The following is a 56,797-nucleotide window of genomic DNA, read 5'->3' on the forward strand; positions in this document are numbered from 1 at the left end:
TAGACCGCGTGGAGATCAACGAGAGCCGCATAGATGACCGCCCCACCACCTTTTCGGGTGGTATGCAGCAGCGTTTGCAGATTGCACGCAATCTGGTGACAGGGCCGCGACTGGTGTTCATGGATGAACCCACCGGCGGGCTTGATGTCAGCGTGCAAGCGCGCCTGTTGGATATGATCCGCAGTCTTGTGCGCGACATGGGTTTGTCGGCGATCATCGTCACCCATGACCTCGCGGTGGTTCGGCTTTTGGCGGATCGTTTGATGGTGATGAAATCCGGCCATGTGGTCGAGGCCGGACTGACCGATCAGGTGCTGGATGACCCGCAACACGCCTATACCCAGCTGCTCGTCAGCTCGATCTTGCAAGTGTGAGGACGCCTAATGTTTGATCTTAAGAACGTCTCGAAAACCTTTACCCTGCACAATCAGGGCGGCACCGTGATCGAAGTTATGCGCGGCGCGTCCCTGTCTGTGAGCGATGGCGAATGTATCGCGCTCACGGGCGCGTCTGGCGCAGGTAAGTCTACGTTGATGCGGATGTTGTATGGTAATTACAGCGCGCAGGGCGGCACAGTTCAGGTCGCTGGTGTCGATCTTGTCAAAGCAGAGCCGCGTGAGATCATTCGGCTGCGTCGCGAAACACTGGGCTATGTCAGCCAGTTTTTGCGCGTCGTGCCGCGGGTTCCCACGCTTGATGTTGTGGCAGAGCCGCTACTGGCGCTTGGCGTAGACCCCCAAATCGCGCGCGACCGCGCCGCAGTTATTCTTGCAAAACTAAACATCCCACGCCCGCTTTGGGCGCTCTCACCAACGACTTTTTCGGGTGGTGAGCAACAGCGCGTCAATATCGCGCGCGGCTTTGTTCATGAATTTCCCGCACTCTTGCTTGATGAGCCAACCGCCAGTCTAGATGCCAAGAACCGTGATGTTGTTCTTGGACTTATTGAGGCTGCCAAAGCCCGTGGCGCTGCTATCATCGGGATATTCCACGACGAAGAGGCCCGCGATCGGGTTTGTGATCGGGAAATCGACGTGACCGGATTTTCACCGCAGGCTGCCGCATGACACATGGGCGGTTGATCGCAGTTGTCGGCCCATCCGGCGTTGGCAAAGATAGCATCATGTCCGGAATTGTTGCGGCATGCCCTGCGATCAAACTGGTACGCCGCACCATCACCCGCGCACCAAATTTGGGGGGTGAAGAGTATGACGCCGTTACGCCAGAGGCTTTTGAACAGGCTGTGCAGAGTAGCCAGTTTTGTGCGCATTGGGGGGCGCATGACTTGCACTATGGCATCCCGTACAGCGTGCTGGAGGATGTGATGAACGGCACAACCTGCCTTGCGAATTTTTCGCGTGGTGCCCTCACGCAAGCCGCCACTGTCTTTCCTGCGATGACGGTTCTGAACATCACCGCGCGACCCGAAATTCTAGCGGAACGTCTTGCAGAGCGCGGGCGCGAAACGGGCGCTGAAATCACCAAACGGTTGTCGCAAGCTGCCAAGCCACTGCCGAGTGGTTTGAACGTTGTGACTGTTCACAACGAAGGCACGCTAGACGATGCAGTTCAGGCCGCGCTTGCAGCACTTCAGCCGGTGAGGGCGTAACGGTGGATCATCTCAAAACAGCCGTCGTTGCGTTCGCCAACCAAAGCAACGGAGGTGACATCAAACACGGCGGGCAACGGGGGCAGGGCATCCGCTGCCGCACGTTCCCAATGCTCGATCGTGTCAGGGGCCAACTTACCCGTCAGTGTCAGATGGAACTGGAAGTCTTCAAACACATAGGGATAGCCCCACGCCAGCAGGCTCGCATCCTGCCGCGCCGTCAAGCCAGCACCACGGCGTTTGGCAATTTCAGCCGCACCAGCAGGCGCGCGGAAGTCATCCAAATCTTGCACCAACCGCGCGGCAATGGCGGCAAGACCGCTCATATCGCCGCGCGGCGTCAACGCCAGAAACCGCCCCAATCGGGACAGTCGCAAACCGCCACAGCTTGCCGGTGCAATGGTTTTAACAATGCCAGCCACGGCACGCTCCAGATCTTGTTGGCTCCGCCCCGCCGCCAAACGAAATGGCGGTTTCAAGGTGCCGTGGAACCCGTATTTGCGCGGTGTCATCGTAACGTCATCAAGTTCAGGAATAGAGAACGTATCGGCCTGAGTGCCCTTGATCACGTCCCAACCCAACCAGGCAGCGCCGAACGCTGCCAAGTCGCCATCCGGCGGCACAAAATAGACCCCAAAGCGAGTATATGACATGAATTCCCCTTTTGTTGCCAACGATGTAACGCGCGCTGATGACAGTCTTGTGTCAAGCACGCTATGTCTTGCCAATGCGCAACTTGTTCTGCCCGATCAAGTGCTGCATGGGCGAGTTACGGTTGTGGATGGGGTTATCGCGGACATTGCAGAAGGCGATGCCGTGCCGTGTGGCGCAGAGGACTGTAGGGGCAATTTTGTCATACCTGGCATGGTGGAACTACACACTGATAACCTTGAACGACACATGGAGCCGCGTCCGGAAGTTGACTGGCCGCATTTGCCTGCGCTGGTTGCCCATGACGCTGAACTGGCCTCAACTGGTATCACCACGGTGTTTGATGCTTTGCGGGTCGGATCTATCCATTCAGGCAAAGCCGGATATCTGCCCTATGCTCGTAACCTTGCCAATGAATTGTTAGCAGCGCGAGAGCAAGACCTGTTCAAAATCAGCCACTTCCTGCACCTTCGGGCAGAGATTTGTTCTGAGACCCTACTAGAGGAAATGGCAGATTTTGGACCAGATGACCGCGTTGGCATTGTTAGCCTGATGGACCATACCCCCGGGCAGCGCCAGTTTCGGGAAATCAAGGCTCTCAAGGCATATGTCGCTAAAAAGCGCGGCATGAACGACGAAGAGTTCGACGCGCACGTGCAAAACCTGCTTGGTTTACAGGCCCGCAACGGGGCAAGGCACGAGGCGGGTGCAGTAACAGAAGCCAACCGCTATGGTGCGGCCATCGCCAGCCATGACGACACAACAGAAGACCATGTCAAAAAGTCGAAAACCAATGGCGTAAAATTTGCCGAGTTCCCGACCACGCTTGAGGCGGCACAGGCCTGCCGGGATAACGGGATCGGTGTTATGATGGGAGCCCCCAACATCGTGCGCGGCGGCTCACATTCCGGCAATGTTTCAGCACGCGAACTGGCTCATGCCAACCTTTTGGACATGATTTCGTCTGATTACATCCCCGCCGCACTCGTCTTGTCAGCATTCCAGCTCGCAGATATCTGGAATGACATCCCCAAAGCCATTGCCTGCGTGTCAGCAAACCCCGCTGCGGCAGCGGGCCTAACAGATCGCGGTGCGCTAAAGGTCGGATTGCGCGCGGATTTGGTGCGCATACAACGGCACAATCCGGTCCCGTTGATCCGTGGTGTTTGGTGTAAGGGTGACCGAGTCGCCTGAGGCATGAGGTGGTTCGTATCGGTAGCCCCAAGTTTCGCGTGCCCGATTCCTAGAGTTGAATTGCCGTTCTTGTGCCCGGGGATAACTGTTATTTGAGCACGCCGATTAACGCGCTGCGCGATGGTTCTGAATGATGCAGTTCTTGACCAAGAAATTCCTGCGACAGTGTCAGGGGTATTTTGAGGCACCTCTGCCATAGCAGAAGCCCGTGATGCCGACGTTTCCTGTTGAGTCGTCATGGGCCATCATAAGCTCGACGGTGGCGAAAGAGGCGTTCATCAGCTTGGCGCTGTCGACAGGTTTTTGCAGCTCGCAGCCCTAGGTATTGTTGCCCGGACAGGCGGGTCTCATTGAGAGGCTCGGTTTTGTGTTTGAGCAAAGCCTATCATCAAACGGAAAAAAGCGGCGCTGGTTTTCACGAGCGCCGCTTTGGTTTGTTTAGGTCTAAGCCTACTCAGCCGGTGTCTCGACGCCGTGTTTTTCACGCAAGCCGTCGCGGTAGAGGGCTTTGATCAGGGCGATGCACATCAGCCCCATGACCATTGTGAAGGGCAGGGCACCGATGATCATGGCGCTCTTGAGGGCGTCCATCGGGTTGTTTTCACCCGCTGCCACGATCAGGGTGCCGATCACCGCTGTCAGGATCAGGCCCCAGATAATGCGGTGCTTGACGCTGGTTTCTTCTGCGCCGCCAGACATGATGGTGTTCATCACCAAGATACCTGAATCCGCGGATGTCACCAAGAATGTCATCACCAACACAACACACATGACCGTCAGCGCCGAGAGAAAGCCGCCTTCGATCATTTGCCCGAGTGTCGCAAAGAGCTGGTTGGTTTGTGATGCGCCGGTGATCGCACCTGCGGCACCGCCTGTCAGCTCAAGGTCAATCGCTGTTGCGCCGAGGATTGTCATCCAGGCAAAGCAAACCAGTGCCGGAGCGACAACGCAGCCGAGGATAAACTCGCGCACGGTGCGGCCCTTTGAGATGCGCGCCAAGAACAAGCCGACAAAAGGCGAGAAGGCGATCCACCAAGCCCAGTAGAAGGTTGTCCAGCTTGACTGCCAGCCAAACTGACGACCATCGTTACCGGCTGCGTAGACAGCTTTAAGCGTGTCTTCGTCAAGCTCGGCGGCCGCGCCCTCAAGGCCGGATTTGAAGACCGTGTAGCCGTCTGATCCGCCCCACGCGTTGTAGGCGTTGGTTGCACCACCGAAGAGCTCATCGGCCAGCGGTTTGGCGGCCTCCGGTATTGCGGCTGCAAAGTCGGCGGCCGATTGCGGGCCATAGGCGCCAAAGCTGAGTGAGAAGAAGTTGATGACATAGTCGATGAAGGCCGAGCCATATGTTGACATTGCAAAGCCGAACGAGCCGAAGGCGACGAAGGTGAACAGAAGGATCAGTGACAACACGAGGTTGAGGTTTGACAGATACTTCACGCCGCGCCCAACGCCGGACACTGCCGAGATGATCGACAGCGCCATGATGCAGACCAGCCCAGCGATCAGGCCGACTTTGCTTGGGGTTGGGGGGCCTTCAGCGCCTATGTCCATAAGCCAGCCCATGCCGGTGATGTTGTACACACCGTCGATAAACTGTGACACGCCAAAGCCGATGGTGACTGACACGCCGAGGATCGTGGCGACAACGCCGAGCACATCGACAACGTGACCCAAGAAACCGTTCATGGTCGAGCCAAAGAGCGGTGTCAGCGCCGAGCGGATTGTTAGCGGCATATCGCGTGTGTAGGCGTAATAGGCCAGTGATAGCCCCGTGACCACATAGATCGCCCACGCGTGAAAGCCGTAGTGTGCGAAGGTGTAGCGGTAGGCTGACTGGATGGAGTCTTCGGTGTTGCCGGGCACTTCACCGGAGACAACCAGCGGGTTTGAGCCCCATAGGCTAAGCGGCTCGGCTGTGGCGAAGACCATGAGTCCGACACCGAGGCCGGCGCCAAACATCATCGAGAACCACGAGAAGTTAGAGAACTCGGGTGCTTCGCCCGGTGTGCCCATGACGCGGGCTCCGGTTTTGGGCAAGAGTGCGATCACCAGCAAGAAGAAGGCGAAAAAGCCAACGATATAGATGTAAAACTGGTTGAAGATTTTCAGCAGATTGCCGTTCAAGCTGCCGAGGGTGCTGTTTGCATTGGCCGGATAAATCAGTGCCCAGAGCACCAGAGCGACCATGATACCTTTGCTGATCGTCGCGATCGGCAGAGAGTTGTCTTTGTAAAAGCCAGAGTCCTGTTTGTTGATCTCAAGCTCCGTGAATGGAGGTTTGATTTGCATTGTCCCTGTGTTCCCTTTGTAGTTTCCAGACGTAGTGGCGCGTTGAGCCGCACTCTTATTTGTCAGTCTCGCAACAGACGTGATGATGAATACCCGATAAACACGACCCATCATAGGGTGGGCTGCGACATTCTGTCCTGAATCAGCGGTTGTAGCCTATGCTTGACGGGGTTTGCCCGTGCGGTTTACCAAGTGTTGTCGTGTTTGTGCGGCTGCCGTTGGCGCTCTTGCGGGTGCTGATGGCTCGGCTGGAAGACCTGCCAAAGGATAGGGGCGGGCTTTAGGCGCCGTCTCGCAGAGCAACGAGATGAAAGAGGCTTCCATGCTAGACATTGACTGGGTTCGTGCCCAATTTCCTGCGTTTGACACCGCTGCATTGCAGGGGCAGGCGTTTTTTGAAAATGCGGGCGGGTCATACACCTGCCGTCCGGTGATCGAGCGGCTTATGCGCTTTTATACAGAGCGCAAGGTTCAGCCCTATGCGCCTTATGAAGCGTCAACTCTCGGCGGTGAAGAGATGGACGAAGCCCGCGCGCGCCTAGCTGCGATGATGGGTGTTGCGAGCGATGAGGTGAGCTTTGGGCCGTCGACGACGCAGAACACCTATGTTCTGGCAAACACCTTCCGGCAGTTCATGAAGCCCGGCGAGGCGATCATTGTCACCAATCAAGACCATGAGGCCAACACCGGCCCTTGGCGGCGTTTGGCAGACGAGGGCATCGAGGTGCGCGAGTGGACGGTTGATGCGGACACCGGACACCTAGAGATCAGCGACCTCGAAGAGCTGTTGGACGAGAATGTGCGGCTGGTGTGTTTTCCGCATTGTTCCAACGTCGTTGGCGAGATTAACCCTGTGAGCGAGATCACCGCCGCGGCCCATGCTGCTGGTGCGTTTGTCTGCGTTGATGGCGTGTCTTACGCGCCGCATGGCATCCCGAATGTTGATGAGTTGGGACCTGATATCTACCTGTTTTCGGCTTACAAAACCTATGGCCCACATCAGGGTATCATGGTGATACGCCGCACACTTGGCATGACGCTGCCCAACCAGGGCCACTACTTTAACGCCGACAGCCTTTACAAGCGGTTTACGCCCGCTGGCCCTGACCACGCACAGGTTGCGGCTTCGGCTGGTATGGCGGATTACATGGAACTCATGGCCGCGCACCACGCAATTGCTGGCGATACGGCGGTTAAGGCGGCGGGTGTGCACGACCTGATGCGCGCCCATGAGGTGAAGCTTTTGCAACCGCTGCTTGACCACCTGAGTGCCAAGAACTCGGTGCGCCTGATCGGCCCGAGCAAGGCCGGGAACCGTGCGCCGACTGTGGCTGTGGAGCTTGCCGGAAGCGGCGAGGCGGCGGCTGCCGAACTGGCCAAGCATGGTATCATGGCCGGAGGCGGCGACTTTTACGCTGTGCGTGCGCTCAAGGCTATGGGCGTTGACCCCGAGAAAGGCGTGTTGCGCCTGTCGTTCACGCATTACACCAGTGAGGCCGAAGTCGGTAAGCTGATGCAGGCCTTGGATGATGTGCTTTAGAGCAGCTTAACACCAGCTTCCGCCCCTTGCCGAGGGGCGGGCGCGTTAAGTGCTGTGGTTCAGTTATGTCTGTTCAAGGCGTGCTGTCATATCTCGCGATATTTGGCTTCGTTTATGTGATCGTCGCTTTTATTGGCGCTGGCCATGTTTGCGCTTTAAGGCTCTGCGCTCTTTTCAAGTGAAGCCGGATTGGTTAACTCTTGTTACAACAAAATACTTGAGACAGGTCAGAGCCCATGCCCACAGCCGCCAAAGTGATTTCTGCGTTGATATTTATTGCCTTAGCATGGGTTGTGAGTGACATGGTCATGCAGGCAATGCTTGAAGAAGACCCGCATTACAACTTTGGCAAGTTCAAGCTGATCAACCTTGTGGTTGCGGCGCTTGTTGGCTGGCGGGTGCTGGGCCGGCGTGTTGGTAACAGCTACTCGGTGGCGATCGGCCTTGGCCTGACCGCGCTTGGGGCGGCGGTGTTTTGGTGTTTGTTCATGCATGCCACGATCGAAGCGCTGGCGCTGTCGATGGACCGGAGATTTGATGGGCCGATGGAGGCGATCATCGGTGCGGTGGAACTCGGCGTTGAGTATGCACTTGAGCTGGCGCATGTGAACATTATCGGCGTGCTATTGGCCGGCAGCATCGTTGGCGGCTTGATGGCGGAGTTTGTCAGCCGCCGCTGGAGCTAGAACAATGGATCATGTTTTTTTGTACGGCACGCTGCGCCATGCGGGGCTGCTTGAGCTGGTGCTCGGGCATATGCCGCCAGAGGCGCGGATGCAGGCGGCCAAGCTTGAAGGCCACGCCGTCTCGCGTGCCAGGGGGCATGGTTTTCCGCTTATTCACAAGCGAGAGGGCGCTGCCGCCGAGGGCATTTTGTTGCGCGATGTTGATGCGGCCGAGCGTGCAAGGCTTGACCATTACGAGCTCGGATTTGGCTATCATTTACAAGAGCTTGAGATTGCCGGCGAACCGGTGCTGGTCTACTTTCCCGAAGCAGGGCTTTGGGAGGCTGCGGAGCCTTGGAGCCTTGAACAATGGAGCGCGCAGGACTGGCCGCATGTGCAGTATTCTGCCGCCGAGATCATGGGCTATATTGACCATGTTGCCGCGCACGATCTGGCCTGGCGTTTTCCGATGATCGCGGCGCGGGCGCACTCCAAGTATTTGGCCTCATTGGAAACCCCGCCTGACACCCTCAGGGCTGCACGTGGAGCGACCGATGTTGATGTGCTTGAGCGCGAGGTGATGCACCTCGGCTTCTTTCGCACCGATGCATACAAACTGCAGCATCGTCGGCATGACGGCAGCATGAGTGGCACGCTGCAACGTGAGGTGTTTGTCGCGGCGGATGCGGCGCTGGTTTTGCCCTATGACCCTGCGAGCGGGCGGGTGATGCTGGTTGAACAGTTTCGCATGGGGCCTTTGGCGCGCGGAGACAAGAACCCTTGGGTGCTTGAGCCGATCGCGGGGCGTATTGATGCGGGTGAAACCCCAGAAGCGGCCGCACGGCGCGAGTGTCTTGAAGAGACTGGCCTGGATATCCGCTCGCTTGTGCCCGCCGGCGGGTGTTATCCTTCACCCGGGGAAGTGAGCACGTATTTTCACTTGTTTGTCGGGCTGGCAGATTTGCCGGACAATGCTGCCGGACTGGGCGGGCTTGAAACCGAGCAGGAAGACATAAAGAGCCATGTTGTAAGCCTCACACGGGCGCAGGAGCTTGTTGAGAGTGGCGAGATCAATATCGGGCCGTTGGTGCAGTTGCTTCAGTGGTTGCTGCTGCACAAGAGCGCGTTGGATGCGCGGGCTTAGGCCTTGTTCCTTAAGCATTTACGTCAAAGAAAAACTCTACAGGTTTTGAACCTTTTTGAGGCCGGGTGTTCGTTTTTGCGGCGCCCTCGCAAACGGGCGGTTTTGCCTTGTTGAGGCGGCTTGTAGAGACGGGCGCTACGGCATAGGTTGCTCTTGAACAGAACAGACGATTTGAGCTGAGGGGCGGGCATATGAAAGTTGCAGACACTTTGGAGCAGGCAGTTGGCAATACGCCAATGATCAAGCTGCGGGCGGTGAGCGAGCTGACCGGTTGCGAGATTTACGGCAAGGCCGAGTTTTTGAACCCCGGGCAGTCGGTTAAAGACCGCGCGGCGCTGTATATCATCAAGGATGCAGTTGCGCGGGGCGAACTCAAACCCGGCGGCACGATCGTTGAGGGCACGGCGGGCAACACCGGTATCGGGCTTGCGCTTGTGGGTGCGTCTATGGGTTTCAAGACTGTGATTGTCATTCCGGAGACTCAGTCGGAAGAAAAGAAAGAGATGCTCAGGTTGGCAGGCGCCGAGTTGGTGCAGGTTCCGGCCAAGCCATACCGCAACCCCAACAACTTTGTGCATTATTCACGGCGTTTGGCCGAGAAGCTTGCCAAGACCGAGCCGAACGGCGCCATTTGGGCCAATCAGTTTGACAATATTGCCAACCGTCAGGCGCATATCGAAACCACTGCACCGGAGATCTGGGAGCAGACCGGCGGTCAGGTTGACGGGTTTGTTTGCGCGGCTGGTACCGGTGGCACATTGGCGGGTATCGGCATGGCGCTTCAGCCCAAGGGTGTGAAGATCGCTATTGCCGACCCGATGGGCGCGGGGTTGTTCAGCTATTACACGACCGGCGAGATTGCCATGGAGGGCGGCTCGATAGCAGAGGGCATCGGGCAGGTGCGTATCACCAAAAACCTTGAAGGGTTTACGCCGGATATGGCCTATCAGATCCCTGATGAAGAGGCGTTGCCTTATGTGTTCGACTTGCTTGAGCACGAGGGCCTCTGCCTTGGTGGATCTTCTGCTGTGAACATTGCCGGGGCCGTGCGTATGGCGCAAGAGATGGGGCCGGGGCATAAGATCGTAACGCTGTTGTGCGACTACGGAACGCGCTATCAGGGCAAGCTGTTTAACCCTGCTTTCCTGCGCGAGAAGGGCTTACCTGTGCCGCATTGGCTTGAAGGTGAAGCGCAAGATTTGCCTGTGGTGTTCGAGGACGTGGAATGACTGCAATGGTGTCAGTTTCAAGAGCCTGTTGGGCGGCCTGTCTTGCCGTGCTTCTTACATTCGGCACTTTTGGTGCTGCTCAGGCGCAAAGCACAACCGCGGTTGACTACACATCCTGGGTTCAGCTTGCCGAGCGTATTGAAACTGCTGTTGAAGCGGGGCGTGCATCTGACACGGTTTTGCAAGGGCTGCGTGATGATCTGAGCGGGTGGCGCGAGCAGTTTGTGACCGCTAGCGAGGCGAATGCGCGCACGCTGACGGCCGTGCGGGCGCAGCTTACGGCACTAGGAACGGTGCCCGAGGGCGGCGAGGAACCTGCAGATATCTCGGCGCAAAGGGCCGAGCTCTCCTCACGGCTTGCCGAACTTGCTGCACCGGGCAAGCGGGCCGAGATTGCCAAGAGCCGAGCGGATGTTCTGATCGGCGAGATCGACAGTATACTGCGTGACCGGCAAACCAGTGCCTTGCTTGAACGAGATGCAACTCCGCTTAACCCTACACTTTGGACGCGCGGCTGGACGACGCTTGTTAGCTCGCTGAATGGCACAAAGAACGAGTTGCTTGCCGGCTGGAACAACCCTGTGCAGCGCGCCGCCTTTGTGGCAAAACTACCGGCGCTCATCGCATCGACTATTGTCGGTTTGGTGCTGTTGTTGATGGGCGGTCGCTGGATATTGGCGCTTGGCGACAGGTTTCTGGAGCAGCGAAGCACGGCGCAGCGCTGGCTTATGGCGTTTGTTTTGTCACTTGGGCAATTGTTTGTGCCTTTGGCGGGGGCGTATATCCTGCGCACTGCCATTTATGAGACAGAGTTTGTCGGGCTGCGGCTTGATCCGGTGCTGGACGCGATTTTTGGCGGTATCTTTTTGCTGCTTGTGTCGCTTTGGATCGGGCGATTTGTTTTCTCTGACAAATACGAAACGCTGAGGCGGTTTTCGCTGAGTTCCGAGCAACGGCGAACGGCGCGGCGGCTTGTTGGTTGGCTGAGTGTTGTGGTTGGTGTGAAACAGGTGCTTGAGGCATTTGCCAGCTTCGACCAGTGGATTGCGAGCGTTTCGGCTGTCATTTACTTTCCGCTGATTGTGATCAGCGGGATGTTGCTGTGGCGCCTCGGACGCTTGCTACGCAAACACGCCAGACAAGCGCTTGCCCAAAGTGAAGAAGAACAGCAGCCGCGTTACGGTGACACAATGTATGGGCTGCTCGGGCGCGGGCTGATCATTGTCGGCTATGTGGGGCCTGCTCTGGCGGCTTTGGGGTATCTTCAAGCCAGCACGACCTTGGTGTTCAAAACCATCGAAACGCTTTTGCTTCTGGTTCTGGTGATCATTGCGCAAAGAGTGCTGGCCGAGGTCTGGGTTGTGATCCGGCGCGGGCAAGACGGCGCGCGCGAGGGCCTGGTGCCGACGCTGGTTGGCTTTGGCGTGATGCTGATGGCGGTGCCGAGTTTCTTCCGCATATGGGGCACGTCTAATGCGCGGATTGAGCAGTTCTGGACGCAGTTGAGCGAAGGTGTTGCTGTCGGTGACACCCGCATTACCGCGAGTGCCTTGATCACATTGGCAGTGGTTTTTGCGGTGGGTTACATGCTTACACGCTTGGTGCAGGGCGCGCTTAAGAACACGGTTCTGCCCAAGACAGGTATGGACAAGGGCGGGCAAAGTGCCTTGGTCTCCGGGATCGGCTATGTCGGCATTTTCCTTGCTGCCTTGGTGGCGATCACCAGCGCGGGGATAGACCTTTCGAGCCTCGCGATTGTTGCTGGTGCGCTCTCGGTCGGGATCGGTTTTGGCCTTCAGAACATCGTTTCGAACTTTGTTTCGGGGATCATCCTGCTGATCGAGAGGCCGATCACCGAGGGAGACTGGATCGAGGTTGGCGGCACGCACGGCACGGTGCGCGACATTTCGGTGCGCTCGACGCGTATCGAGACGTTTGATCGATCGGATGTGATTTTGCCCAACGCTGATTTGATCAGCGGCAAGGTGACGAATTACACCCGCGGCAACCCTGTCGGACGTGTGATCGTGCCGGTGGGAGTGGCCTATGGCAACGACACGCGCAAGATCGAGGCGATCCTGCTGGAAATCGCCGAGGCACATCCGATGGTGCTGGCCAAGCCTGCGCCTTACGTCGTGTTTCAGGGCTTTGGTGCGGACAGCCTTGATTTCGAGATCAGGGCAATTTTGCGGGATGTGAACTTTGTGATGTCGGTGCGCTCGGATATGAACCACGAGATCGCACGGCGCTTTACCGAAGCGAAGATCGAAATTCCTTTCGCTCAGCGCGATATATGGCTTAGAAACCCCGAGGCACTGGCGGCAACCGGGACGCCTGAACCAACAAAGAAACCGGCGAAAAAACGCAAACCTCAGGTTAAGAAACCTGATTTCTCGCAGCTCGACGAGGGCGATTTTGACGGCACTGAGGGAGGCGAACGATGACAATAGCACTCTATGGCGAGGACGCCTATTTGCGAGAGGCCGCAGCCGAGGTTGTTGCCCATACGCCGGAGGGCGGGTTGGTGCTTGATCGCACAGTGTTTTACCCGACTGGCGGCGGGCAGCCCGGCGACAGCGGCGTTGTTATCTGGGACGGCCGCGAGCTAGAGATCGCGACCACAGTCAAGGGCGAGGGCGATCAGATCGTGCTGGTGCCTGCGGCGCCTATGGCATTGCCCGAGGTCGGCGTGAAGCTTGTTCAGCACCTTGGTTGGGAGCGGCGGCACCGGCACATGCGCGTGCACACGGCGCTACATTTGCTTTCGGTTGTGCTGCCTTTGCCGGTGACAGGCGGGCAGGTCGGCGCCGAGAAGGGGCGGCTTGATTTCCTGATGCCTGAACCACCCGAGAACAAGGATGCTGTTGAGGATGCCCTCAACGAGCTGATTGACCGCGACTTGCTGATCACCGAAAGCTGGATCACTGAAGCCGAGCTTGATGCGCAGCCCGAGCTTGTCAAAACCATGTCAGTGCGGCCGCCACGTGGCAAAGGGAGCATTCGTTTGGTGCGTATTGGCGAGGGCCCCGAGCAAGTTGATTTGCAGCCCTGCGGCGGCACCCATGTTGCGCGCACTTCCGAGATCGGAGCTGTGCGGCTCGGCAAGGTCGAGAACAAAGGTAAGCAAAACCGTCGCGTGCATATGCATCTCGGTTGAGGGCTGTTTTCTGCTCTTGCAAACGCGCCCTTGCTCGGGCTATTGAGCACCAACGGATCGGTGGCCGAGTGGTCGAAGGCGCACGCCTGGAAAGTGTGTAGGCGGGTGACCGTCTCCAGGGTTCGAATCCCTGTCGATCCGCCATAAACTTTACTTAAGGCATTGATTTATCTTAGTTAATTCAAAGTAAAAATTTGACTACCCCACATCAAAGCCCACATCGATTGTTGTCGCTTATGTTTCTTTCTGGGCTCGTGGCCCATTCCGAAATGGTAAAAGGACAAGTCAAATGATCAACCAAAGAACACCCAACCCAACCCAGTTCAACGCTTGATCCTCGATGCCAGCTCTGATGCTTTGATTGCTACAGCCGCTCAGGCGGAGGAGGGTACCTGCTCAGCCATCTTCTATTTCGCACCTGCAGCGAATGTCCGCATTCCGCCCCTTAACGACATTCGTTTTTTTCGGCCCATTGCGGACCTTGGCCAAGTGGTCGGTCGCTGCGTCACAGCTTCCCCGAAGCGGACATTGGAGCAGGTGCGCAGCATTTTGACTTACCCGTGGTCTGCACTGCGGACGAAGTGCCGTTTCGGTGCAGCTGCTCCAATGGCGGCTTTCGAGAAAACAGGCTTCAGATCGACCGCAATATTGTGTCTTCCAAAAACGATCGTTTTTGGCATTTGCAATACGCTTTCAAAAGCCTGAGAATGCAGAGGTGGTCCGTTTTTTTCGACCAGTTTCTCGCCGGGTTAAGCTATAGCGTCGGTTTCATTTCAGGCGGCAAATCTTATGTCGCCTATGTGGCTCAATTCCAACGCTTTGCTTTCGCAACTCAAGCGGTAGGATTTGCTCGCTTGGCCAGTTGCCGCTGACCAGTGCGCCGTCATACCCCCCAGTCAACCCAGCGTTTCCCATCGCGGCGGCGGCCCCTTGATAATCGTAGTCGAGGATTTCGACGCTAAAACCACTTTCTGATAGCCTGCCATATCGGGTCTGTTGGTGGCCATCATGCGGTGGCATCCCGATAACACCAGCATTTAACCAGGTTACTCCCGCGACTTGCTTTTCGAAAGCAATCCCGCAGTGACCGCCGATCACGACATCAACTGGTGTGCCAATGGCGGCAACCTCCGCCTCAAAAACTTCCGCAGGGCTGGTCGGCCAAATAAAGGCCGCCAAATCTGTCGCGCCACCGTGAAGCACGGCGTGTTGTTGTCCCCGGTTTTCAAAGATAATTCCGTCAGGCAGGGCAGCCATCCACGCGCGGTCCGAACTATTAATCCGGGCCTTGGCAAACGCGTACCAATCGCGCGAAACTAGGTCACAGACACTGCCATCCTCGAACCCGCAACCGCAATCATCTGCGCCGACTTGCAATTGACGTTCGCAATTGCCTGCAACGACGGTCCAGCCACGCGTGCGGATCAAGGCAACACAAGCCGCTGGATCAGCGCAATAGGCAACAATATCGCCGGTACAAATGACATTTTTCGCTGGATATTCCGCCGCAATTTGATCAAGCGCCTGCAATGCGTGCAGGTTGGAATAGGGCCCCCCAAAGATCAAAAGGTCACCCTCAAGCCGCCCCAAATCTCGAAATTTCATTTTGCATCCCCGCACCACTTCGCAAAGACTGCGTCAGCTCTGTGGCACAGGCAAGCCAATTACCGACATGTTGCGGGCCGCGTCACGGAAAATTGTAGTGCGCGTGTGAGGCCGCCCTGATAGCCGACGGCAAAGGCAGATATAAGTCGACGCCAAGAAGAGGAGAGCCGACCATGCAACCTGCCGTTATTTTGGGCGTTTTCGCCGCCATTATCGCCGCTACCTTGGTAATGACACCCCGGCGAACGACAACCGAAGCCTTTTTTGCCGGGCTCAATCAAGACGGCACGCCGCCCAGATTGTGGACGCTGGTACTCAGCCAGGCGACCACTTGGATTTTTGCGCGTTCTTTGATGAATTCCGCAATCCTAGGTTACTACTATGGCATTGCCGGCGTGCTGGCCTATGCTGCATATTACGGATCGTTTTTGACGGGCGGATTGATTGTCGCGCGGTTGCGTGCTTCGGGCGCTGGATCAGTTCAGGATTGGCTGGGCGCGCATTTTGGCGCGGTAGGCCAAAGCTGTTACAATCTCGTTGTCTCTCTGCGTTTGTTGTCCGAGGTTTTCGCCAACCTGATCGTTGTTGGGTTGATTTTCGTGGCGGTAATGCCGGAGTTTTCAGAACACAAAAACCTCGTCATTCTACTCGTTACGGTTCTCGTATTGTCCTATTCCAGTTGGGGTGGGCTCAGTGCCGCCCTACGAACAGACGTGATCCAAATGGCGGTTTTCATCGTGGTGTTCGGCGCGGCGTTTGTTGCGCTTATTGCGTCACCCAGCTTTGATTTGGGCGCAGTGTTAACTGCCGACGGTGTTTCGGGAGGGTACAACGGTTGGGTTTTGCTGTTGGTCGCCTTTCTGCAAGTATTTTCTTATCCAGCACATGACCCGATTATGATGGACCGCGGGTTTCTTAGCGATGAAGTGATAACCCGCCAAAGCTTCTTGCACGCTTTTTGGATATCGACGCTTTGCATCTTGGGCTTTGGTTTCTTTGGGATTCAAGCCGCTTTAGCCGGGGCGACATATGAGGCCCAATTGATCGGCACTTGGTCGACTATGCTGCCCAATTGGGTGTTTGCAGCACTAATGGTTTCATTACTCGTTTCAGCCCTCTCAACGCTCGATTCAGCGCTTGCGTCATCGGCTCGGCTGGCCACCGAAGAATTAGGGATGGCGACACGCAGCTTGTTGGGCGGGCGTTTGGCGATGGTGGCCATTGCTGTTCTCGGGGCATTGTTGACGTTGTGGGGCAATCAAACGCTGTTTGACGCGGTCGCGGTGTCGGGAACCGCATCGATGTTTTTAACGCCAATTTTATTGGCTGGTTTGTTCCTTGATCGTCGTGTCAGCCTTTGGGCCTTTCTAGTCAGCTTTTCGGCGGCAATGGTTGGTGCAATGCTCTACTTTGCTCGGGACGCTGCCTGGGCAAAAACTGTTCTTTATGAAGGGCACAAGTATGAACAGCTTTTGCAAATCTGCATTGTTGTGTTAGCCATTGGTTTCGTAGCCGTAGTGATTGGATCAAGTCGTCGGCCAAGCAACGCAGAACACTCGGTCACATAAAGCAAATTTATCAAGCGCAATGAGTACTTGGAAACATAGGCGTCGCGGCTACACAACGACGTCATGCTAAACAACTGCTAGGCCCATCCAATCAAGTTGCAAAGCCCGCTTCCTGCGCATAGCTGCCCTTGGTGAATGGTGCGGTAAGATTTACTGCGCAGGAAGGAGTGTGAATGTCAGTTTTTCACAATCCGAAACAATGACCGCGCACTTGCAGCGAAGGTCCGCAATCCGCCCTTCGTACCGATTGCAACTACCACGGCCCATAGCTGCTGTACTTCTGCACCTTGCGATGCTGCGGTGCGGTCCATTGAAGGCGACATTCCTGCATCTCGCAGCATTAGAACAGCCAAAACGCCAATCAGCCGACAAAGCTTCCATTTGTTAACAAGGCCAAAGTGCTTGACTGTCCTTTGAGTGGCAACGACTAGCTCTTCACACGGCACAAATGCACCAGTGTTTACGTGTCGCGAGCGAAACGATTGGCGCTGATATTTGGTATGCCGTGTTTGCGGGAGCTGAAACGTAACACGGTTGAGCAATTGCGATTGATGAATAGGCTAGATGCGATAGGCTCTGCGAAATCTTAATTATTGGAGTTGTGAAGTTTGCAAGACTTTGATGAAGGCGACCGCAGAAACCGCTTAAGGATCGCGCAGAGAGAACGCATTAATGAAATTGGACGAACCGATATTGAAACTGCAATGGCAGAATTCGATCAATTGGGCGAGAAAGAGTTCCTGAAACGATATGGATTCGGGAAATCCTTGAGATGGATCATCGTCAATGAGGGGCGCGAGTATCCGACAAAGCCTATTGTGGCCCGGGCTATAGGGAAATTCTTTGATGGAGTTGTTCCTAACAAGGATGACTTTTTTAAGAAGAAGGGAGAAGATGAATCGCGCGACATTTTGCAACAATTGGCTTTCGATGTAAGAGATGTCAAAGAAATGCCTGCGGATCAGTCTCCCTCAGTTCTCAATCGAGCCCAAATTGAAGCTGCGATGGATGCTTATGACAGCTATCGTACTAATGGCGCGCATGGGGGCGTCTTTAGCGCCTTTGGCGAACCACGCGACTACTGGGTCCGGTCATCGCGTGAGCGCGAAAATCGCGTCTACCCGACAAAACCGCTGATCGGTTTCATAGTCAACAAGACTGAACTGAACGGTGGGTGGGGGCAAAAAACGGATGCTGCCGCGCGTCTTCACAATGCAGGATTCATCATCGTGGATCAGAATGATCAGCCTGTTGAACGCCCTGATCGCTACGAGCATCTGATTCAAGGCGCAGACCGGATCATTCTCTGCGTGCTGAACTATTTCATCGAACCTGCCCGTGAGAATGCAATGTCGAAGGTGTCCATCCGGTCCGGTGATCTTATCACAAAGCTAGGTATAAAAGAGCGAACCCCAACAATTCACCGAACACTAAAGAGCCAAGACCTACAACGTGTTGCCAATCTCCCCGAGCCAGCGATTTCCGATCAGGCTGATAGTCGGGACACAGTTTTCACTTTTTCGCTTGGTTACCAAGAAAGCCGTAATGCAATGATATCAGAACCTAACACTAAAAAAACCTTGGCCACGAACTTAATCCTTTATGGCCCTCCGGGCACGGGCAAGACCTATCGAACCGCGTGGGAAGCCGTTCAGCTTTGTTTGGGTGAGAAGGCTGCATCCGAACTCAAAGGCAATGCTCAACGAGGGGCTTTGATGACCGCATATCGCAAGCTTATACGAGAGGGGCGTATCGAATTTGTGACCTTTCACCAATCGACGTCCTATGAGGAGTTCGTTGAAGGACTGCGACCGGAAACAGAAAGGGATGAAACCTTCGACACTACGACAGATCCAAGCGCGACGGGTGGCTTCCGTCTGCGGGTTGAAGACGGAGTTTTCAAGAGGATCGCCCGCCGCGCTGATGCTAGCCGTGGGCAGAGTTCGACGGGAGAGCGGCTTTCGCTTGACGGGCGCAATGTTTTCAAAATGTCGATCGGCGCTGTGGCGGTTCCAGAGGAAGCCGGAGTTTTCGATGAGGCAATCACTGAAAGCTGCGCTATCTTCGGGTTTTCCCGCTCTGATTTTTCGGGCGACGAGTTTACCGAACGTTCCGCAATCAAAGCTCGGGTCGAACAAGACTATTCCGATGAAGGCTCGGAGTTTTCTCTTACCTCAGCTGTGCAAATGACAGACATCTTCCGCAATGACTTGAAGCAGGGTGACATCGTCCTGGTCAGCAAGGGAAACCTACTGATCCGCGCGATCGGGATCGTCGAAGGCGACTACGAATTCCACCCGAGGGAAGGCACCGAAACTTACCCGCACCGCCGAGCTATGCGCTGGCTTTGGGTGGACGAAGCCGGAATGCCTGCCAACGAATTCTACAACATGGCTATTTCTCAACGCACGATTTATCCTCTGCGCAAGCAAGAGCTGAACATTGCGCTTGTGGAACGATACATGAATTCTCAATCCATTGATGAACCCGTATCGCCTGAACCGCACGTCCTCATAGTCGACGAAATCAACCGGGCGAATATCTCCAAAGTCTTTGGCGAACTGATCACACTTCTTGAGCCTGACAAGCGGCTTGGGCTTGAAAACGAAATCCGCCTGACGCTTCCTTATTCGAAGAAATCTTTCGGTGTGCCTCAAAATCTGCACGTCATCGGCACAATGAACACGGCTGATCGTTCTATTGCGCTCTTAGATACCGCGCTACGTCGTCGATTTTCTTTCAAGGAGTTGTTACCCGACCCATCCGTTCTCTCGAGCAACGTCGAGGGTGTCGATCTGCAAAAGCTGCTTTCTACGATCAACGAACGCATCGAGTATCTGTTCGACCGAGAGCATCAAATCGGGCACGCTTACTTCACAGGCTGCCAGTCGCGGTCAGATATCGAGAGCGTCATGCGAGACAAGGTAATCCCGTTGCTTGCAGAGTATTTCTACGAGGACTGGTCGAAGGTTGCGTCCGTTCTAGGCGACTCTAGGCAAGACCGGTCTCGTTTCCTTAACGCAAAACAAATTGCTGTCCCCGCGGGAATGACCGAAGATGACTTCTCTGGCGAAAAGCTGAGATGGACTGTGAAAGACAAATTCGACTTCTCGGAGTTTGCAGCCTAATGCCTGCGTTTTCCCTACGCGAATGGGAAACGCTGCCCTATGGTGAGGGGGATGGCTGTATTCCCGAGCACTTTGCCGGACGTCTTGCGGCAATGGCGAAGACATCAGCTTTTGCAGGCAAGGGTGGTGGTGTTCTCGAGGAGCGCCGTCATGAACTGCGGGCACGGGGGGTCGTCGGTGTTCTTGCAGCCGAGGGCTGCAGTCTTGAAATCCTTCCCAAGATCGACGTCCAGCAACAGGGCGGCGAGGTGGTGCAGAACGCGGCCATTCGCAAACGTCTTATTCACATGCTAGCGGTCGCCTTGGATCTCAAGATCGAAACGGGGCAGTTCACAGAACTCGACTGGCAGCGTGAAACCCTTCTGGAAATTCTTATCCGGATCTTCTGTAACAAGCTGACCGATGCCGTGCGTCGCGGTATGCCTCGCCAGTACATCACCCATGAGGATGACCTCGCGGCTTTGCGCGGCACACTCGATCTGCCTCGTCAGTTTACGCGTCATGCGGCGAACCCTTCGAGACTGGCGTGCAAATTTGATGAGTTATCGGATGACATCGCGCTGAACCGCATTATGAAAGCGACCATCGCGCATCTGTTCAGAACGTCACGAAACGCCAGCAATCAACAAAGCTTGCGAGAGCTGGCCTTCGTTTATGCCGATATTGCCGAAGTTTCTGTTCCCGCGTTAAAGTGGGAGGAGGTCATCATCGACCGGACCAATCGCGCATGGCAGGAGCTGTTCGGGATGGCACAACTGTTTCTTCGAAATCGTTACCAAACGACGAGTGCCGGTTCCGTCCGAGGGACGGCACTTCTGTTCGAAATGAATACACTTTTTGAAGAGTATATCGGTCGGTTGATCACGCGCGCATTGGCAGGAACGGAGTATCGGGTTGCTCTTCAAGGCGGAAGGCTGTCTTGTCTGACATCGGTCGACGATGAACGCGCGGTGTTCCAGACGAAGCCAGATATCCTGATCTGGTATGCGGGACAGGTTGTGCATGTGATCGATACCAAGTGGAAGCGGATTTCCTCGCGTATTGATGATCGCAAGCAAGGGGTTTCCCAAGCCGACGTCTACCAGATGATGGCCTACGCTCACCTCTACAAAGCCCCTCGTCTGACGCTGCTTTATCCTCATCACGAGGATCTTTCAGATGTGGAGGGCCTTCAGGCTCGATTTCGAATTTCGGGTCAGGAAAAGATCATGGAGACTGCGAGCGTGGATATCGCTAGAGGCGACAACATGGTCGCCCGTTTGAGGAGCATTGTCCTCTTGGCGACCGAAGAGGTGCTGGTTTAGGCATCTTGAGCTTGGTGCCAAATGCCTTCCGAAAGGATTGTAGGCTTGTCGTTCAATTCATGGCATTCAGAAATCTGCGGCGGATTTAACGAGTGACGGAACGTCCGCTTCGTCAACATTGATCTGGTAGCTGCGTACCCGCAGCGAACTTCCGCTTTCCGCCCATCTCATGGGAATTTTCAGTAAGTGACCGATGAAGGGGTAGGGGGCTGCTCGGCCCTTCCCCCGGGGGGTAAAATTTGGCGCTTTGAGCTGGTAGTCGTCTCACACAATCGCGGCTTCCAAAATTTTTAAACTTGAAATCTTGTGATTGTTCAAATGTTCTGGGCACATTGTCGCACACAGGGGAAATAAAGATGAAGAAAACAGTGTACGCAGCACCTCTACTGGCTGGGAGTGAAAGCGCCTACACTGCAGAAGGGTGTCAGATCTTCGCCAGCGAGATGATGCAATCTCATACGGAGGCCTGTGTGGCTGGCTATCATGCTGAGAAAGCGCGTTTAGAGGGCAGGACAGTCACCACCTGCAGGACTGTTGGGGCCACCACAACCTGCGTTGAGGGGTGATAAGCTGGTTTAGGCTCCGCAAACGGCCCAAAAACGACCATGAACGAGCGAAATGGTTGATGCAGGTAGGCTGCTTTAAGTGGGGTTCTTTAAGTAAACGGAGATTTTTTAGCTGAAAAGGTCGAGTTGTGCGCGGGTGGGCGCTAGGGGGGTAAATCCCATGGAGGGTATCGCGCGCCACCAAGACGGGCACTGGTGGCGCTCTCTGAGCCTGTGGCAGGTATCCATGGAGGCAATCTCCAGGAGGTTCTTAGCTTCTTCGATCTGTAAGCGAGCTAATTGAGGCTCAAGCATATTGCTATGAAATTGTGCGGCGTGTCCGATTAGTATCTCGACCTTTGAAGCTGACGCTGTTTCGTCTGAAACGGTCGAACTGATACGTTGCAATAACCGGTCGATTTTTTTCATTTTGGTTTTCTATTCAGTTTTGGCCATCGTTCGTTTCTTTTTGTGTAGCTTGGTAGGTTAAGGATGTTCCAGAAATCCGCACGACATGATCCTAGAATGGTGTCCAGCCGTTCCAAAAATCCGCACAGGGCGTCCCAGAAATCCGCACGGTAGATAATCAACCGTTCCAGAAATCGGCACAGGTTCGTTCCAGAAATCCGCACGGGGTTTCATTTTGTGTTGCGCGGTGGTGTTCCACCTTTTGGGTTTCTTTTTTGTGGTTGGATAACTTCGAAATCAGCTCCTGGTTTCCATTGCTTATAGAGGCACCGGCCTTGGTTGATATTTGAAGAGGGTAAAGGAATCTCAGTTATTTCGTATTGGTGGCCGTTGGCCTTGCCTGCAACGCCGAGCTCCGCGCAATGAGTGACTACAATGAACCCTTTTCGTTGAAGGTCTCGCTGCGCGTTACCTGCGGTTTCAGAATTGATCCCCGCCCATTCCCCCAACTGTCGAACGTAGGCGCTAATTTTACCATTATTGTTGGCGTTAGGGCCTTTCCACTCAAGTTTTAGCCAAGGATATATAGCCTGAGCGTTCCCGCTCAAAGCTCTCCATGCTTCAGTTTCCATGGTTGAGCGATGCATCTTCGTATAGTGCTCTGGAGCGGACTTCCCGCGCTTGTGTTGCTTGTAGACTTTTCTCATCAGTTTTAGCTTCTGAGCTCTGGCTTAACGCCGCGGTCAGACAGCCAATTCTGAATGTCATTTTCACGCCAGGCGACTGCGCGCTTGCTGAGTTTGATGGGTTTGGGGAACTCGCCATCTTTCATCATAGCATAGATTGTAGAGCGGGAAAGGCCGACCGAAGCAATAACACTTGGAAGGCGGAGAACGCGCGTGTGTGAAGTCTGAATTGTCATTGAATTGATCCTGTTAGGTTTCTAGAACCCCAAGATCAGCCAATAATGTCTATTGCCCGATGCACCAGCCTATACAGCGGACAATTACTGTTTATCACCTTAATATATATGTTTTTTTGGGAGTTACCGCCCCACATTAAACCAATCTGAGGCCGTTCACGTTGGGCAGGTTCCTTGATTCCTGAGATACATACTCAGCCCAAGCATTCATCATCAATCTGCGGCGCTCAACAAGTGTTTCGCGATGGTAAGCCTGCTCCACACGGTTGCCAATTCGATGCCCAAGAGCGAGCTCCGCCATTTCTCTTGGATACTCCTTGCGGCCAGCCCAGTTTCGCGCTGTTGCTCTCAGGCCGTGTGGAACGGCTGGACGATTTGTCTGAGGATCACGCCATCCGGCTTCCTCTTCTCGAATGCCGAGTTCTGGCAAGGATAGATCGTTGAGAACCTCATATGCATGCATTCGACGCATGACGCCTGACAGGGCCATATCACTTAGCTCCCCGCCTCTTGGCGCCGGAAACACAAAGTCTTCTCCCACAGTCCTCGGAATGCTGCGTAGGAGGGCAAGGGCCGCATTTGAAAGGGGAACAGCGTGCTCTTCTTTCGTCTTCGTTCGATGTGCAGGGATGAGCCAAATCGCTGTCTCAAAATCAATCTCTGACCAGATAGCGCCACGCGCTTCCCCGCTTCTTGCCCAAGTTAGCGCAAGAAACTCTAAGCATCTTGCGGATGCGCCCTGACGTTTCCTTAGTTGGCTCATCCAATCTGGTATTTCTTCAACGGCGAGGGAGGGTTGGTGGACAACTGGTTTGATTTTTGAGGGCTTTGGGAGGAGCATGTCGAGATTGCCGCCCCACGTTGCCGGGTTTGGGCCCTCTCTCCATCCGCGAGCGGTGGCAAAAGCTAACACAGCTTCTATTCGCCCACGCAAACGACTGGCGGTTTCATTCTTCGTGGCCCAGATTGTGGTTAAGACCTCTAGAACATCAGAGACGGTGATTTCTGTGACAAGCTTAGTGCCCAATTTCGGAACGGCATATGTACGCAAAGTGCTTTCCCATTGAGCTATATGTTTAGCATTGGTCAGTTCGCCTGCTTTCTTTTCGAGAAGCGCTGCCATAGCAACTTCGAAAGTTGGCGTTGATCTGACCTTTTCGCGCGCAGCTAACGGGTCACCACCATCTCTGGCAATTTGTCGGTTCTGTGAGGCCACGACACGCGCCTGAGCTAATGTAACGAGGGGATAGCTACCAAGTCCAAGGTCGCGCCTCTTACCTCTTATTACGAGGCGCTGACCCCATCGCTTGCTCCCAGAATTGGAGACAATCAGCATTAGGCAATCACCGTCGCTGTACTTTCCTTGTCGCTTCACAGTGCTGCAAAACGCTGCCGATAGTCCTTTTGCACGTTTAGGCATATCGCCTGGCCCCCCATTTAGCCCCACAACAAGCGGTAAACCACAACCCGCCCCACATAAAAGTCAAGAATACTGTAGACGTGATTGGACATATATGGAAGGTATATGACTGATTTATATGTGATTAATGGATGTTGGTGGACGCTTGAAGATTATAATATGGCGGTCTGTCGATCCGCCACATTTCCCCGATTGACGTAATGTCCTGCGTGCTTTGCGCGGCTTGGCTCTGGGAAAGAGCAAAAATCTGATTTACTCACAAGGGCGACGCAACCCTGATATGACGGATTTAGCCATGATTTCTTACGAACTTCACAATGATATCGCCACGCTGAGCATGGACGACGGCAAGTTGAATGTGGTGAACCCGACGTTTATTGCTGCCATGAACGAGGCGCTCGACAAGGCCGAGGCGGACAAGGCGAAGGCTGTTGTGCTCATGGGTCGTGATCAGGTTTATTCTGCGGGTTTTGACCTCAAGGAGTTTGCCAAAGGGCAGGAGGCGACACTGGCGCAGGTGAAAGGCGGCTTTGAATTGCTGACGCGACTTTTGAGCTTTTCGCGTCCGGTTGTGGCCGGGTGCACGGGGCATGGCATCGGGCTTGGGATCTTCCTGCTGTTGGTGTGTGACTACCGCGTTGGTGCGCAAGGCGCGTTCAAATACAGCATGCCCGAAAGCCGCATTGGCCTTGATCTTGGAGCGTTGCTGATTGCGCTGGCCAAGTCGCGTATCAACCCCAAGCACCTGACGCGGATGGCTGTTTTGTCTGAAGACATCGATGTCGCAACAGCGCTTGAGGCAGGGGTTCTGGACGAGGTGGTTGATGCTGCTGATGTGCCCACGCGTGCGGCTGAGGTTGCCACTGGGCTTGCCAGCATGCCGGTTGTCTTTGGTAAGAACAAGCGGGAGATCAAAGCAGCCGAATTGGCCGAAATGCGTGCTTTCCTAGCCGGGATGACCGCATAACCACGTTTGCTGCATGATTTGCACGCCTCGCATGGCGTGTTGCGTTAGCGGTAACATTGGCGTAAATGTGCTATGACTTTTGCTGTGAAGTTGCTGAGGAGCATAGCATGACAATACATCCGACACTGGCGGCGGTTACCGAGCGGGTTGCGCTCCGCAGCAAAGATAGCCGTGCTGATTATCTGGCTCGTATGGCACAGGCACGAGGCGCAGGGCCATCGCGGGCACATCTTTCGTGCAGCGGACAGGCCCATGCTTTTGCTGGCGCAGGCGAAGACCAAAGCGTTTTGGCCAAGGGTGAGGCGGGCAATCTGGGCATTGTCACCGCATACAACGACATGCTCTCGGCGCATCAGCCGTTTGAGCGCTATCCGCAGTTGATCCGCGAAGCTGTGCGCTTGAGTGGCGGCACAGCGCAGGTTGCGGGCGGTGTTCCAGCGATGTGTGATGGTGTCACGCAGGGTGAGGCGGGCATGGAACTGAGCCTGTTTTCACGTGATGCGATTGCGATGGCAGCAGGCATTGCGCTGAGCCACAACACCTTTGATGCGGCTGTCTTTCTTGGTGTTTGCGACAAGATCGTGCCCGGCTTGGTGATTGCCGCGCAGGCCTTCGGGCATTTGCCGGCGGTATTTTTGCCTGCGGGGCCAATGACCAGCGGCTTGCCGAATGATGAAAAAGCCAAGGTGCGCCAGAAGTTTGCAGCCGGTGAAGTTGATCGCGCAGCGCTAATGGCTGCAGAGATGGCGGCCTACCACGGCCCCGGGACATGCACGTTTTACGGCACGGCGAACTCGAACCAGATGCTGATGGAGTTCATGGGGCTGCACCTGCCGGGGGCGAGCTTTGAAAACCCCAACACCGAGATCCGCGATGCTCTGACCGTTGAAGGCGCACGCCGCGCTTTAAGCTTGAGTGCGCTTGGCAACAGCTACACGCCGGTTTGCGATATTCTTGACGAAAAGGCCTATGTGAACGGCATTGTCGGGCTCATGGCGACAGGCGGCTCTACAAACCTGCTTATTCACCTGATCGCAATGGCGCGGGCTGGCGGGATCATCCTTGATTGGGAAGATTTTGCGGAAATGTCGGAAGTGACGCCGCTGATCGCGCGGGTCTATCCGAACGGGTTGGCGGATGTGAACCACTTTCACGCCGCGGGCGGGCTTGGCTATATGATTGGTGAGTTGCTTGGGGCGGGCTTTTTGCACCCTGACACCCGAACTGTTGCGGGTGAAGGCCTCCAAAACTACACCCGTGAGCCGAAGCTGCAGGATGGTGTGCTGACGTGGCAAGACGGCAGCGGCGAGAGTCTGAATGACAAGATACTGCGGCCTGTGTCTGACCCGTTTCAGCCCACGGGCGGCCTTGCGCGGTTGTCGGGAAACCTTGGAACCGGTGTTATGAAGATCTCGGCTGTCGCAGAAGAGCACCGCGTTGTTGAGGCGCCTGTGCGGGTGTTTACGACGCAGGATGCCGTTAAGGACGCGTTCAAGGCCGGAGAGCTGAGCCAAGAGAACGCCGGCGATGTGATCATCGTGGTGCGCTTTCAGGGGCCACGCGCCAACGGCATGCCCGAGTTGCACTCGCTGACGCCGATGCTGGCGATTATGCAGGGGCGTGGTCAGAAGGTTGCTCTGGTTACAGATGGGCGCATGTCAGGGGCCTCGGGCAAGGTGCCTTCGGCCATTCACATTTGCCCGGAAGCGCTTGACGGCGGTATGATTGCCAAGCTGCAAGACGGAGATGTTTTGCGGGTTGATGCTGTGAGCGGCGCACTCGAGGTGCTGACTGAAGGCGTTGAGAGCCGCGCTGTGGCGGTGGCTGACTTGAGCGACAACCAGTTTGGCATGGGCCGTGAGCTGTTTGAGCGCTTTCGGCAAAATGTCGGGCCAGCGGACACTGGTGCCAGTGTGTTTGGAGGATAGCGGGATGAGCATGACAGCAAAAGACGCGAGCAAACGCGCGCGGGACGTATGCGAACGGGCGGCGGTGATGCCTGTTCTGGTGGTTGAGGACGCTGCCAATGCGAAGCCGCTGGCCGAGGCTTTGGTCGCTGGCGGCTTGTCGGCGCTTGAAGTGACGCTGCGCACACCGGCAGCACTTGATGTGATCAAGGAGATGAGCGAAATCAGCGGCGGTTGTGTCGGTGCAGGGACAGTCTTGACGCTTTCCGACGTGCGCGCAGCAAAGGCGGCCGGAGCCAACTTTGCAGTTTCGCCGGGCGCGACTGATGCATTGATCGCAGCCTGTGAAGACGAGGGCTTGCCGCTTATTGCGGGGGCTGCGACAGCCAGTGAAGCGATGAGGCTGCTGGAACGCGGCTATGACATGCTCAAGTTTTTTCCGGCGGAGGCTTCGGGCGGCGCACCTGCCTTGAAATCGCTGGGTGGGCCTTTGCCGCAGGCGTCATTTTGCCCGACGGGCGGCGTAAGCCTGAAGAACGCAGCCGACTATCTGAGTTTGCCGAATGTCGTTTGTGTGGGCGGCAGCTGGGTTGCGCCTGAGGGGCTTGTTAAGGCCGGCGACTGGGCAGGCATTGAAGCGCTGGCACGGGATGCCGCAGCGCTCAATTGACACTTGTGGCGCGAAGCTTTACCGCTGAGGTATTCTCAGGGCGGGGTGTAATTCCCCACCGGCGGTGACAGCCCGCGAGCGCTTCGTGTTTCACAACACTTGGGTCAGCAGATTTGGTGGAATTCCAAAGCCGACGGTATAGTCCGGATGGTAGAGAATGGAGCACGTGGCTTTTGGGCTGCGGGTTTCTGACGCTCTGGGATCTTGTCTGCTATGGAAGGATCAAAGAGCTATGACAATTTCCCCAAAATTCGCCTTTATCAAAGCGCGGTGGCACGCGAAGATCGTTGATCAAGCCCTTGTCGGGTTTGACAAAAAACTGTTTGAGCTCGGGCTTGAAGCACAGGTTGATGTGTTTGATGTTCCGGGGGCTTTCGAGATGCCATTGCTGGCAAAGAAACTCGCGGCGGGCGGCGGGTATGACGCTGTGATCGCCGCGGCTCTGGTGGTTGATGGCGGGATTTATCGGCATGATTTTGTTGGCGCTGCCGTTGTTGACGGGCTGATGCAAGCGGGGCTTGAAACAGGTGTTCCGGTGTTGTCGGTGTCACTAACACCGCATCATTTTCAGCCGTCTGACGAGCATGAACAGTTTTACCACGAGCATTTCCTCAAGAAGGGCGCTGAAGCGGCGCAGGCTGCCGCTGATCTGGCTGTTCTTTACAGGGAACTTGGCTAAACTGGGCAACCAAAGGAGTAGACACATGAAACTGTTGAGATACGGGCCTGTGGGCGAAGAGAAACCGGCGCTGCTTGATGCGCAGGGCAACATCCGCGATCTTACGGGGGTGATTGGTGATTTGGGCGGTGAAATGCTTGAGTTGGATCAGCTTGAACGTCTCAAGGCGCTTGATCCTGCGAGCCTGCCGCTGGTGACCGGAAGGCCGAGAATTGGGGCTTGTGTCAGCCATGTTGAAACCTTTTACGGCATTGGGCTGAACTATGCGCAACACGCGCGGGAAGCCGGCATGGACGCCCCGAAAGAGCCGATCATTTTCAACAAGTCGGCCTCGTGTCTGGCTGGGCCTAATGACGCACTGACACTTCCTGTGGGCAGTGAGAAGAGCGACTGGGAAGTCGAGCTGGGTGTGGTGATCGGCAGACGGGCGCAGAATGTGAGTGTTGAGGACGCGCTTGGATATGTGGCCGGATACTGCGTGATCAATGATCTCTCGGAGCGTGCGTTTCAGACCGAGCGTGGCGGGCAGTGGACCAAGGGCAAGTCGGCACCGGGGTTTGGGCCGTGCGGGCCGTATATTGTGACCGCCGATCAGGTTCCTGACCCGCAGAGCCTGCGCTTGAAGCTGAGCTTGAACGGGGCCGTGATGCAGGACAATATGACGAAAGACATGATTTTCTCGGTCGCCGAGATTATTGCACATATGTCAGAGTTTATGGCCTTGGTGCCTGGAGATGTGATCGCCACCGGCACGCCTGAGGGCGTTGGTATGGGGCTGAAACCACAGAGGTTTTTGCGCTCGGGCGATGTGATGGAACTTGAGATTGAAGGGCTAGGGGCGCAGCGTACGGAAGTGCTGTAGCGTCAACTGTCAGGGTCGATCAGGCCGAGGCCGCGCAGGTAGACGCCGATGCCGGTTTCGAGCAGGTCTTCGGGCGGAAAGGGGCTTTGCGTGCCGGGAGAATTGCGCGCAAACAACTCGACGACACCGTGGCTGAGCGCCCAGATATGGGCTGAAAACATCGAGGCGGGCGGGCGCTTGTCGGCAGGGATATGGGCTGACAGCTCGGCTGCGGCTTGTTCGAGCACACCGCGCGCACGCATCGAGATCGCGGCGAGTTCGGGTGTGCGGTTTACCGAGACACCGCTTTCAAACATGGCGATGTAATGCCCCGGATATTTGCGCGCGAAGGCAAGGTAGGCGCGGCCTGTGGCCTCAAAGGCGGCGAGGGCAGAGGGCTGACCTTTTTCATAGGCGAACTGCATAACATCGGCGAAGATTTCATAGCCCTGCCGCGCGGCTTCTGCGATCAGGTCTTCTCGGCCCTCAAAATGCCGGTAGACAGCGGCGGGGGTGACGCCTGCCTGCTTTGCGGCCTCAGACAGGGTGAAGCCCGTTGGGCCTTTGGCTTCGATCAGTTGCAAGGCCGCCTCAACGAGCGCCTGCCGCAGATTGCCATGATGATAGCCGCGCTTACGCATCGCTGTTGGCTGGCCAGATTTCGGGGCCGCCACAGACCGAACTGTCGATCGTGCCAAGCGCCTTTTCGTCTTTGTTTGCGTAGTCGATCTGGCTTAACACCGCGCGGATCCCGTTGAGACGGGCGCGGCGTTTGTCGTCCGAACGCACAACGATCCACGGCGCGGTTTCGGTATGGCTGCGCGAGAGCGTCTCTTTGATGGCAGCGGTGTAGGACTCCCATTTTTTAAGACCCTCAACGTCGATCCAGCTAAGTTTCCAATGCTTGAGCGGGTCACGTTCGCGGCCGAGGAAGCGGCGCAGCTGTTCGGCGCGTCCGACGTTGAGCCAGACTTTGAACAAGAGGATACCTTCGTCGACCAGCATGTTTTCAAAGGCGGGAACTTGAGAGAAAAAGTGCTCGCGTTGATCATCGGTGCAAAAGCCGAAGACGTGCTCAACCACGCCGCGGTTATACCACGAGCGGTCAAAAAAGACGATCTCGCCGCCCGCTGGCAGGTGATCAATGTAGCGCTGGAAATACCACTGCGTGGCTTCGGTTTCGGTCGGCTTTGAAAGAGCGACGACGCGGGCGCCGCGCGGATTGAGGTTCTCGCGGAAACGCTTGATGGTGCCGCCTTTGCCGGCAGCGTCACGGCCTTCAAATACGATGGCGACGCGTGCGCCACTCTCTTTGGCCCAGCTTTGCAGCTTAACCAGTTCGATTTGCAACGCGGCGAGCTCTTTTTCGTAGGCTTTGCGCGGCAGGCGCTCGGAATGTGGAAAATCGCGGCTGAGGATGTCGCCCTTGTCACCGCGCTTGATAGCGTTGCGCACCTCGGAAGGGGCGTCTTCGGCAAAATACTGGCTGATTGCCCCGTCAAATGGCAGGTCCATACGGCTGGTTCCTTGTTGTGTTGCACTCAATATGGCGGCTCAGGCGGCCAAGGGCAATGGCTGCTAGCCGCGCCTGTCGGTGCTTTCCTGCCCGATCTTGCTGATATCGTAGGGCGCGGTCTCGTAGAGTTCGGAGACCCAATTTCCGTAGAGCAGATGCGCGTGGCTGCGCCAGCGGTTAGACGGCGCTTTGCTGGGGTCGTCTTGCGGATAGTAGTTTACCGGCAGGGCGATTTCGGCGCCTTCGATCTGGTTTGAGGCAAGGTCGCGCTGATACTCTTCGCCCAGAGTGTTACTGTCATATTCCAGATGATTGAAGATGTAGAGTGCGCGGTGCTTGCTGTCTTGAACCAGTGCCGGGCCGACTTCATCGGAGTGCAGCAAGATATCTAGTCCGGCGGCGCTGATTTCGTCTTTCCGCATCTCTGTCCAACGGCTTACTGGCATGGTCAAATCATCAGAAAACCCTCTAAGGTAAGGGCTTTGCGGCCTAAAGTTCATGTGTCGATAGCAGCCAAAAAGCTTGCTTTCGAGCAGGTGTTTTTTGACGCCGTGGAAGTAGTGCGCCATTGCCATTCCGCCCCAGCAGACGCCAAAAGTCGAGTGGACATTTGTTTGCGTCCAGTCAAACACCTCGCAAAGTTCCTGCCAGTAGTCGACATCTTCAAAAGGCAAATGCTCGATCGGAGCACCGGTGATGATCAGCCCGTCAAATGTTTCGCCTGAGGCCTTTACGGCGTCAAACGGGCGGTAAAACTCGGCCAAGTGCTCGGCCGCAGTGTTACGGGTCCGGTGGTTGCTCATGCGGATCAGGGAGAACTCGATTTGCAGCGGTGTTGCCCCGATAAGGCGTGCGAACTGGTTTTCGGTCTGGATCTTTTTTGGCATCAGGTTGAGCAAGCCGATGCGCATCGGGCGGATATCTTGTCGTGTCGCCTGATCTTCGTCCATCACCATCACGCCCTCGTTTGAAAGCACATTGTAGGCAGGCAGATGTGAGGGCAGTTTGATTGGCATGATGGAGTCCTACTTGGCGGTGAGTGCGGCGCTGACGACAGCGTTGAAATCAGAGCTGTCACGCACGGTTGAGATGTCTTCGGCGCTCACAGTTACGCCCCATTGTGACATGGCTTCATAGCGTGGTTGTCGGTGTGTGAGGGCGCGTCCATAGGCGTATCGGATGAAGTCATCAGGATCAACTTCGTCTTCCGAGCATTTGTTTTTGCTTAGATATTTGCTCCAAGTTGATGCAAGAAACTCGGGTTGGTAGGCCATAGGTTTCGGGGCTCGGTCAAAGCGCGCAATGAGCTCGTTTATATGGGCATCACTGCCTTTGAGCCAAATCATCAGCGTGTTCTCCGACAGCGCTTTAAGGATCTTGTCATCAGGGTTTTCGGCATCAACCCACTCGCAGATAGAGCCGCCGGTATCACAGATAAAGTGTGGGTAGCTGTAAATTTTTTGCCCGCGGGCAATGAAGTGTGTGGTGTCTTGGAGCGCGCTTATCTCGGCGGCTTTGAACTGCGCTTGCCGGCGTTTGTATTCCTGCAGACTGAGCCCGCCTTTGGCAGCACTCCCGGGTTTGCCGAGGTAGGTGCTGACAGCGCTCAAATCATGGGTGTGCACATTGGCTGAGAGCGAGATTGCGTCACGCTTGAGCATCTGCGCTAAAAACGGCTCGCGCATGGCGGCCTGCATACAGGCATCAACGATCGGCTCGCTCATGTAGCGGGTGCCTATGCGGTAATCAACGGAGTAGTGAAACCAGTCGCCTTCATCCCGTAGGGTGTTGGAAACATGGGTTTTCCCGAGACCAGACATGCCAAAAAACAACACGCGTTTATGCACGGCGTTTTGCCATTCTTGAGCAGAATTATACAGCATGGCGAGGCTCCTTTTATGCTTGTCGTAACGGCGGCGGCCTGCGCCGTCAACGATCCTGCCAAAGCGAACGCAATTTCAAGCTCTTAGCGAAGCAACTTGAGCACTCTACCGTCGATTATCGCCAGTCCTGCAGCCAAAATTGCGAAGCCTGCAAGGGCGTTTGGCGGCAGTTCTTCACCCAAAACAACCCAACCAAGGACTATCGCTATGGGCGGCATGAGCAGTGTCACGAGCATCAAGTTGCCGGATCCGGCCATTGCCAGAACGCGGTAGTAGAGGAAGTATGCCAACACCGTTGCCGCAAGCGCATAATAAGCGATTGCTGCCAGTGTTTCGGCGTGCAGGGCAAGGCTGAGCGGCCCCTCAAGCCCCCAAGCCAGAGGCACCATCACAAGTGCCGTAAAGCTGAGCATGCCGGCAGCGGCCACCAGCGGGTGCAAACCGCCCAGAAACTTGCGAGCCCATACGCCAGCAAACGCATAGGAGAGCGTGGCTGTCAAAGCCGCAAGTTGCGCCAGCGAGCGCAGATCAAATTGCAGCAGATTGCTAAGGCCAATGGCTGTGGCCACGCCTGCAAAGCCAATGACAACGCCGATAGTCTTGCGCCAAGTTAGCCGCTCGTCCGCCAGGAACACTGCCGCGACCAACACACCAAATATGGCTGTCGCCGCGTTGATGATCGCAACCAAACCGCTTTCGATGTACAGCTGGCTCCAGTTGAGCAGAGTAAAGGGGATGACATTGTTAAGCAGCCCCATGCCGGCAAACCCGAGCCAGACCCGCGCTGCGCGTGGAACAGGCAAGCCCATGACAAGCACCAGTATCCAGAGCACCAAGGCTGCCCAGAATGCACGGTGCGCAACGGTGCTCAGCACACCGATTTCGTTGAGCGCGATGCGCACTGACAAAAACACAGCGCCCCAGACAAGAGCAAGAAGCAAAAGCTCGGCCCATGCGCGCGGGCTTATTTGTTTTTGTGTGCTCATTTTGCCAACCTTGCGAAACTGACAGCTTTAGGCCACCCGTTTCTTGCGGGTTTCCGTCCAGATGTTGAGATAGTTTCCAGCGAAGATCAGCACCGCGCCGAGAAAGATCGAGGTTTTGATGGGCTCTTCGTAGAACAAGACCCCGATCACAGCAATCAGCGGCAGGCGGGTGAAGTCTATCGGCACGACAACTGTGGCGGGGGCCAGTGAAAGCGCGGTTGTCAGGCAGGTATGTGCCAACAGCCCCGCACAGCCGATCAGCAGTAACCAAGGTGCAGTCGCGGCTGAGGGCAGGGCGATGTCGCCGTCGTATCCGGCGCAGAGAAGGCCGAAGACGACCTGCATAAGCGTAAGGTAAAACAGGATGCAAGTGAGGGTTTCGGTGCGGGTGAGGCGCTTTGTTAGAATGATCGTCAGAGCAAACCCGATCGCCGCCAGAGCCGCCGTTACAATGCCAGCGCTGAGCGGCTCGGCAAAGGGGCGCGCGACGATCAAGATGCCAACGAAGCCCAGCAAGGCTGATAAGGCTCTGATCTTGGTCATCTTTTCGCCCAGCAAGAAGGGCGAGAGCACCAACACCCAGATCGGCGAGGTGAACTCGAGCGCAAACACCTGCGACAGAGGTATTGCGGTGATGGCAAAGAACCACAGGTTTTGCCCCGTGAAATGCGCCAGATTGCGGGCGAAATGCGTGCCAAGGCTGCGCTTGTTCACCTCGCGAATATGGCCAGTTAAACTGGTGACAACCACCAAGATCACGAGCCCGATAAGGCTGCGATAGGTCATGATTTCAAAGGTGTCGAGCTCAAAACTGACAGCCCGCCCCGCAACAGCCATAGCCGTAAACGAGGCAATCGCACCGCTCATCCAGAGGGCCGCGCGCAGGACGAGTGCCTTGTCAGTCATGGCTTTGGCTGGAAAACACAGTCAAATTGCAAGCCTGGGTGTCGCTCATTCCCATTCGATCGTGCCCGGAGGTTTTGAGGTGATGTCATAGGTCACGCGGTTGATGCCTTTGACTTCATTGATGATCCGCGTCGCGGTTTCGCCGAGGAATTCGTGGCTGAACGGGTAGTAATCCGCTGTCATACCGTCAACAGACGTCACCGCGCGCAAGGCGCAGGCGAAGTCATAGGTGCGGCCATCGCCCATCACACCCACGGTGCGCACAGGGAGGATCGCGACGAAGGCCTGCCAGATGTCATCGTAAAGGCCGTGTTTGCGGATCTGGTCGATGTAGACCGCGTCGGCTTTGCGCAGGATCTCAAGCTTCTCGCGGGTGATCTCGCCCGGGCAGCGTATTGCAAGGCCAGGGCCAGGGAAGGGGTGACGACCGATGAAGCTGGCGGGCAAGCCAAGTTCGCGTCCAAGTTCGCGCACCTCGTCCTTGAAGAGCTCGCGCAGCGGCTCGACCAGCTTGAGGCCCATTTTTTCGGGCAGTCCGCCGACATTGTGGTGCGACTTGATCGTCACCGAAGGCCCGCCGGAAAACGAGACGCTTTCGATCACGTCAGGGTAGAGCGTGCCTTGGGCGAGGAACTCGGCTCCGTCGATTTCATTGGCGTATTTCTGGAACACGTCGATGAACAGGCGGCCGATGATCTTGCGTTTGGTTTCCGGGTCAGACTGGCCTTCGAGCTCACCGAGGAACAGCTCGGTTTCGTCGGCATGAATGACCTTGAGGTTCATGTTGTCGCGGAACATGCCGACGACTTCTTCGGCCTCGTTAAGGCGCAGCAGGCCGTGGTCAACAAACACGCAAGTGAGCTGTTCGCCGATGGCCTCGTGCAAGAGCGCTGCGGCGACAGACGAATCGACACCGCCGGAGAGAGCACAGATCACGTTCTTGTCGCCGACTTGCTCGCGGATTTTGCGGATCATCTCTTCGCGGTAGGCACCCATCGTCCAGTCGCCGGCAAAGCCAGCCATGCGCACGAAGTTCTCATACAGTGTGGCGCCGTTGGGCGTGTGGTGCACTTCGGGGTGGAACTGCACGGCGTAGAAGTTGCGGGCGAGATCGGCTGTGATCGCGAAGGGAGCTCCGGGCGATGTGCCGAGCACTTCAAATCCGGGGGCGATTTCGCTGACGTGGTCGCCGTGGCTCATCCAGACCTGCTCTTGGCCTGTTTCGTCCATGAACCAGCCCTTCACAAAGTCGGGGCGGCCCTCAGTTGGCTTTACATAGGCGCGGCCAAACTCGGCTGTGGCGTGTTCACCGGCTTCGACTTTGCCGCCGAGGTCATGCATCATCACTTGCTGGCCGTAGCAGATGCCAAGGATCGGCACGCCAGCTTCGTATGCGGCTTTCGGCGGGCGCGGCGAGCCTTCACGCATCACTGAATCAGGGCCACCAGAGAAGATGATCGCCTTGGGGGCGAACTCGGTCACGAAGGCGTCGGTGACGTTCTGATAGGGGTGAATTTCGCAGTAGACGTTTAGCTCGCGTAGGCGGCGCGCAATAAGCTGCGTAACCTGTGAGCCAAAGTCGATGATAAGAAGGCGGTCATGTGATGTATCTGTCATCTGTCCAGATAGGCAGAAGTTGAGCCAAGCGCAACGGCTATTGCGGCTTGGGTTCGGCTCCTTTTGGCGCTACTTCTTACAAGAACACCAATCGGGAGAGCCTTATGCAGCATATGTTAACCGAATACGGCATGGGCACGTCGCTCAGGCGCGGAGATTATACACAGGCCGCCAAGCGGGCATTGCAAAACGCACTTTGGCACAATTCGATCAATCTGGCCGAGCTGTTTGATCTTCCAAAGGAAGCGATGCGCATTGCCGTTGATGTGGCTGTGCAGCGGCCCGATGCGGTTGATCTTGCGGGGCTTGAGGAGGTGTTTCCATACGGGCAGGTCACGTTCAAGCTTAGCCAAGGCGGGCTTGATATTCCGCGTCCGGAGGGGCATGGCAACCCGACCGTGATCGCCCATGTAAGCTTGAGTGTTTCACTTGATATGGAGCGCGTATCATGAAGCGGTTGATCATCGGAATGGGCATGGGCGTGAGTGCCGTGAGCCTTACAGACGCGGCGCAAAGAGCGGTTGATCAGGCGCTGATGCATGCTTCGCTGGATATTTTGAACACACTTGAGATTGCGCCTGAGGATGTTCGCGTCAATGTCACGATCGGTGTACAGGAGCCTGCTGACGTAACACCCGATGGGGTATCGGTTTCGCTGACGAAAACGCCGGAGATCAAGGTGGTGTTTGGCGGCCAGAAGGGCGCAAACCATATTGCGACGGCGGCGGTTGAGGTCTTTCTTGTTCCGCAATCCGGATGGAAACTGAAGGCTTAGGGCCGTGATCTGCCGTTTTTGGCCAATCGTTGAAGGCGGCTTGGCTATACTTTCAGATGAGCCGGAGAAAATAGATGCCTATCGAAATTGCTGCCCTAAATCTTGTTGTTGCCCTGTTTTGTGGAGCACTTGTCGGCTCTGAGCGACAGGTGAGGCAACGTATGGCCGGCCTGCGCACCAATGCGCTCGTGGCGCTTGGGGCGGCGGGGTTTGTGGTGTTTTCGACGCAGTTTCCTGACGAGCTCAGCCCGACGCGGGTTGCGGCTCAGGTGGTGTCTGGTATCGGGTTTCTTGGCGCAGGCATCATCTTTCGCAACGGTTTTACGGTGCATGGGTTGAACACCGCGGCGACGCTTTGGTGTTCGGCAGCTGTTGGCATTATGGCTGGCGCCGGTTTCTTGCTGCATGGGCTGTTGCTCACGGCATTGATTGTGTTTGTGAACCTCGGGCTGCGGCCTGTGGTCAAGTGGATCAAGAAGAAGACCGGCGCTGCCAGTGCTTTGCACCAGGATTACCGCGTTTGCATCAGCACCGATGATGAAAAGTCCCTGCGCAAACTGGTTGTCAGCAAGTTCAGCGCCACGGGATTCGAGATCAAGTCAATTGAAAGCCAGAACGGGGCGAAAGGACTTTCCGATCTCACTATCGAACTCACAGTTGAAGACCGTGACGACACGTTGCTCAAGGCGGCGATTACCCCGCTTTTAGGCGATGCGCGGGTGATAGGCCTGCGTTGGGAGGCGCTGGACGAGAGCTAAATGCGGCAGATGTCGCTTTTGAGGCTCATTCGCCGCAATCCATGAGCGGGGCCGCGACGGGGCTTGATAAGTGTAAGCATCAAGTATTTCTTTTGCTCTCGGATCGAGGAACCAAACGATGACAGAAGCAACAACAGCCCGCAAACGTGGCCGCGGCGGCGGCGGAGCAGCACGGCGCGCCGAGCGCAGCAGTGTTTCGTTTGACACTGCTAAGTATATTGAGCGCAATATTCCCAATTTCGAGGTGCTCGACGAGGCCGCCTTGCAGGTGATCGAAGCCAACGCCGAACAGGTGCTGGAAGAGATAGGAGTTAACTTTGTTGACAACCCTGCGGCCTTGCAGCGCTGGCGTGATGCCGGAGCCGAGGTGACAGGCGAGCGGGTGCGCATTCCCAAGGGGCTTGCGCGCGAGCTGATCAAAACCGCGCCGAGCGAGTTTACCCAGCATGCCCGCAACCCGGAGCGTAACGTGGTCATTGGTGGCAAGAACCTCGTTCTGGCGCCTGTCTATGGCCCGCCCTTTGTGCGCGACACAGCCGGTGGCCGCCGCTATGCAACGATGGCTGATTTCCAGAAGTTCGTGAAGCTTGGCTACATGAGCAAATGGTTGCATCACTCCGGCGGAACAGTGTGCGAGCCGACCGATATCCCTGTGAACAAGCGCCATCTTGATATGCTGCTGGCGCATATGCAGCTGAGCGACAAACCTTTCATGGGCTCGGTCACCGAGCCAAGCCGCGCTCAGGACAGTGTTGATATGTGCGGCATTCTCTTTGGAAAGGACTTTATCCAAGAGAACACGGTGATGACCTCGCTGATCAACATCAACTCACCAATGACATTTGATGACGTGATGATGGGGGCTTTGGAGGTCTATGCGACCAACAACCAAGCCTGTATCATTTCGCCGTTTATCGTTGGCGGGGCTATGGCGCCGGTCTCGGTTGCTGGCACGTTGACGCAGGTATTGGCCGAGGTTCTGGCGGGCGTGGCTTACTCACAGCTTTGCCGTAAGGGCGCGCCGGTTATCTTCGGCGCGTTTGTAAGTTCGATCGACATGAACTCCGGTGCACCGACCTTTGGCACCCCTGAGGCCAGTCTTGTCACATATGGTGCAGGCCAGCTTGCGCGCCGCCTTGGATTGCCGTTCCGCTCGGCGGGGTCTTTCTGTGGCTCAAAGCTGCCGGATGCGCAGGCAGCTTACGAAACTGCAAACTCGCTTAACATGGGTTTGCTGTCGGGGGTGAACTTTATGCTGCACTCATGCGGCTGGCTCGAAGGCGGGCTTGTTGCTGATTTCGAAAAGTTCGTCATGGATGCCGATCAGCTCGGCACGCTGCACCAGATGGCCAAGGGTGTTGATATCTCGGAAGATGCACAGGCGATGGATGCAATTCGCGAGGTTGGCCCCGGGGGGCACTACCTTGGCTGCGCGCACACGCAGGCCAACTTCAAGACAGCTTTCTGGAAATCGGATTTGTTTGACTACAAGCCGTGTGAAACATGGGAAGACGAGGGCGCGCGCGATACCCGCACACTCGCGGCGACACGGGTTGATACGCTAATTGCACAGTATCAGGCGCCGCCGCTTGATCCCGAGATCAACGCCGCGCTTGAGGCCTTTGTTGCCGAGAAGAAAGCCTCGATGCCAGACGCGTTTATCTAGTCGACTGGACGGTTGATGATTTAGCGGGCGTCCGTAAAGGGCGCCCGTTTTCTTTTTGGAGGCGGGGCGAGATGCTGCTCATTGCGCTGCGATCATATGACCGTAGCCGTCGCGCAGCAGCTGGGACTCTGCCATGATCGCGATCAGAACTTCGATGTGGCGGGCGTAGCTGTAGCCTGTATCGCAAGTGCGGCGCTGTGTGTTCAGGTCATGTTCGACGTCAAGCAGCCGCTCAAGGGCTGGCTGCGTGCGCACGAGCCTGGCATGTCCGAAATCTCCCATAGCGCGACTCAGGTGTGTTTCACGCCGGTACGTTGCGAGCCCAGATCTGGCAGCCTGCACCAGCAACTGCGGTCGATTGAGGGCATCAAGGCGTTTGGTCAGGTTCTGCATGGCTATCTCCGGTTGTTAACTGGGAGTGAAGGTACACAACCTTAGCGGGTGTTGCGCAAAGCGGTCTCACGCCGTGCGCTGCCTTTAGACACGTTTATGATTTGGCAAGAAAAATTACCAATACGTGAAAATTAACCAATGTGTAAGAACACACTTTTAGGTTGTAGGTAAACTTGTGGACAAAGTGAACGGCACTCGAATGAGCCAGATGGAAAGCCAGACAAAAACCGAAACCGCGCAGCAACAGCTTGAAGGCTTAAAGGCCAGTTGGCCGCGTTGGACTCCGGAACCGTTGGTTTCTTATCTTGCGCATATCGAGTTTGGATTGCCGATTAGGGCCATTGGCCGTGCACGCGCCTGCCACGCCTCAACCATTTCACGGCAAGTCAGCCGATGGGAGCACCTCCGAGATGACCCGCTCATTGACGAAGCTCTTAGCGGCTTAGTGAAACCCTGCACAGGGCGTGCTGGCTGCAACAGCCCCCGTGCAAGCGACAAGGACACTCCAATAATGACTATGGTAATGAACAAAGCTGCCGCTTTGCCTGACGATGACACCTTCCAGAGCGAAGCACGCCGTGTTTTGCGCCGTTTGTCCGAGCCGGGGGCGGTGCTGGCTCTGGCCGGTGAGATGGAAAAGGGCGTTGTGGTGCGCGAAACCGCCTCTGAAACCACCACGCGCACGGCCATTGTTGAGCGTTCGCTGGCCCAGGCCCTGGCGCTCAAGGAATGGATACAATGTGCCAGTGAGGGCCGAGTTGCGCGCTACCGTATCACAAACGCAGGCCGTGCGGCGCTTAACCGGCTGCTGGCTGAAGCCGAGAATCGAGCAGGAGGCTTTGCCGAAGCCCCCGCAGGCTTTGAGCCGCAAGCCGGATTTGCGGCTGAAGGGGCCAAGCGCGCGCGTTACTGCGGCGGAGAATCACCGTTGATGTTACTGGCGCGGCGGCGTGAAAAGGACGGCGAACTTTTCCTGCCGCCCGAGCTTGTGGCTGCGGGGGAGAGGTTGCGCGAAGACTTCGAGTTGGCGCAGATAGGTTTGGGCGAAAAGCCGGATTGGGATGGCTTGATCGCGGGGGAAACTACGACAACAAAATCAGCGGACAAGCCCCTGTCTTCGGAGGCCGCTATGGCGCGCGCGGGCGCTGCGTTGGCTGAATTGGGGGTTGGTCTTGGCGACGTCGCACTGCGGTGTTGCTGTCAGCTTGAAGGTGTTGAAACAGCGGAGCGTGCACTTGGCTGGTCGGCGCGTTCGGGCAAGATCGTCTTGCGTATCGCGCTGGCACGGTTGGCGGGCCATTACACTAAGATCGGCAGTAGCCAGATGATCGGATAAAGTGCGTGTTCTGCTGGCGGGCTATGCGCTATACGCAGGCCCGCCACCTTTGATTTGGCGGTTTGCTTTCGCGGCATTTGCGCCTATCTTACGTCGCAAGTAGGCCTACGGCGAAGGAAAGACGACATGCGTGATTTGAACATTCCGGGTGAACGCCACCCCGAGAAGGCCCATAAGCCTGACAATGCCCAACCCCGAAAGCCGAGCTGGATCAGGGTTAAGGCACCACAAGGCGAAGGCTATACGAAAACCAGAAATATCCTGCGCGAAAATAGCCTTAAGACTGTGTGTGAAGAGGCTGCATGCCCCAATGCGGGCGAATGCTGGAGCCAAGGCCACGCGACGATGATGATCATGGGCGAGGTTTGCACGCGGGCCTGCTCGTTTTGTAACATCGCCACGGGCAAGCCTCCGGAAGCGCTGGATGCGTTTGAGCCCGGGCGTGTTGCTGATGCGGTGCAAAAACTGGGCCTGAACCATGTTGTGATCACCTCGGTTGACCGCGATGACGTTGAAGACGGCGGCGCCGAGCACTTCGCACAGACCATTCGCGCCATACGACACCGTGCTCCGAACACCACGATTGAAATCCTGACACCTGATTTTTTGAAGTGCGATCCCAGTGTGTTAGAGATCGTTGTTGATGCAAAACCAGATGTGTTTAATCACAACCTTGAAACAGTTCCCGGGCTTTACCCTGAAGTGCGGGCGGGTGCACGTTACTTTCATAGTTTGCGCCTGCTCCAACGGGTGAAAGAGCTTGATCCGTCGATATTCACCAAGTCCGGCATTATGGTTGGCCTTGGCGAAGACAAGATGGGCGTGCTGCAAGTGATGGATGACATGCGGGCCGCCGACATCGACTTTCTGACTATCGGCCAATACTTGCAACCTACGCCCAAACACCACGCAGTTGACCGGTTTGTCCATCCTGACGAGTTTGCCGCTTATGAAACGGCTGCGTATGGCAAAGGCTTTCACATGGTTTCGGCGACACCACTGACGCGATCAAGCTATCATGCTGGTGACGACTTTGAACGCTTGCGGGCGGCGCGTGAGAAAAAGCTCGGAACGGCCTAAGCGTGCGAATAATAGAAGATCTGTTGCGCGCCTTTGGTGTTTCTTTGATCATGCTGGCTTTTGTCCACGCTGCAATAACGATTGCTGCTGTGGTTTGCCCGCCAGATATCAGTTTACAACTGCTAGTAGTGCTGCCGTTGATCGCGGTGAGCAGCTATTTCGCATTGCCTTGGCTGGTGTGTCGGCCGTTTGAGGAAACCAAACAGTTCAAGCCGCGTGTGGCGGTGATGGGGGCAGTGGGGTTTCCGCTACTAAGCCTTGGCGGCTTGGCAATGATCATGCTCGGCTTGTTTACTCCCGGCGAAGGTTTGTTTTTGCTTTTTGGAGTGACTTTCTGGGGCGCACTTATGGCGGTGCGCTATGTGCGCCTTCGGCGGTTGTTGCCTTAGCCATTGGTGAACTTGCGGACAGCAAACCGCGCCAGTGGGGGCACATGGTTGAGCACGCGCATAGCAGATTTGACCGCGAAGCGCTTTAGCGGCGCTTGTGACTGGATCATCCTGCGGCCTCCTTCTGATAAAGCCAGCACCTGTGCGCCCTCGGCATGGCGTGTTGCAGTATACCCTTCGGTTTCACCGGCCGCGATGCGCGCTGCCAGATCGGCCGCGTCGGCGATGCCAAGGTTCATGCCGCGCCCGCCAACTGGCGAGTGACAATGCGCAGCATCACCGGCAAGAAACACACGGCCTTTCTGATAGCGTGCAACCTGTCGCACTGAAATGTTGAAGGTGCCAGACCGAATGATTTCGAGCACATTCATCGGCACTGGAAGGGCTTTGAGCGCGTCGGGGGTTGAAGAGATTACTCTAAAGCGTCCGGCTTCAAGCGGAACGACAACGGCGACATTGCCATGCTCAAGAAGGAAGGCTTGAAAATGCTGAGGATTTTGCCAGCTATCGCAACGAACATCGGCGATTGACCATTGTTTATCAAGCTCATACCCGTCAAAGCTCATGTCGATTTCTTGCCGAACTTTGCTAAACACGCCGTCAGCACCGATAAGATAGTCAAACCGCTTATGCGCGCCGTTGACCGTTGCGACAACCGAACTCGCATCTTGCATGAGTGTTTCAAACCGCGCGCCATACTGCACGTCGACGCCCAGCGCGTTGAGCGCCGCCACGATGTGGCTTTCTGTGCGATCTTGTGCGAGGCCCCAAAGCTGAGAGCCTTTGTCAAAATTGAGTGGTAACTTGGCAAGCGGACGAGCCTGATCGTGAAAGATCAGCCCTTTGAAGGAGATCGCTTCAGCAAGGATACTGTCGGCCACACCACTCGGTTTGAAGATTTCAAGCGAGTGTGCCTGAAGGCCCACGGCACGGCTGAGCTTTGAAGGGCCAGGGCGCTTTTCAAAGATGCTGACATCAACACCGAGGCGCTTGAGCTCGAGGGCAGCTGTCAGGCCTGTCGGGCCGGCTCCGATGATTGCTACATGTGGCACAAGTTACTTTTCTGAAAGGGATTTGAGGTAGGCTGCAATTGCCTCGCGGTCTTCTGAGGTAAGCTTGCTCATGTTCTCAACGACGTTGACCATATGGCCTCCGGCGCTATCAAACTCCGGTGTGAAGCCGCTTTCAAGATAATAGGCAATGTCTTTGGCGCTCCAATCCAGTGCATTGACCGCAGGCACACGGCCCTTGCCGGAAGGGTCAGGCGCGCCTGTGAGCCACTGATCGTAGAGCAAGCCGCCAACCGCGTTCCGCGGTGTGTGACATTCGGCGCAATGGCCGAGTGCTTCGATGAGGTAACGGCCGCGTTGCAATTGCTGGTCGTCAAGCGGCACCGAGACAATCCAGTAGTCGTTGATGAAGATGCGCTTCCAGAGACCAAGGCCGCGGCGGATGTTGAAGGGAAAGCTGACATCATGCGCAGCGTTGGCTTGCGACGATGGCGGCAAAGTTTGCAGATATGCGTGCAGGTTCGCCACATCCTGCAAACCGGCGGGGCGCAGTTTCATGCGCACATAAGAGGCATAGGGAAAGGCAGGGTAGTAATGCTGGCCCTTGGGCGAGCTTCCGTAAAGCATTGCATTGCCGAGGTCATGCGTGCTCCAGCCACCGATGCCCTCGGGAGAGGGTGAAATGTTGGGCGCTATGAACGTGCCGAAGGGCGAGGGGAAACGCTGACCGCCTGAAAGAACGAGCTTGTCTTCTTCGTCCTTTGCGTCTGGCGCAGAGTGACAGGAGGCGCAGCCCGCAGCCCAGAAGACTTGCTCGCCAGCGCTCGGGTCGCCAATCAAATCGGCAAAGGCGTTGTCGGGCAGGGTTTGGGGGCGTGTCAGCAGCCAGAACGCAGCGAAGCCAAGCGCCGTGAAGACAAGTATCCGGATTGACCATTTACGCATAAGCTTCTCCTGTTATGTCTTAGGATACAGAGGAATAGTTCTGCAACAAGCCGCTTCGGCGGCTTATGGCTTGAGGTTGAAACGCGGCGGCTTTTCGAGCGTCAGCGCCTCGGGCCAACCGATGAAACGCTCTACAGCGGCGATCGACAAACATAGCACCAAGACCACAAACACAAGCTTGACGCGGCTTTTTGAAGGCGGGCGACGGGCCCATTTGGCCATACGCAGCCAGTGCCAGGGATTCATTGGTCGTCAGTAAAGCGAACCTTGCCGATAAAGGGTAGGTTCCGGTTACGTTGTGCAAAATCGATTCCGTAGCCGACGACAAACTCATCAGGGATTTCAAAGCCGATCCAGTCGGCCCTAACGCCGGTTTCGCGGCGGCTTGGTTTGTCGAGCAGGGCAATCGTGCGCAGCTTGCGGGGTTTGCGGCTTTCTAGCAGGTTAATGACGTGATCAAGCGTGTAGCCAGTGTCAACGATATCTTCGACCACCAGCACATCACGGCCTTCGATCTGCCCGCGAATATCTTTGAGGATGCGCACTTCACGGCTGCTTTCCATGCCGTCGCCGTATGAGGACGCCTCGAGAAAGTCGACCTCAACCCCGATATCAAGTTCTCGCACAATGTCGGCGATAAAGACAAACGATCCGCGCAAAAGGCCGACCACCACGATCTTGTCGGTGTCTGAAAACTCGGCTTCGATCTCGCGGCTTAGCTCTTCGATGCGTGCGGCGATAGTCTTCGCCGAGATCATCACATCAATTTCATATGGACGGTGCGGCATGCTTACCCCTTGATTTATCTCGCCTAGCATACGAAAGGATGACGCACTCGCAACGCAAAAAGACCGAACCTATGCCAAACCACGCCGAAACCAGAACCTTGCCTTATAGCCCCGAGCAAATGTTTGCCTTGGTTGCTGACGTGGCGCGCTACCCCGAGTTTCTGCCGTGGTGTGCCGCGGCGCGGGTGCGCTCGGTGTCTGAGGTTGAGGGCGGTGAAGAAATGCTGGCTGATCTGGTGATCGGGTTCAAGTTGTTTCGCGAGCGCTTTGGTAGCCGTGTCGGCTTGTTTGAGAAACAAGGGTTGATCGAGACAGAATACCTCGACGGGCCGTTCAAATACCTGCGCTCCAACTGGCGGTTTGCAGAAAGCGAAGGCGGGTGTGAGGTCGCATTCGATGTTGACTTCGAGTTTAGAAACATTGTTTTGCAAAAGGCGGCTGGCCTGTTCTTTTTTGAAGCGATGCAGCGGATTGTGAAGGCTTTTGAAGCGCGCGCTGACACGCTTTACGGGGCAGAGCGCGGGTCGTCACAAGGGCAAGCATAAAAGTAAAGCGGGCGCCTGGCAGACGCCCGCTATCAGCCTAGGAGCTGTGATCGTAAGCGCGTTCGCCGTGCACCGACAGGTCAAGGCCGTTGACTTCGCTTTCATGGTCAACCCGCAAAGGTGTGACAAGAGCACAGAGCTTGACCAATGCATAGCTCACCACAATGGTGAAGAGACCGACAATCGCCAGCCCGCCGAGTTGTGCGGCCCAGGTTCCGGCGCCAAACACAGCGATCATGATGGTTCCGAAGATACCGCCAACACCGTGAACCGCGAAAACATCAAGGGTATCGTCGATCTTTAGTCTGTTGCGAATGAGCAGAACCGCTTCCTGACAGAGGACGCCTGCAACGCCACCGATCAGCAGCGCCTCAATCGGGCCAACAAAGCCGGAGGCGGGGGTGATCGAAGCGAGGCCGGCGATCGTGCCGGTGACGACGCCAACGAGCGAAGCTTTGCCGTATTTCAGCTTTTCCCAGAGCGCCCATGTGAGAGAGGCCGTGGCTGCCGAGATATGCGTTACTGTTAAAGCCATTGCCGCGCCGCCGTCAGCGGCAAGCTGACTGCCGCCATTGAAACCGAACCAGCCGACCCAGAGCATCGCGGCACCGATAAAGACATAACCGGGGTTGTGCGGCGGTGTGGTTTTGTTGCGGCGTGCGCCCAGTGCCACCGCGATAACCAAAGCGGCAATGCCTGCAGTTTCGTGAACAACGATACCTCCGGCAAAGTCCCGCACGCCGGTTTCGCCGAAAATGCCGCCATCCGCCAGAAAGCCTCCGCCCCAGATCCAGTGAACGACCGGCGCATAGCAGAGCAGCATCCAGAGGCCTGAGAACAACAGCACAAAGCCAAAGCCGATGCGCTCGACATAAGCGCCGACAATGAGCGCGGGGGTTATGATTGCGAAGGTCATCTGAAAGGCGAAGAACAGGATTTCTGGAAGGTTTGATGCAATGTCGGAGGGGGTTTCGGGGGTGATGTCGAACAAGAACATTTTGCCCAGTCCTCCCCAGTAGCCTGTCTCTCCGCTGCCGAAGGCGATCGAGTAACCAAATGCCAACCACAGAACGCTCATCAAGCAGGCAATCGCATAGACATGCATAAACACGCTGAGCACGTTGCGCGCCCTCACAAGCCCGCCGTAAAACAGCGCGAGGCCGGGCAGAGACATGAACAGCACCAGGGCTGTGGCGACTATAATCCAAGCGGTATCCGCTGCGTTCATCTGATCTTCCCTCGTGACGAATTTCTGTTAGCCACGCTCTAAGCGGAATGCCTCCGCTCAAAAAAGAGCCACGCGCGCTCAATGTTCAGGCAAATTGCAAAGCGCCTGTTTTTTGGGCTGAATTTGAGGGGTGTGCCGTTTAAGTGGGCGCTATGGGGACGCAGCTAAGCGCAGCAACTCTAATGCGTGCGCGCAGCTTGCAGCACGCACTTCGGCGCGGCCAAGGGGGCCGAACTCGACTGTCTCTGTGGTTGTTACGCGGTTTTCCCGAGCCACTGCAAAGCAGACCCTCCCCTCGGGTTTGTGCTCGGAAGGGCCGGGGCCAGCGATGCCCGTGACAGAAACCGAGAGCGTGGCGTGAGAGTGTTGAAGCGCACCTGTGGCCATTTCGCGGGCGGTTTCTTCAGAGACTGCGCCATATGTCGCCAAGGTTTTGGCACGCACGCCGAGCATCTGCATCTTGGCGTCGTTAGAGTAGGTGACGAACCCCCGTTCAAACACATCGGAGCTTCCGGCGACGCCAGTCAGCGCGGCTGACACCATACCACCGGTGCAGCTTTCTGCTGTTGCTATCTTGAGGCCTGTTTTACGCGCAGCCTTCAGGACAGCCTCGGCGCTCATGCGATAAGGCCGTGGTAAACATAAGCCAGGATGCCAACTGTGATCGCAGCAGCGATGCCGGCCAGAATATCGTCGAGCATCACGCCGAGGGCGTCACCACGGGCGTCGGCGGTGCCGATGGGGCCGGGTTTGAGGATGTCAAAGAAACGAAAGCCAAAGAAGGCAACAAGCCAACCGGGCCACATGACCAATGGGTCAACCCCTGCATGCGTCGCGCCGATGAGCACTGGCAATAATGCGATCCACTGGCCAGCAACCTCGTCGAGCACAACTTCTGACGGGTCGTGGTCGTCCTGACCTTCGATCATAACCGCTGTTGCCCACCAGCCGACAAAAAAAGCCAGCACTGCGCCGATTGCGACCAAGTAGGGCCCACCGAGCAAGTAAAGCCCATAGGCGACAGGCAAAGCCGCTGCGGAACCCCATGTGCCCGAGAAGGGCCGCATGTAACCGACATAAAAGAATGTGCCTGCAATTTGGGCGAGTTGTTTCATGGTTTCACCAATGTTGCTGTAGCGAGCGCGGCGATGCCTTCTTCGCGGCCTGTAAAGCCGAGACGCTCGCTTGTGGTTGCTTTGATAGAAATACGGTCAGGTGCAAGGGCCATGATGCGCGACATTTCTGACTGCATTGCAGCGGCGTGGGGGCCGATCTTGGGTTGCTCGCAGATCAGCGTGCAGTCAATGTTCGTTATAGTATAGCCGCGCTCAAGGGCCAATTCGCAGGCGTGCTTGAGGAAGATATCGCTTGCAGCGCCTTTCCATTGTGCGTCAGACGGCGGGAAGTGGCGGCCAATGTCGCCCTCTGCCAACGCGCCATAGATCGCATCGGTGACGGCGTGCATGCCAACGTCGGCGTCAGAATGACCGAGAAGCGCTTTGGTATGTGGCACGGTGACGCCACAAAGAATGACAGCGTTGCCCGTGGTGAAGGCGTGCACGTCAAAGCCGTTGCCAAGTCTGATGTCCATTTGCACTCCTGATTGTGCCCTTAGTATCCGTTCGGCCCTTGCAAAGTCATCGGGTGTGGTGACTTTCAGGTTGTCTTCATGGCCTTCCACGATAGCAACCGCAAGCCCTGCGGCGCGCGCGACGGCGACATCGTCGGCGGCTGTGTTATCGGCGTTTTTATGTGCTGCGGCGATCTTGACGAGGTCAAAACCCTGCGGAGTTTGGGCGCGATACAGGTTTTCACGGCTTTGGGTGCCTGCGACTTCACCTGCTTCACCAAGCCAGAGCGCATCGCTGACGGGCAGGGCGGGTGCCGCGGCGTCATGGGTTTGCAAGCCTGCGACAACTGCGTCGATGATCTCGGTTGACAGGCATGCCCGCGCACCGTCGTGAATAAGCACATGGGTGAAGCTGCGCCCTTCCAGGGCTACGAGCCCTGCTTTGACAGAGGCCGCGCGTGTTGCGCCGCCAAGAACTGCTTCAACACCATCAGGGACTTGCGATGCATCATCAGGGTGAACGACAGCAATGACCGTATCAACGGCGGGATGGCTTGCGAGGGCCTGATAAGACCAGTCAAACACGCGCCGGCCCGCAAGCGCTTGCCATTGTTTGGGCAAGGTTCCACCGGCGCGGGTGCCACGGCCAGCGGCGACAAGAATAGCGGCGAGTTTCATGCAGGCTCCTGTTGAAGCATTGGTTTATGTCGTGTGACGGAAAAGCGCAATGCAGCTAGGTCGGCTCAAGGTATTCCGGTCAAATTTTGTGCACAGTGTTTAAATTTTATGCGATACCCCTTTAAGCTACGGAAGCTGACAAGTTCACAAAGGAAGCGCACCTTGCCAATCGTCTCGAATTTCCCAATGCCTGACGGCATGTTACCAATCGCTCTTGCCCCATTGGCGGGGATCACTGATCTGCCGTTTCGCCAGCTTGTTAGCCGCTTTGGCGCGGGGTTTGTTGTCAGCGAGATGGTGGCGAGCCAGGAAATGGTGCAAGCCAAAAAGGGCGTGCGTGAACGCGCCGAGCTGGGCATTGATACCGGCAATACGGCTGTGCAGCTTGCCGGACGCGACCCGTATTGGATGGCGGAAGCGGCGCGAATGGTCGCCGCCAACGGGGCGACGGTTATTGACATCAACATGGGCTGTCCGGCGAAAAAGGTTGTCGGTGGGTTGTCTGGATCAGCTTTGATGCGCGATCTTGATCATGCTTTACGGCTGATCGAGGCGGTAAGTGCGGCGGTTGATGTGCCCGTCACGCTCAAAACCCGACTCGGGTGGGATGATGATAGCCACAATGCGCCAGAGCTTGCTCGGCGTGCCGAAGCAGCCGGTGTGAGCCGTATTGTCATTCACGGGCGCACACGATGCCAATTTTACAAAGGACGTGCCGATTGGGCTGCAATCCGCGCCGTGAAGGACGCCGTGAAGGTGCCTGTTTTTGCCAATGGCGATATCCGCTCGGCGGAGGACGCACGCATTGCGTTGGAGCTGTCCGGCGCTGACGGGGTGATGATCGGACGGGGCGCGCAGGGGCGGCCTTGGATTTTGCAGCAGATTGCCCACGTTTTGTGGGGAGGCGATGCGCCGGATATTCCTGTGAAAGTGCAGTTTATAGACATGATTACAAAACACTACGAAGCAATGCTGAAGTTCTATGGAGCCGATCTTGGTCTGCGGGTGGCGCGCAAGCATCTTGGTTGGTACATGGACGAGGCAGGCACGCCGGCTACGTTGAGAAAAGAAGTGCTGACGAGCCGTAATCCGACAGACGTAACGCGCCTGATATCGCGCGCGATTGATGAAGGAGTGGCTGCATGAAGGCCGGGTTTCCTGACGGTGAGGCCCTTTGGGCCGCTTTGCCTATGCCGGTGGTGCTGATCGCTGGTGGTGATGAAATATTATCTCTGAACGGAGCCGCCGAGAGCTTCTTCTTGAGCTCGTCAAGAGCCATGAGCGGCGCGCTTCTTTGGCAAAAAGTCAACTGTGACAGCGCTTTGAAGGAGGCGTTCGAGCGCGCACGTGTTGTTCAGGCGCCGTTGTTTGTGCGCGACATCAAGCTGTCGCTAAGCAGCGGACAGGCACACACGTGTGATTTGCAGATCGCTCCATTTGGCAAAGACGGGGGCGAGATGCTTCTGGTGATAAACCCCCACGAAATAAACAGCCATCTGCCAAGCACCAGTTCCTCGGTACGCTCGGCGATCGGCATGGCAGAAATGCTGGCCCATGAGATAAAAAACCCGCTGGCTGGGATCACCGGTGCGGCGCAGCTACTGGGCATGGGGGCAACGCCGGAAGACTATGACTTGAGCGAGCTTATTGTCGGGGAAAGCCGCCGGATTGTGAAACTTCTGGAGCAGGTCGAGCAATTTGGCAATCTTTCGGCCCCCCATTGTCAGCCGACCAACCTGCATGATGTGCTCGATCGGGCCCGCCAGTCGGCGCTGGTGGGGTTTGGCTCGGGCTTGGAGATCGTTCAAGACTACGACCCGTCGCTGCCGCCGGCGTTTGTTGATGCTGATCAGTTGTTGCAGGTGTTGCTGAACCTGCTCAAGAACGCGACGGATGCGGCGGGGCCAAACGGGCATATTCGGCTGCGGAGTTTCTACGAGCATGGCTTCCGGATGCGCACTGAAGCAGGGCTTGGACAGCCCTTGCCATTGCAAATCGAAGTGATCGACAACGGCTGTGGCATCGCGCCGGAACTGATGGGGGATATTTTCAACCCCTTCGTATCCGGCAAAGAAAACGGAACCGGCCTTGGCTTGGCCCTGTCGGCCAAGATTATCGCGGCACATGCGGGTTGGATAACCTGCCGTTCAAAACCCGGCGAGACGGTTTTCCGCCTCTCGCTACCACGCGCAAACGACGAAAAGGAAACTGATTGATGGATGGCACTGTTCTGGTTGCAGACGATGATCTGACCATTCGCACTGTCTTGACCCAAGCGCTGACGCGAGCGGGTTGCAAGGTGCAGGCGACGAGTTCATTGACCACGCTGATGCGGTGGGTGCAGGAGGGGCGCGGCGATGCCGTGATCACCGACGTCGCGATGCCTGACGGCAACGGGCTTGAGATGCTGCCCAAAATAGCCGCTGACAGACCGGGGCTTCCGGTGATCGTGATCTCGGCGCAAAACACGATCATGACAGCGATCAAGGCGAGTGAAGCAGAGGCGTTTGATTACCTGCCAAAGCCGTTTGATCTGCCTGACCTGATGAAGCGGACAGCGCGTGCTCTTGAGGCAGACAGGCCTAGAAAGAGCCTGCCGGTAGAAAGCGCCACCCAACCTGCGTTGCCGCTCGTCGGCGGCTCACCGGCGATGCAAGACGTCTTCACACTAATTGCGCGGGTGTTGAACGCGCCGCTTCCGGTGATCGTATCGGGGGAAAGCGGCACAGGTAAAACACTTGTCGCCCGGGTGATGCATGACATGTCAGAGCGGCGCGACCAACCGTTCGTTCGGGTATCTGCCACTGATCTAGAGCGCGATGACGCTGTGGCCGAGCTCCTCGAGCGAGCGGGTTCCGGAACGATTTTATTTGAAGATATCAGTGTATTACCGCCAGAACTGCAAGTGAAAGCTGTGGCGATCATAGATGCTTCAAGCAACGAAGGCCCGCGGTTTACTGCGACAAGTCAGGCTGATCCGGGAGATGCCGTCGCCTCGGGGGACTTGCGCGCAGATCTGTTCTACCGGCTTGATGGCGCTATGATTGATCTTGCGCCATTGCGACAGAGAATTGATGACATTGCATTATTGGCCGATCACTTCCTGTCACAAGATGCAGCCGCAGCTACGCCACTTAGGCAACTGTCGGCCTCTGCCTTGGAAAAGTTGCGCAAATACAGTTGGCCGGGAAATGTGCGCCAACTCGAAAACACCATTAGACGGCTCATGTTGACGGCACGTGATCCCGAGATCAGCGCAGCGGAAGCCGAGGCTGTGCTTGCCGGACAACCTTTGACAACACCTGAGCAGGGTGCAATCGACGACGAAAAGCTAGCGCAAAGTGTCGGGCGACATTTGCAACGCTATTTTGATCTTCATACGGGGGATCTTCCACCGGCTGGGTTATATGCGCGCGTGCTGCGCGAAATGGAAACACCGTTGATCGAAATTGCGCTGGACGCAACGGGGGGAAATCAGGCCAAATGTGCTGATCTTCTGGGCATTAACCGCAATACGCTTAGAAAGAAGATAACCGAGCTAGATATCCGCGTGACACGGAGTCGTAAAATGATGTAAAACCGCAACATAAGAGTGGCAAGGCTGCATCACGCGGCGTATAAACCACTAGATATGGCGGTTGAGAGCGAATGTATTACATCATGGCGGGGGTCTAAGTGGCCTCACGGGCTTCAAAATTTTCCTGGAACAAGCTGAGCCGGCTGCGGCGGCAACGCCGAATTCAGAACGCAGCGACGCTGGGATTGGTGATTCTCGGTCCGGTTCTGGTGTTGGCGACATTCCTTGTTTTCGGCCCGTTTGATCAAGGTGGACGCTCGCCAGCGCTGCGCATCGTGTTGCTGGTCGATCTTATCTATGTGCTGGTCGTTGCGGCGTTGGTCATGCAACGCGTTGTGCGTATGGTTGCAGCGCGGCGCTCGAAGTCCGCAGGCTCGCGGCTGCACTTGCGGCTGACAGGGGTGTTTGCGATCATGGCGCTCATTCCCACTGTTACAGTTGCGATCTTTGCGATGCTGACCGTGAACATGGGGCTTGAGGGCTGGTTTTCAGACAGGGTGCGGCAGGTGGTCGGTTCGTCTCTGGCTGCGGCTGAAGCCTATGAGGGCGAACACCGGAATGCGCTACAGCGGAATGCGATCTCATTGGCGCGGGTGATTGATATTGAGCATGCGGGCACGCCGTTTATGATCGACCCTGACCTGCGTGAAGTACTGACAGTAGGTCAGCGGCGGTTTCAGCCGAGTATGCGCGAGGCCTATGTGATCGACGGCACGGGCACGCTCAAAGCGCGGGGCGAGCGCTCGTATTTGTTCAATTTCGAGAAACCGACGCAGGCGGATATTGCGAAGGCCCGTTCTGAGGGCATTGCCATTATTCAAGACTGGGATAACAACGAGTTTCGCGCGATTGTGCCATTGGCGACGTTTCCCAACAGGCTGGTTTATGTGAGCCGGGATGTTGATGGTTCGATCCTCAATCTTCTCAGTGAAACGCAAGAAAATGTGCGGCTTTACAACCAGTTGGAAAGTGATCGTGGGCAAGTCTTGTTCCAGTTCGGATTGGTATATCTTGGCTTTGCAGTGATCCTTATTCTGGCGGCTGTCTGGTTTGCTCTATGGTTTGCCGAACGGCTGGCGCGTCCTGTTGGACGGCTGACAAGTGCTGCCCAGCGAGTTGGTGAGGGCAATCTTGACACCAAGGTGATCGAAGAAGACGGCGATGACGAAATCGCTATGCTCAGCCGCTATTTCAACCAGATGACCGGGCAGCTCAAAGGCCAGCGCGACACGCTGTTGAGCAACACCGAGCAGATCGAGCGTCGCCGCCGGCAGTTTGACTCAGTGCTGAGTTCGGTGACCTCGGGAGTTGTCGGAGTTGATGCTGACGGGCGGGTGACCTTTGTTAACCGCTCTGCTGCCCGTTTGCTTGACTGGCAGGAAGATCAGTCAACGCTTGAATTGCGCATGGCGGTTCCCGAGTTCGGCCCGTTGTTTGACGCGTTGCGAAAAAGCGGCGTTGATGTAATGCAAGACGAAGTCAAAGTCAGCCGGGCGGGGCAACTTGAGAACTTACTTGTGCGCATGTCTACGCGAGAGGGTGAGGATGGGAAGCTTGAAGGCTATGTTGTGGCCTTTGATGACGTGACCGACCTTGTCAGCGCCCAGCGGATGGCTGCTTGGGGCGATGTGGCGCGGCGGATTGCTCATGAAATCAAAAACCCGCTAACGCCAATTCAGCTGTCGGCCGAGCGCATCAATCGCAAGTTTTCCAAGGCATTGCCTGAAGAAGAGGCCAGCAAGCTGGGTGAACTGACTGGCGTAATTGTGCGCCAGACCGGTGACCTGCGACGTATTGTTGATGAGTTCTCGAAATTCGCGCGCATGCCCGAACCTGAGCGTCGTTCCGAAGACTTGGGCCAATTGTTAAATGATGCCGTGATATTGCAGCGGGCGGGTCAGCCGGATGTGAAGATCGTGGCGGACATCAACGCGCCACTCAACGGCGAATATGATGCGACAATGATCGGGCAAGCGCTGACCAACCTGATCAAGAACGCTGGAGAAGCCACCGAAACACGCCGTGAGCGGATGTCGGGTGATTTCCACCCGCAGATCATGGTGAATGCCCGTCAGGAGGGCCGGCAAGCCCTGATCACCATAGCTGACAATGGCATTGGTCTGCCGGAAGACCGCGCGCGGCTGTTTGAGCCTTATGTCACCACGCGCGACAGCGGCACGGGGCTTGGCTTGCCAATTGTAAAGAAGATCATTGAAGAGCACGGCGGCTCTTTGGTGCTAGAAGATGCGCCGGTTTTTGACGACGACAGCCACGCCGGAGCGATGGCGGTTATACGCTTACCGTTGTCAGTCGGAACCACGAACGAAAACATAGATAAAAATGCAGAAAAAACTGCGGTGTGAGGACCAAATGAGTGATATTCTGATAGTAGACGACGAACGCGACATCCGTGAGCTGATCTCGGATATCCTGGAAGACGAAGGCTACACGACGCGACTTGCGGGCAATTCTGACGACGCCATGAGCGAGATCGGATCCGAGCTGCCGCGGCTGCTTATTCTGGATATCTGGCTTAAAGACAGCAAGATGGACGGCATCGACATTCTCAAGCAGGTCAAGACAGATCACCCCGAGGTTCCGGTGGTGATTATTTCGGGGCATGGCAATATCGAGATCGCCGTCGCCGCTATTAAACAAGGCGCTTATGACTTCATCGAAAAGCCCTTTAACATCGACCAACTGCTGGTTGTTATCCGTCGCGCTATGGAAACCTCACGTCTGCGCCGCGAAAACCTTGAGCTAAAGCGCAAGGACACCACGAGCTCCGAAATGATCGGCTCTTCGGCGGCGTTCCGGACATTGCAAAGCCAGCTCGACAAGGTGACGAAATCAAACGGGCGGGTGATGTTGTCGGGGGGCTCTGGCGCCGGCAAGGAAACGGCTGCGCGCTTTATTCACGTCAACTCGGCTCGCGCGGGTGCGCCTTTTGTGACCGTTGGCTGCGCTAGCATCGAGCCCGACCGCATGGAAGATGTGTTGTTCGGCCGCGAGAGCGCGGAGAAGGGTGTTGAGCTTGGCTTGCTGGAAGAGGCCAACGGCGGGGTTATCTATTTTGACGAGATCGCAGACATGCCACTTGGCACGCAATCAAAGATCCTGCGGGTCCTGGTTGATCAGCAATTCCTGCGGGTTGGCGGCTCAAACAAAGTGCGGGTTGATCTGCGGGTGATATCTTCAACCTCCAAAAACCTTGAGCATGAGGTTAGTGAAGGGCGGTTCCGTGAAGAGCTTTTTCATCGCTTGAACGTGGTGCCGATTTTGGTGCCTTCGCTTGAAGACCGCCGTGAAGATATTCCGATGATTGCCGAGCATTTCATGGAGATGTTCAACAGCGAGCAGGGGCTGGCGATACGCTCGCTTTCAGATGAAGCGATCGCTTTGATGCAGACCATGTCGTGGCCCGGCAATGTGCGCCAACTCAAAAACATGATCGAACGCTTGCTTATTCTGGGCGACGGCAACGGCGAAATCACCGTCAAAGAGCTGTCGGCTGGTGAACAGCCAAACAGCGACGATAGCAAGATGGTGCTGCCGTCGGTTATGGCGACTTTGCCGCTGCGCGAAGCGCGTGAAGAGTTTGAGCGCGAGTATCTGCTAACCCAGATCAACCGCTTTGGCGGCAATATCTCTCGCACCGCGCAGTTTGTCGGCATGGAACGGTCGGCGTTGCACCGCAAGCTCAAGT

At 56.3% G+C, this 56,797-nt stretch carries 54 protein-coding genes, 1 tRNA gene and 1 riboswitch (2 of these 56 running past the window's edge); of the genes, 32 read left to right on the forward strand and 23 right to left on the reverse strand.

The features are described from left to right. The 3 genes in view from phnK to phnN are tightly spaced (at most 9 nt apart) and all read left to right on the forward strand, a layout consistent with a single transcriptional unit that may run on beyond the window. Window positions 1–374, forward strand: partial view of a phosphonate C-P lyase system protein PhnK gene (gene phnK / locus KO498_RS10575; RefSeq protein ID WP_215959863.1) — the final stretch only. Its footprint begins 403 nt before the window's first position; 374 of the gene's 777 nt are visible here — the last part of the coding sequence; its start codon lies beyond the left edge, outside the window; the stop codon is at window positions 372–374. A 9-nt stretch (window positions 375–383) separates the two neighbouring features. After that, window positions 384–1,067 (forward strand): phosphonate C-P lyase system protein PhnL, encoded by a 684-nt coding sequence (phnL, locus tag KO498_RS10580; RefSeq protein ID WP_215959864.1) that lies wholly within the window; start codon window positions 384–386, stop codon window positions 1,065–1,067. Next, window positions 1,064–1,609 (forward strand): phosphonate metabolism protein/1,5-bisphosphokinase (PRPP-forming) PhnN, encoded by a 546-nt coding sequence (phnN, locus tag KO498_RS10585; protein ID WP_215959865.1) that lies wholly within the window; start codon window positions 1,064–1,066, stop codon window positions 1,607–1,609. Before phnL ends, phnN begins: the two co-directional genes overlap by 4 nt. Here the strand turns inward: phnN and KO498_RS10590 are convergent. Continuing rightward, window positions 1,591–2,262 (reverse strand): DUF1045 domain-containing protein, encoded by a 672-nt coding sequence (locus KO498_RS10590; RefSeq protein ID WP_215959866.1) that lies wholly within the window; start codon window positions 2,260–2,262, stop codon window positions 1,591–1,593. The two genes, phnN and KO498_RS10590, sit on opposite strands and share 19 nt — an antisense overlap. Here KO498_RS10590 and KO498_RS10595 point away from each other — a divergent pair. After that, on the forward strand, window positions 2,261–3,454 hold the full coding sequence (locus tag KO498_RS10595) for an alpha-D-ribose 1-methylphosphonate 5-triphosphate diphosphatase (protein WP_215959867.1): 1,194 nt from the start codon (window positions 2,261–2,263) through the stop codon (window positions 3,452–3,454). The genes KO498_RS10590 and KO498_RS10595 overlap by 2 nt on opposite strands. 450 nt (window positions 3,455–3,904) lie before the next feature. Here KO498_RS10595 and KO498_RS10600 read toward each other — a convergent pair whose 3' ends face one another. Continuing rightward, window positions 3,905–5,746 carry a BCCT family transporter gene (locus KO498_RS10600; protein ID WP_215959868.1) on the reverse strand — a complete coding sequence of 614 codons (1,842 nt, stop codon included), beginning with the start codon at window positions 5,744–5,746 and terminating at the stop codon, window positions 3,905–3,907. Window positions 5,747–6,068: 322 nt separating this feature from the next. Between KO498_RS10600 and KO498_RS10605 the strand changes: the two genes are divergently transcribed. From KO498_RS10605 to KO498_RS10635, 7 genes are all read left to right on the forward strand, one after another. Then, on the forward strand, window positions 6,069–7,286 hold the full coding sequence (locus KO498_RS10605) for an aminotransferase class V-fold PLP-dependent enzyme (protein WP_252731385.1): 1,218 nt from the start codon (window positions 6,069–6,071) through the stop codon (window positions 7,284–7,286). Between the two features lie 236 nt (window positions 7,287–7,522). After that, window positions 7,523–7,972, forward strand: coding sequence for a TrgA family protein (locus KO498_RS10610; RefSeq protein WP_215959870.1), 450 nt, complete (start codon window positions 7,523–7,525; stop codon window positions 7,970–7,972). A 4-nt stretch (window positions 7,973–7,976) separates the two neighbouring features. Then, complete coding sequence (locus tag KO498_RS10615; RefSeq protein ID WP_215959871.1) at window positions 7,977–9,095, forward strand: NUDIX domain-containing protein; 1,119 nt, start codon at window positions 7,977–7,979, stop codon at window positions 9,093–9,095. A 191-nt stretch (window positions 9,096–9,286) separates the two neighbouring features. After that, complete coding sequence (locus tag KO498_RS10620) at window positions 9,287–10,324, forward strand: cysteine synthase A (RefSeq protein WP_215959872.1); 1,038 nt, start codon at window positions 9,287–9,289, stop codon at window positions 10,322–10,324. Window positions 10,325–10,371: 47 nt separating this feature from the next. After that, complete coding sequence (locus KO498_RS10625; protein WP_215959873.1) at window positions 10,372–12,768, forward strand: DUF3772 domain-containing protein; 2,397 nt, start codon at window positions 10,372–10,374, stop codon at window positions 12,766–12,768. After that, window positions 12,765–13,481: an alanyl-tRNA editing protein gene (locus tag KO498_RS10630; RefSeq protein ID WP_215959874.1), complete on the forward strand. Its 717-nt coding sequence runs from the start codon at window positions 12,765–12,767 to the stop codon at window positions 13,479–13,481. Before KO498_RS10625 ends, KO498_RS10630 begins: the two co-directional genes overlap by 4 nt. A gap of 54 nt (window positions 13,482–13,535) precedes the next feature. Continuing rightward, a tRNA-Ser gene (locus KO498_RS10635) sits at window positions 13,536–13,625 on the forward strand. Between the two features lie 624 nt (window positions 13,626–14,249). Here the strand turns inward: KO498_RS10635 and KO498_RS10640 are convergent. Continuing rightward, window positions 14,250–15,011 carry a metallophosphoesterase family protein gene (locus KO498_RS10640; protein WP_354667654.1) on the reverse strand — a complete coding sequence of 254 codons (762 nt, stop codon included), beginning with the start codon at window positions 15,009–15,011 and terminating at the stop codon, window positions 14,250–14,252. 248 nt (window positions 15,012–15,259) lie between these two features. Here KO498_RS10640 and KO498_RS10645 point away from each other — a divergent pair, with 248 nt between their 5' ends. The 3 genes from KO498_RS10645 (at window position 15,260) to KO498_RS10655 (ending at window position 21,086) form a co-directional block, all read left to right on the forward strand. After that, the gene (locus KO498_RS10645; RefSeq protein ID WP_215959876.1) at window positions 15,260–16,654 is read left to right on the forward strand and encodes a sodium:proline symporter; all 1,395 of its coding nucleotides are present in this window, start codon (window positions 15,260–15,262) and stop codon (window positions 16,652–16,654) included. 608 nt (window positions 16,655–17,262) lie between these two features. Further along, complete coding sequence (locus KO498_RS10650; protein ID WP_215959877.1) at window positions 17,263–19,782, forward strand: AAA family ATPase; 2,520 nt, start codon at window positions 17,263–17,265, stop codon at window positions 19,780–19,782. Next, window positions 19,782–21,086 (forward strand): McrC family protein, encoded by a 1,305-nt coding sequence (locus tag KO498_RS10655; RefSeq protein WP_215959878.1) that lies wholly within the window; start codon window positions 19,782–19,784, stop codon window positions 21,084–21,086. Before KO498_RS10650 ends, KO498_RS10655 begins: the two co-directional genes overlap by 1 nt. A 674-nt stretch (window positions 21,087–21,760) precedes the next feature. Here KO498_RS10655 and KO498_RS10660 read toward each other — a convergent pair. From KO498_RS10660 to KO498_RS10675, 4 genes are all read right to left on the reverse strand, one after another. Beyond that, window positions 21,761–22,060 (reverse strand): hypothetical protein, encoded by a 300-nt coding sequence (locus tag KO498_RS10660; protein ID WP_215959879.1) that lies wholly within the window; start codon window positions 22,058–22,060, stop codon window positions 21,761–21,763. Window positions 22,061–22,269: 209 nt separating this feature from the next. After that, window positions 22,270–22,746, reverse strand: a complete 477-nt coding sequence (locus tag KO498_RS10665; protein WP_215959880.1) for a hypothetical protein — start codon at window positions 22,744–22,746, stop codon at window positions 22,270–22,272. Between the two features lie 5 nt (window positions 22,747–22,751). After that, a complete protein-coding gene (locus KO498_RS10670) occupies window positions 22,752–22,961 on the reverse strand; it encodes a helix-turn-helix transcriptional regulator (RefSeq protein ID WP_215959881.1) in 210 nt (69 codons plus the stop codon). A gap of 136 nt (window positions 22,962–23,097) precedes the next feature. After that, entirely contained in the window at window positions 23,098–24,381 is a 1,284-nt protein-coding gene (locus KO498_RS10675) for a tyrosine-type recombinase/integrase (protein WP_215959882.1), read from the reverse strand. Between the two features lie 280 nt (window positions 24,382–24,661). Between KO498_RS10675 and KO498_RS10680 the strand changes: the two genes are divergently transcribed. The 5 genes from KO498_RS10680 (at window position 24,662) to KO498_RS10700 (ending at window position 29,466) form a co-directional block, all read left to right on the forward strand. Beyond that, on the forward strand, window positions 24,662–25,348 hold the full coding sequence (locus tag KO498_RS10680; protein WP_215959883.1) for a crotonase/enoyl-CoA hydratase family protein: 687 nt from the start codon (window positions 24,662–24,664) through the stop codon (window positions 25,346–25,348). Between the two features lie 107 nt (window positions 25,349–25,455). Then, complete coding sequence (gene edd, locus KO498_RS10685) at window positions 25,456–27,276, forward strand: phosphogluconate dehydratase (RefSeq protein ID WP_215959884.1); 1,821 nt, start codon at window positions 25,456–25,458, stop codon at window positions 27,274–27,276. A 10-nt stretch (window positions 27,277–27,286) separates the two neighbouring features. Continuing rightward, on the forward strand, window positions 27,287–27,925 hold the full coding sequence (eda, locus tag KO498_RS10690) for a bifunctional 4-hydroxy-2-oxoglutarate aldolase/2-dehydro-3-deoxy-phosphogluconate aldolase (RefSeq protein ID WP_215960482.1): 639 nt from the start codon (window positions 27,287–27,289) through the stop codon (window positions 27,923–27,925). A gap of 27 nt (window positions 27,926–27,952) precedes the next feature. Further along, window positions 27,953–28,088, forward strand: a riboswitch (FMN riboswitch). A 69-nt stretch (window positions 28,089–28,157) separates the two neighbouring features. Continuing rightward, window positions 28,158–28,604, forward strand: a complete 447-nt coding sequence (locus KO498_RS10695; RefSeq protein WP_215959885.1) for a 6,7-dimethyl-8-ribityllumazine synthase — start codon at window positions 28,158–28,160, stop codon at window positions 28,602–28,604. Between the two features lie 25 nt (window positions 28,605–28,629). Next, complete coding sequence (locus KO498_RS10700) at window positions 28,630–29,466, forward strand: fumarylacetoacetate hydrolase family protein (RefSeq protein WP_215959886.1); 837 nt, start codon at window positions 28,630–28,632, stop codon at window positions 29,464–29,466. Between the two features lie 2 nt (window positions 29,467–29,468). Here the strand turns inward: KO498_RS10700 and KO498_RS10705 are convergent, their stop codons facing one another. From KO498_RS10705 to guaA, 7 genes are all read right to left on the reverse strand, one after another. Further along, window positions 29,469–30,086 carry a TetR/AcrR family transcriptional regulator gene (locus tag KO498_RS10705; RefSeq protein WP_215959887.1) on the reverse strand — a complete coding sequence of 206 codons (618 nt, stop codon included), beginning with the start codon at window positions 30,084–30,086 and terminating at the stop codon, window positions 29,469–29,471. After that, window positions 30,079–30,960 carry a polyphosphate kinase 2 gene (gene ppk2 / locus KO498_RS10710; RefSeq protein ID WP_215959888.1) on the reverse strand — a complete coding sequence of 294 codons (882 nt, stop codon included), beginning with the start codon at window positions 30,958–30,960 and terminating at the stop codon, window positions 30,079–30,081. The genes KO498_RS10705 and ppk2 overlap by 8 nt, the downstream gene beginning before the upstream one ends. Window positions 30,961–31,023: 63 nt before the next feature. Then, window positions 31,024–31,977 (reverse strand): homoserine O-succinyltransferase, encoded by a 954-nt coding sequence (locus KO498_RS10715; RefSeq protein WP_215959889.1) that lies wholly within the window; start codon window positions 31,975–31,977, stop codon window positions 31,024–31,026. Between the two features lie 9 nt (window positions 31,978–31,986). After that, a complete protein-coding gene (locus KO498_RS10720) occupies window positions 31,987–32,844 on the reverse strand; it encodes an ATPase (RefSeq protein ID WP_215959890.1) in 858 nt (285 codons plus the stop codon). Window positions 32,845–32,927: 83 nt separating this feature from the next. After that, entirely contained in the window at window positions 32,928–33,830 is a 903-nt protein-coding gene (locus KO498_RS10725) for a DMT family transporter (protein ID WP_215959891.1), read from the reverse strand. 27 nt (window positions 33,831–33,857) lie between these two features. Beyond that, window positions 33,858–34,736 carry a DMT family transporter gene (locus tag KO498_RS10730; RefSeq protein ID WP_252731386.1) on the reverse strand — a complete coding sequence of 293 codons (879 nt, stop codon included), beginning with the start codon at window positions 34,734–34,736 and terminating at the stop codon, window positions 33,858–33,860. Between the two features lie 45 nt (window positions 34,737–34,781). Further along, window positions 34,782–36,353 carry a glutamine-hydrolyzing GMP synthase gene (gene guaA, locus KO498_RS10735; RefSeq protein WP_215959892.1) on the reverse strand — a complete coding sequence of 524 codons (1,572 nt, stop codon included), beginning with the start codon at window positions 36,351–36,353 and terminating at the stop codon, window positions 34,782–34,784. A 104-nt stretch (window positions 36,354–36,457) separates the two neighbouring features. On the opposite strand from guaA, the gene KO498_RS10740 reads away from it, so the two are divergent. The 4 genes from KO498_RS10740 to KO498_RS10755 all read left to right on the forward strand — a co-directional run bounded on the left by KO498_RS10740 (window position 36,458) and on the right by KO498_RS10755 (window position 39,552). Continuing rightward, window positions 36,458–36,805, forward strand: coding sequence for a Lin0512 family protein (locus KO498_RS10740; protein WP_215959893.1), 348 nt, complete (start codon window positions 36,458–36,460; stop codon window positions 36,803–36,805). Continuing rightward, complete coding sequence (locus KO498_RS10745) at window positions 36,802–37,128, forward strand: Lin0512 family protein (RefSeq protein ID WP_215959894.1); 327 nt, start codon at window positions 36,802–36,804, stop codon at window positions 37,126–37,128. The genes KO498_RS10740 and KO498_RS10745 overlap by 4 nt, the downstream gene beginning before the upstream one ends. Window positions 37,129–37,202: 74 nt before the next feature. Beyond that, a complete protein-coding gene (locus KO498_RS10750; RefSeq protein WP_215959895.1) occupies window positions 37,203–37,886 on the forward strand; it encodes an MgtC/SapB family protein in 684 nt (227 codons plus the stop codon). 118 nt (window positions 37,887–38,004) lie between these two features. Beyond that, a complete protein-coding gene (locus KO498_RS10755) occupies window positions 38,005–39,552 on the forward strand; it encodes a trimethylamine methyltransferase family protein (RefSeq protein ID WP_215959896.1) in 1,548 nt (515 codons plus the stop codon). A gap of 78 nt (window positions 39,553–39,630) precedes the next feature. Here the strand turns inward: KO498_RS10755 and KO498_RS10760 are convergent, their stop codons facing one another. Continuing rightward, the gene (locus tag KO498_RS10760; protein ID WP_215959897.1) at window positions 39,631–39,945 is read right to left on the reverse strand and encodes a DUF6477 family protein; all 315 of its coding nucleotides are present in this window, start codon (window positions 39,943–39,945) and stop codon (window positions 39,631–39,633) included. A gap of 175 nt (window positions 39,946–40,120) precedes the next feature. Between KO498_RS10760 and KO498_RS10765 the strand changes: the two genes are divergently transcribed. From KO498_RS10765 to KO498_RS10775, 3 genes are all read left to right on the forward strand, one after another. Beyond that, the gene (locus tag KO498_RS10765; RefSeq protein ID WP_354667655.1) at window positions 40,121–41,281 is read left to right on the forward strand and encodes a DUF6456 domain-containing protein; all 1,161 of its coding nucleotides are present in this window, start codon (window positions 40,121–40,123) and stop codon (window positions 41,279–41,281) included. Window positions 41,282–41,407: 126 nt separating this feature from the next. After that, window positions 41,408–42,361: a lipoyl synthase gene (lipA, locus tag KO498_RS10770; protein WP_215959898.1), complete on the forward strand. Its 954-nt coding sequence runs from the start codon at window positions 41,408–41,410 to the stop codon at window positions 42,359–42,361. 2 nt (window positions 42,362–42,363) lie between these two features. Beyond that, window positions 42,364–42,750, forward strand: coding sequence for a hypothetical protein (locus KO498_RS10775; protein ID WP_215959899.1), 387 nt, complete (start codon window positions 42,364–42,366; stop codon window positions 42,748–42,750). Here the strand turns inward: KO498_RS10775 and KO498_RS10780 are convergent. The 4 genes from KO498_RS10780 to hpt all read right to left on the reverse strand — a co-directional run bounded on the left by KO498_RS10780 (window position 42,747) and on the right by hpt (window position 45,493). Next, window positions 42,747–43,802, reverse strand: a complete 1,056-nt coding sequence (locus KO498_RS10780) for an FAD-dependent oxidoreductase (RefSeq protein WP_215959900.1) — start codon at window positions 43,800–43,802, stop codon at window positions 42,747–42,749. The two genes, KO498_RS10775 and KO498_RS10780, sit on opposite strands and share 4 nt — an antisense overlap. 3 nt (window positions 43,803–43,805) lie before the next feature. Continuing rightward, complete coding sequence (locus KO498_RS10785) at window positions 43,806–44,705, reverse strand: c-type cytochrome (protein WP_215959901.1); 900 nt, start codon at window positions 44,703–44,705, stop codon at window positions 43,806–43,808. 63 nt (window positions 44,706–44,768) lie between these two features. Further along, complete coding sequence (locus KO498_RS10790; protein WP_215959902.1) at window positions 44,769–44,951, reverse strand: hypothetical protein; 183 nt, start codon at window positions 44,949–44,951, stop codon at window positions 44,769–44,771. Then, window positions 44,948–45,493, reverse strand: a complete 546-nt coding sequence (hpt, locus tag KO498_RS10795; RefSeq protein ID WP_215959903.1) for a hypoxanthine phosphoribosyltransferase — start codon at window positions 45,491–45,493, stop codon at window positions 44,948–44,950. The genes KO498_RS10790 and hpt overlap by 4 nt, the downstream gene beginning before the upstream one ends. Window positions 45,494–45,564: 71 nt before the next feature. On the opposite strand from hpt, the gene KO498_RS10800 reads away from it, so the two are divergent. Next, window positions 45,565–46,038, forward strand: coding sequence for a type II toxin-antitoxin system RatA family toxin (locus KO498_RS10800; protein WP_215959904.1), 474 nt, complete (start codon window positions 45,565–45,567; stop codon window positions 46,036–46,038). A gap of 37 nt (window positions 46,039–46,075) precedes the next feature. Here KO498_RS10800 and KO498_RS10805 read toward each other — a convergent pair whose 3' ends face one another. From KO498_RS10805 to KO498_RS10820, 4 genes are all read right to left on the reverse strand, one after another. After that, entirely contained in the window at window positions 46,076–47,266 is a 1,191-nt protein-coding gene (locus tag KO498_RS10805; RefSeq protein ID WP_215959905.1) for an ammonium transporter, read from the reverse strand. A 150-nt stretch (window positions 47,267–47,416) separates the two neighbouring features. After that, window positions 47,417–47,887: a CinA family protein gene (locus KO498_RS10810; protein WP_215959906.1), complete on the reverse strand. Its 471-nt coding sequence runs from the start codon at window positions 47,885–47,887 to the stop codon at window positions 47,417–47,419. After that, window positions 47,884–48,381, reverse strand: coding sequence for a phosphatidylglycerophosphatase A family protein (locus tag KO498_RS10815; protein WP_215959907.1), 498 nt, complete (start codon window positions 48,379–48,381; stop codon window positions 47,884–47,886). The genes KO498_RS10810 and KO498_RS10815 overlap by 4 nt, the downstream gene beginning before the upstream one ends. Next, a complete protein-coding gene (locus KO498_RS10820) occupies window positions 48,378–49,514 on the reverse strand; it encodes a bifunctional 2-C-methyl-D-erythritol 4-phosphate cytidylyltransferase/2-C-methyl-D-erythritol 2,4-cyclodiphosphate synthase (RefSeq protein ID WP_215959908.1) in 1,137 nt (378 codons plus the stop codon). Before KO498_RS10820 ends, KO498_RS10815 begins: the two co-directional genes overlap by 4 nt. Window positions 49,515–49,700: 186 nt before the next feature. Between KO498_RS10820 and dusB the strand changes: the two genes are divergently transcribed. The 5 genes from dusB to ntrX form a co-directional block, all read left to right on the forward strand. Beyond that, on the forward strand, window positions 49,701–50,660 hold the full coding sequence (dusB, locus tag KO498_RS10825; protein WP_436835938.1) for a tRNA dihydrouridine synthase DusB: 960 nt from the start codon (window positions 49,701–49,703) through the stop codon (window positions 50,658–50,660). After that, window positions 50,657–51,730 (forward strand): two-component system sensor histidine kinase NtrB, encoded by a 1,074-nt coding sequence (locus tag KO498_RS10830; RefSeq protein ID WP_215959909.1) that lies wholly within the window; start codon window positions 50,657–50,659, stop codon window positions 51,728–51,730. Before dusB ends, KO498_RS10830 begins: the two co-directional genes overlap by 4 nt. Then, the gene (locus KO498_RS10835; protein ID WP_215959910.1) at window positions 51,730–53,091 is read left to right on the forward strand and encodes a response regulator; all 1,362 of its coding nucleotides are present in this window, start codon (window positions 51,730–51,732) and stop codon (window positions 53,089–53,091) included. Before KO498_RS10830 ends, KO498_RS10835 begins: the two co-directional genes overlap by 1 nt. 98 nt (window positions 53,092–53,189) lie before the next feature. After that, the gene (locus KO498_RS10840) at window positions 53,190–55,454 is read left to right on the forward strand and encodes an ATP-binding protein (protein WP_436835929.1); all 2,265 of its coding nucleotides are present in this window, start codon (window positions 53,190–53,192) and stop codon (window positions 55,452–55,454) included. 7 nt (window positions 55,455–55,461) lie between these two features. After that, window positions 55,462–56,797, forward strand: the 5' portion of a protein-coding gene (gene ntrX, locus KO498_RS10845; RefSeq protein WP_215959911.1) for a nitrogen assimilation response regulator NtrX. The gene runs 77 nt beyond the window's last position; the window shows 1,336 of its 1,413 coding nt (coding positions 1–1,336); the start codon lies at window positions 55,462–55,464; its stop codon lies beyond the right edge, outside the window.

It is taken from the genome of Lentibacter algarum (genome assembly GCF_018860975.1).
In the GTDB taxonomy this organism is placed as follows: Bacteria; Pseudomonadota; Alphaproteobacteria; order Rhodobacterales; family Rhodobacteraceae; genus Lentibacter; species Lentibacter algarum_A.

Coding starts and splice junctions, on each gene's coding strand:
- phnL (WP_215959864.1), top strand. CDS start 384: ATGTTTGATCTTAAGAACGTCTCGAAAACCTTTACCCTGCACAATCAG.
- phnN (WP_215959865.1), top strand. CDS start 1,064: ATGACACATGGGCGGTTGATCGCAGTTGTCGGCCCATCCGGCGTTGGC.
- KO498_RS10595 (WP_215959867.1), top strand. CDS start 2,261: ATGAATTCCCCTTTTGTTGCCAACGATGTAACGCGCGCTGATGACAGT.
- KO498_RS10590 (WP_215959866.1), bottom strand. CDS start 2,262: ATGTCATATACTCGCTTTGGGGTCTATTTTGTGCCGCCGGATGGCGAC.
- KO498_RS10600 (WP_215959868.1), bottom strand. CDS start 5,746: ATGCAAATCAAACCTCCATTCACGGAGCTTGAGATCAACAAACAGGAC.
- KO498_RS10605 (WP_252731385.1), top strand. CDS start 6,069: ATGCTAGACATTGACTGGGTTCGTGCCCAATTTCCTGCGTTTGACACC.
- KO498_RS10610 (WP_215959870.1), top strand. CDS start 7,523: ATGCCCACAGCCGCCAAAGTGATTTCTGCGTTGATATTTATTGCCTTA.
- KO498_RS10615 (WP_215959871.1), top strand. CDS start 7,977: ATGGATCATGTTTTTTTGTACGGCACGCTGCGCCATGCGGGGCTGCTT.
- KO498_RS10620 (WP_215959872.1), top strand. CDS start 9,287: ATGAAAGTTGCAGACACTTTGGAGCAGGCAGTTGGCAATACGCCAATG.
- KO498_RS10630 (WP_215959874.1), top strand. CDS start 12,765: ATGACAATAGCACTCTATGGCGAGGACGCCTATTTGCGAGAGGCCGCA.
- KO498_RS10645 (WP_215959876.1), top strand. CDS start 15,260: ATGCAACCTGCCGTTATTTTGGGCGTTTTCGCCGCCATTATCGCCGCT.
- KO498_RS10655 (WP_215959878.1), top strand. CDS start 19,782: ATGCCTGCGTTTTCCCTACGCGAATGGGAAACGCTGCCCTATGGTGAG.
- KO498_RS10660 (WP_215959879.1), bottom strand. CDS start 22,060: ATGAAAAAAATCGACCGGTTATTGCAACGTATCAGTTCGACCGTTTCA.
- KO498_RS10665 (WP_215959880.1), bottom strand. CDS start 22,746: ATGAGAAAAGTCTACAAGCAACACAAGCGCGGGAAGTCCGCTCCAGAG.
- KO498_RS10670 (WP_215959881.1), bottom strand. CDS start 22,961: ATGACAATTCAGACTTCACACACGCGCGTTCTCCGCCTTCCAAGTGTT.
- KO498_RS10675 (WP_215959882.1), bottom strand. CDS start 24,381: ATGCCTAAACGTGCAAAAGGACTATCGGCAGCGTTTTGCAGCACTGTG.
- KO498_RS10680 (WP_215959883.1), top strand. CDS start 24,662: ATGACGGATTTAGCCATGATTTCTTACGAACTTCACAATGATATCGCC.
- edd (WP_215959884.1), top strand. CDS start 25,456: ATGACAATACATCCGACACTGGCGGCGGTTACCGAGCGGGTTGCGCTC.
- eda (WP_215960482.1), top strand. CDS start 27,287: ATGACAGCAAAAGACGCGAGCAAACGCGCGCGGGACGTATGCGAACGG.
- KO498_RS10695 (WP_215959885.1), top strand. CDS start 28,158: ATGACAATTTCCCCAAAATTCGCCTTTATCAAAGCGCGGTGGCACGCG.
- KO498_RS10700 (WP_215959886.1), top strand. CDS start 28,630: ATGAAACTGTTGAGATACGGGCCTGTGGGCGAAGAGAAACCGGCGCTG.
- KO498_RS10705 (WP_215959887.1), bottom strand. CDS start 30,086: ATGCGTAAGCGCGGCTATCATCATGGCAATCTGCGGCAGGCGCTCGTT.
- ppk2 (WP_215959888.1), bottom strand. CDS start 30,960: ATGGACCTGCCATTTGACGGGGCAATCAGCCAGTATTTTGCCGAAGAC.
- KO498_RS10715 (WP_215959889.1), bottom strand. CDS start 31,977: ATGCCAATCAAACTGCCCTCACATCTGCCTGCCTACAATGTGCTTTCA.
- KO498_RS10720 (WP_215959890.1), bottom strand. CDS start 32,844: ATGCTGTATAATTCTGCTCAAGAATGGCAAAACGCCGTGCATAAACGC.
- KO498_RS10725 (WP_215959891.1), bottom strand. CDS start 33,830: ATGAGCACACAAAAACAAATAAGCCCGCGCGCATGGGCCGAGCTTTTG.
- KO498_RS10730 (WP_252731386.1), bottom strand. CDS start 34,736: ATGACTGACAAGGCACTCGTCCTGCGCGCGGCCCTCTGGATGAGCGGT.
- guaA (WP_215959892.1), bottom strand. CDS start 36,353: ATGACAGATACATCACATGACCGCCTTCTTATCATCGACTTTGGCTCA.
- KO498_RS10740 (WP_215959893.1), top strand. CDS start 36,458: ATGCAGCATATGTTAACCGAATACGGCATGGGCACGTCGCTCAGGCGC.
- KO498_RS10745 (WP_215959894.1), top strand. CDS start 36,802: ATGAAGCGGTTGATCATCGGAATGGGCATGGGCGTGAGTGCCGTGAGC.
- KO498_RS10750 (WP_215959895.1), top strand. CDS start 37,203: ATGCCTATCGAAATTGCTGCCCTAAATCTTGTTGTTGCCCTGTTTTGT.
- KO498_RS10755 (WP_215959896.1), top strand. CDS start 38,005: ATGACAGAAGCAACAACAGCCCGCAAACGTGGCCGCGGCGGCGGCGGA.
- KO498_RS10760 (WP_215959897.1), bottom strand. CDS start 39,945: ATGCAGAACCTGACCAAACGCCTTGATGCCCTCAATCGACCGCAGTTG.
- lipA (WP_215959898.1), top strand. CDS start 41,408: ATGCGTGATTTGAACATTCCGGGTGAACGCCACCCCGAGAAGGCCCAT.
- KO498_RS10785 (WP_215959901.1), bottom strand. CDS start 44,705: ATGCGTAAATGGTCAATCCGGATACTTGTCTTCACGGCGCTTGGCTTC.
- KO498_RS10790 (WP_215959902.1), bottom strand. CDS start 44,951: ATGAATCCCTGGCACTGGCTGCGTATGGCCAAATGGGCCCGTCGCCCG.
- hpt (WP_215959903.1), bottom strand. CDS start 45,493: ATGCCGCACCGTCCATATGAAATTGATGTGATGATCTCGGCGAAGACT.
- KO498_RS10800 (WP_215959904.1), top strand. CDS start 45,565: ATGCCAAACCACGCCGAAACCAGAACCTTGCCTTATAGCCCCGAGCAA.
- KO498_RS10805 (WP_215959905.1), bottom strand. CDS start 47,266: ATGAACGCAGCGGATACCGCTTGGATTATAGTCGCCACAGCCCTGGTG.
- KO498_RS10810 (WP_215959906.1), bottom strand. CDS start 47,887: ATGAGCGCCGAGGCTGTCCTGAAGGCTGCGCGTAAAACAGGCCTCAAG.
- KO498_RS10815 (WP_215959907.1), bottom strand. CDS start 48,381: ATGAAACAACTCGCCCAAATTGCAGGCACATTCTTTTATGTCGGTTAC.
- KO498_RS10820 (WP_215959908.1), bottom strand. CDS start 49,514: ATGAAACTCGCCGCTATTCTTGTCGCCGCTGGCCGTGGCACCCGCGCC.
- dusB (WP_436835938.1), top strand. CDS start 49,701: ATGCCTGACGGCATGTTACCAATCGCTCTTGCCCCATTGGCGGGGATC.
- KO498_RS10830 (WP_215959909.1), top strand. CDS start 50,657: ATGAAGGCCGGGTTTCCTGACGGTGAGGCCCTTTGGGCCGCTTTGCCT.
- KO498_RS10835 (WP_215959910.1), top strand. CDS start 51,730: ATGGATGGCACTGTTCTGGTTGCAGACGATGATCTGACCATTCGCACT.